This is a genomic window from Bradyrhizobium zhengyangense (assembly GCF_022012435.1).
In the GTDB taxonomy this organism is placed as follows: domain Bacteria; phylum Pseudomonadota; class Alphaproteobacteria; order Rhizobiales; family Xanthobacteraceae; genus Bradyrhizobium; species Bradyrhizobium zhengyangense.
Window position 1 is genome coordinate 340062 of sequence record NZ_JAKLUA010000005.1, and the last position, 54985, is coordinate 395046.

The window sequence follows — 54985 nt, forward strand, 5'->3', positions numbered from 1 at the left end:
GCTCGAAGCCCTCGAATTCCTTGCCCAGCGCCCTGCCGACGATGATCTCGTTGCTGCCCGGATTGAACATCCGGCCCGCGATCATGACGACGCCACGACGCAAGCCGGGGCCTTGCGGGCCGAGGCCGCGCAGCGGCAGGCTCGCCTTGGTCCCGGTGCTGCGCTTGATTCCATTGACGGTCAGATAGAGCTCGCCCGACGTCTGCGGCTTGCCGTCGGATCCCTTGGCAATGCCGGGACCGTCCTCGATCAGCCGGACCTGGTCGCGCAGGACGACGCTGTTGATCTCCGAAACCGCGCCGCTGCGCAACACGACGGCGATATCTTCCGCTCCGGAATCGGCGATGGTGCGCCTGAAGCCGTTGGCCATGGAGAGGAATGCCAGGAGGACCGTGACGACGAGGCCGACCGCGATCACCGTCGCCAGCGACAGCCACAGGCGCTGCGGCAGGCTCTTGAGATTGATGACGGTGACCGCCAGGATCTGCAGCATGATCGAGCGCATCGCGTCAGCTCCGTCCGAGCGCCGTGACGATATTGAGGCGCATCGCGTTGAGCGCCGGCACCAGGCCCGTGATGATGCCGAACACGACCATCAGCCCCACCGCCGCCGCTGCGATATCGGGGTAGAGCGACAGCGTCGGAACAAAGCTCATCAAGCTGTCCCGCACCCGCGTGATCAGGAGCAGCGCGACGCCGAGGCCGGGCAGGCCGCCGAGCAGCGCCAGCAGGATCGATTCGCCGAGCACCATGCGCAGGATTCGGCCGCCGGAAAAGCCCAGCGTCTTCAGCACGCCGATTTCGCGCGTGCGCTCGCGCACCGTCATCACCATGGTGTTGCCCACGATCATCAGGATGGTCAGGAAGGCCGCCCCGACCACCAGCTCCACGATCAGCGCGACGTTGCCGAGCTGGGCGGCGAACGCCTTGTTGAAGGCCTTCTCGCTGTCGGTCGTCGTCTCGTAGGGAGAATTGGCAAACATCCCGTCGATGGCGTCGATCACGCGCTCGTTCGCGGCCACGGACGTGGTGCGCAGCGCCAGCCAGTTGATCAGGTCCTTGCCGAACGAGCGGGTCTCGTTGAAATAGTCGTAGCCCATCAGCATCACGTTGGTGTCGGCCTGCGGAATGCGGGCGGTGAAGCTGCCGACGATGATGAAGTCCCAGGCGTGCGAGCCGCTCCTTTGTGACCAGATGCTGCTCGAGATCGGAATATGATCACCGACCTTCCAGCCCCACTTCTCCATCATGCGCGCCCCGACCAGAACGCCGGTTCGCTCGCGGATGAACGCGGCGCGAACCTCGGGTGCAAACACGTAGTCGCTGTCGCGAAGCTTCATCCAGTTCTCCGGATCGACCGCAAAGGCAGCGATGAAGTTCCTCGGCTCCTGGTAATAGCCTCCGAACCAGCTGAAATGGGTGATCTGGGCGACGCCGTCGATGGCGGCGACGCGATTGTAGTAGGAGATCGGCAAGGGTTGGGTGAAGTTGATCTTGTTGAGCACCACCAGGCGGTCGGGCGTGGCGCGATCCTGCCCGGCGTTGAAGGCGCGCTCGAAGCTCGCCAGCACGCCGAAGATCGCAAACGCGATCAGGATCGAGACCATCATCAGGATGGCCCGCAATTTCCGGCGGAACAGATTCTTGCGGATCAGGACCAGATCGTTCACGCCACAAGCTCCTTTTCGATGAAGTGGCCCTTGTCGAGATGCAGCGATCGCTTGGCGTATTGCGCCGCCGCCGGATCGTGGGTCACCATCACGATGGTCTTGCCGAGATCGCGGTTGAGCACTTGCAGGATCGACAGCACCTCGTCGGCGGTGGTGCGATCGAGATCTCCGGTCGGCTCGTCGCACAACAGCAGCGCCGGATCTGAGACGATGGCGCGCGCGATGGCGACGCGCTGCTGCTGTCCGCCCGACATTTCCTTGGGATAATGCTTGACCCGATCGGCGAGCCCGACCACGCCGAGCGCCGTCTCGACCCGCTGGCGCCGCTCCTTGCGGCCGAGCCGCGTCAGCAGCAGCGGCAATTCGACATTCTGCGCAGCGGTCAGCATCGGCATCAGATTGTAGAACTGGAAGATGAAGCCGATATGGGATGCGCGCCAGCGCGAAAGCTCGCTCTCGGACAGGCGATCAAGGCGCTCACCGGCAACCTCGATCTCACCGGCGTCGGACCGGTCGATGCCACCAAGCAGGTTGAGCAGGGTGGTCTTGCCAGATCCCGACGGCCCCATCACGGCGACGAAATCGCCGCGTGGAATGGCAAGGTTGAGACCATCGAAGATGGTGATCGTCTCCTTCCCCTTGGTGAAACGCTTGCACAGATCGACGATGTCGATCATCGGGTCGATCGGATCGGTCGGCGATAACATGGGTGTTGCTCCCGCGTGCTTAAGGGGAATCCGACCGCGCCGCGGCGGGCGCGCCGTCGTCCAGGAATGTCACCTTGATCGCCATGTCAGGCAGAATGCGCGGATCTTTCAGGTCCATGCCGACACGGACCTTGACGGTCGCCTTCTCGCGATTGGCGGTTGGCACGATGGCGATGACGGCGCCAGGGATGCGCCAGTCCGGATAGGCATCGAGCACGGCTTCGACGCGAGTGCCGGCATGCAAGCGGCCGATCGAGGCTTCGTTGACGTCGACCTCGATCTCGATCGAGTCCATGTCGACAATGGTGCAGATGCCGGTGCGGGTGAAGCCGCCGCCGGCCGACAGCGGCGAGATCATCTCGCCCGGTTGCGCGCTGCGGTCGACCACGACGCCGGCGAACGGCGCGCGGATCCGGTGCTTGCCGAGCACCTCGCCGTAGCGCTGCGCCTCGAGCCGCGCTGCCGCCAGTTGCGCTTCCGCCTGGTGGAGCTGAGCCCGCAGCACGCCGGCTCTCGCCTGCGCCTTGGTCAGATCGGCCTCGGTGGCATAGTTCTTCCCGGACAGCGTCTGGGTTCGATTGAGGATTCGCTCGGCGTCGGCGAGGTCAGCCGCAATGGCGGCCACGGCCGCTTCGGAAGCCTCGGCGCGCGCCTGTGCCAGTGCGTAATCCTTGTCGGCCAGGACATCGTCGAGCCTGGCGAGAACCTGGCCGGCCTGCACCACCATGCCCTCGTCGACCAGGAGCTCGACCACCTTGCCGGTGACCTCGGCCGCGATCGTGGCCTTGCGGCGCGCCACGACGTAGCCGGACGCAATCAGGCTGCCCGTGCTACCAGGCGGAACCGCCACACTCTTCTGAACCGCATTATCGGACTGGACAACCTGGGGAGACGGCCTCTCGACGGCGGGTGCCTGCGCCGGCTGTATCGGGCTGCCGAGCCAAAGCACCGCGCCGCTTCCCACGACGATCAGGGCGATCAATATCCCGGTGGCCGGAAGCAGCCATCGTCGCGGCCGCGACGAAGGCCCGGCCGGGGGAGACCGTTCGATCGTGAGCGAGCGGAGCGATCGCGTCCTGTCATCCATCTCCACAGCTTGCCTGCTCCGGCGAGCTCGCTCTCGCCCGTTACAGAATTCGGCTAGCCGATTTTCAACGGGATTGGCCGATTCTGAAGTTTTTCGTCGTTTTCCAATGCGATGGCTGCCGACCGGGCAAGTGCGTCACGACGGAATTCGGTCGGCGTCAGGCCGATCTCGGCCTTGAACGCACGATTGAACGGACCGATCGACTGGAAACCGGCGTCCATGGCAATCGTCAGCACCGCGACGTCGCGTTGACTCGGATCGGACAGCGCCGCCTTGGCCTCATCGATGCGATAGCGGTTGAGAAAGGCGTTGAAGTTGCGATAGCCGAGACCCTCGTTGATGGCCTGGCGGAGCCGGTATTCCGGCAAGTCGAGCTTGGCCGCGAGGGCGCCGATGGTGAGGCCTTCCTGCCGATAGACCCGTTCGACCGTCATCAAGATGTCGAGCCGGCGCAACAGCAGCGACGCCGTCGCATCGCGACCGCCGTCGGCCGCCCTGATCGGCGCCGCGCGTTCCGCAGTTTCGGACGCAGGTGCCGCGGCCATCGCGACGACAGCGGGAATGGCCGGCGGCGGATGGAACAGGGCCCATCCGGCCAGTGCCGCGATCGCCAGCAGACCGGCTGACGTAGCCAAGCTGCCTGATATGCCGACGCTGTCGGCCGAGATCGACGTCAGGTCCGGGACGGACAGCATGACCACAATGAGCAGCGCCAGGATCAGGACCGCGAGCCGCAGCCGGCGCCGACCGGCAACGAGGTCGGTCTTCCACGTTCTGATCGTCTGCACGGCTGCGGAGAGTGCCAGGATGATCGCCAGGATCGACATCGATCGAACGCCCGCCTTGGCGAATATCGGCCATGTCGTCCATTTGAAGATCACCGAGAACCAGACGCCGACAACGGCCAGCCACAGGGCGCCATGCCAGCGCCGAACCACGAAATCGTCGTCGAAACTCGCACGCGCCCATAACCATACGAGCACCGGATTGGCGCCCAAAACCGGCATGATCCACCAGACCGTGGCCTTGGGCACGAACGGTGCCGTCACGATCGCGTAGAGCGCGCCCGAGGCGGCCATGGCGACGCTGAGCCATTTGATCGTATCCAGCGGGCGAACACGCCCCAGGGTCACGACCACCATCATCAGGAAGAGACCGGCAACTGCGCCGCGCAGGCCGAGGTCAAGTGCGGTGGCTTCCATGCTGTCCGCGATTCCCACCGGCGAAGCCCAAGATGTTGCACAGACGTTGCGCGAGCCGACGGATTGTTGTCATCGAAGCGCCGCTCGGCAACTCAAGTGCAGACGCTACAACCTGGAGAATAATCGGACGGGCGTCCTGGAGCAAACCAGCGATGCGAGGGAGCCCATCCAGGGCAGCGCGTCTTCGCCAAAAGGCTTCGCCGGGCAAGCTTCACGGCTTCGCTGTGAGGGAGATCAGAATGGCCGCGCCAAGCGTAGCTTCGAGAGCCATGGTGCCCAGGGGCGGAATCGAACCACCGACACTGCGATTTTCAGTCGCATGCTCTACCAACTGAGCTACCTGGGCGTGCTCCAAGAGAGGGGCCAAAGCCCATCGAGCGGGCGGTTTATAGTGGGCTCGGAGCGGCCTGTCCACCCACGCTTCGCCTTCGGCTTCGCGGGGTGCGCCCCAGCTGTGTACAAGCTTGGGCGGGCTTGCCGCAGCGTGCAGGCCGGCCTTATAAGCCATTGATATCTCTAATTATTCGATATCATCGACCTCATCATCCCGGCCGGGGATGACGTAAGAGCCTTTCAGCCAACGGTTCAGATCGACATCGCGGCAGCGCGAGGAGCAGAACGGACGGGTGGCCTGCGCCTGCGGCTTACCGCAGATCGGGCAGGTTTTGAGCGGCGCGGCGGGCTTTTTGATCTGGTCGTCCATGGTCGGGATAGCTGTACACGAGGTCGGGGCATTCAAGGGCCCGCGGGCAAACAGGTTTCTCAGGTCACGGCGCAGAAACCCCGCCAGGGGATTCTACTGTGCATGGGGTTGTTTTCGAGAATTTGTCAGACCGCGGTGGCGTTGAGCCAGCCGAAGCGGATCGGAAAGCCTTCGCCGCCGAGCAGCGTCGTGGTCTCGTAGAGCGGCAGGCCGACCACGTTGGTGTAGGAGCCGACCATCTTCACCACGAAGGAGCCGGCGATGCCCTGCACGGCATAGCCGCCGGCTTTGCCGCGCCATTCGCCGGAGCCGATATAGGCTTGGATGTCGTCCTCCGAGAGCCGCTTGAAGCGGACGCGGGTCTCGACCAGGCGCTGGCGGAAGGCCTCGCGCGGCGTCACCAGGCAGATCGCGGTGTAGACGCGGTGGTTGCGGCCCGACAGCAGCCGCAGGCACTGCGCGGCTTCGTCCACCAGATTGGCCTTGGGCAGGATGCGGCGGCCGACCGCCACCACCGTATCGGCGGACAGGATGAAGGCGCCGCGCAACTCGTCATCCAGCTGCACGGATTTGAGCGCCGCATCGGCCTTGGCCCGCGCAAGGCGGTTGGCGCAGGCGCGCGGCAGCTCGCCCCGCCGCGGCGTCTCGTCGACGTCGGCCGGCCGGAGCGCGTCCGGGTCGATGCCGGCCTGGTTGAGCAGCGACAGGCGCCGCGGCGAACCGGAGGCAAGAACGAATTTGGGGCGGCCGAGCATCAGGTGATTTGGGGGATCAGGCAGGGGGTGAATTGCGCGCGGAACCTATCGGAAGGGGGCTGATTTCACAACCCGGGAACCCTGACTTTGCTGATTCGAGGTTTCCGACATGCGTGTGCCCTCAATCTGTGACGCAGGTGTTACGGCAGCTACCCGCTCGCAGCGCCCACTTTCGCGAACCGTCGGCGGATCCGCATCAGCAGCTGGTCGCAGACCTCGCGGTAGGCGGCGAGCTTCTGGTCGCGGCTGCCTTCCATCGTGGTCGGATCGTGCGTCGGCCAGTATTCGACGTCGGCGGCGAGCGTCCGGGTCAGCTCCAGGGCCTTGTGATGCGCCTCCGGCGAGAGCGTGATGATGAGGTCGAAATTGAGCCCCTCCCAATCCTCCAGCTCCTCGAAGGTCTGCGGCTTGTGGGTCGAGATGTCCTGGCCGAGCTCGGCCATCACACTGACGGCGAACGGATCGAGCTCGCCCTTCCTGGCACCGGCGGACTTTACGTACAGGCCTTGCGGAAACATGTGCTGGAGCAGGCTCGCGGCCATCGGCGAGCGCACGCTGTTCATCGCGCAGGCAAACAGCACCGATTGCGGATCGCGTGCGCGTGCGGGCGCAGCCATCCGCGTTTAGCCCTTCCAGTGAAGAACAGTGATGAGCGTGAACAGCCGGCGCGACGTCTCGAAATCGACCCGCACCTTGCCCTTCAACCGCTCCTGCAGCGTACGCGATCCCTCGTCATGGATGCCGCGGCGGCCCATGTCGATGGCCTCGATCTTGTCGGGGGTCGCGGTCCGGATCGCCTGGTAGTAGCTGTCGCAGATCATGAAATAGTCCTTCACGATCCGCCGGAACGGCGTCAGTGACAGCAGGTGCGCCACGACGGGCGTGCCGTCCTCGCGGCGGATGTCGAACATCAGCCGGTTGCCGCTGATGCCGATGTGCAGCGTGAACGGGCCCTTTCCTTCGGCACCATCAGGCGCGAACAGGTTCTGCTCGATCAGATCGTAGATCGCGATCGCACGCTCATGCTCGATGTCCGGCCCGGAACGGCCGATCGAGTCCTCGTCGAGGGTGACCGCGACGATGCGATTGGTCGAGTCGTCCTGTTCGGGCGGCTTTGTCATGACAGATTGAGGCGCAATCCAATCGAGCGCGAATGGGCATCCAGCCCCTCCGCTTGTCCTAGCGTCATCGCGGCCGGTCCAAGCGCGCGCAGCTGGTCCGGGCCGCATTTCAGGATCGAGGTCCGCTTCATGAAATCGGCAACCCCGAGTCCTGAGGAGAATCGCGCCGAGCGCGCCGTCGGCAGCACGTGGTTGGAACCGCCGACATAATCGCCGATCGCCTCCGGCGTATGCGCCCCGAGGAACACAGCGCCGGCGTTACGGATCTTTGCGGCGAGCGCATCCGGATCCGCGGTCATGATCTCGAGATGCTCGGCGGCGATCGCGTCCGCGAGCGGAATGGCCTCAGTGAGGCTCTTCACCATGATGATGGCGCCAAAATCAGCCCAGGACTTGCCGGCAATCGCGGCGCGCGGCAGCGTCTTCAGCTGCGCTTCGACCGCTCTCTCGACATCGGCGGCAAGGCGCGTGGAGTCGGTGATCAGGATCGACTGCGCGCTGGCATCGTGTTCGGCCTGCGCCAGCAAGTCAGCGGCGATCCAGTCGGCATTGCCGGTGTCGTCGGCCATCACCAGCACCTCGGAGGGGCCGGCGATCATGTCGATGCCGACCTTGCCGAACACCAGGCGCTTGGCCGCGGCAACATAGGCATTGCCGGGGCCGACGATCTTGGCAACAGGCGCGATCGTCGCGGTGCCGTAGGCAAGCGCGGCGACAGCCTGCGCCCCGCCGACACGGTAGATTTCCGTGACACCACCAAGCGAGGCAGCCGCCAGCACCAGCGGATTGAGCTTGCCGTCGGGCGAGGGGACCACCATCACGAGGCGCGAGACGCCCGCAACCCTCGCCGGCATTGCATTCATCAGCACCGAGGACGGATAGGCCGCGGTGCCACCGGGGACGTAAAGGCCGGCGGATTCGATCGCGGTGTAGCGCCAGCCGAGCTCGACGCCGAGCGGGTCGGTGAAGCGCTCGTCCTTCGGCAGCTGGCGGCGGTGATAAGTCTCGATGCGGTCGCGCGCGAGCTTGAGCGCATCCAGCGTCGCGGCATCGCAGGCCTTGGTCGCGGCTTCGATCTCGGCGGCCGAGACGCGAAGACCGGATGCATCCAGTGCCAGCCGATCGAACTTGGCGGTGGCCTCGAGCAGGGCGGCGTCGCCGCGCCTGGCCACATCGTCGACAATGGCGCGCACAGCGGTCTCGACATCGGCCGAGACCTCGCGCTTGGCGGCGAGGAAGGCCGCGAATCGCTGGTCAAAATCGGCACTGCTGCGGTCGAGACGAACGGGCATTTTGGCTTGGCTTCTGCTGGTTTTAGGGGGCGCAGTTTGGCTTACCGGCCCCCTGCTCAATGGCGCGGCGGGGAAGCTGCGTCAACCCTTGGAAGGCTCGGCGGCAACCTGAGCTGCCTCGGCTGGTATACAGGCCGCCTCACCCCTCCCCCTCGAGCCCCAGTCCGGTGCCCAGTTCGTCCGCGCCCAGATCGGTCAGCTGGCATTCCAGGCATTCGACGTCTAGCCGTATGGCACCGCCCTGGGCGAACAGCAGAAGGGCGCTGCCGCCGGGCTCCTCGTCGCGGCCGTCTTGGGGATGAAACTCGATTCCGACGAGGTCCAGAACCGCTTCGGGCGTGGCCAGATCGATATTGCGCGATTTGCAGGCGAGCACGCGATCGAAGCGGAGCGCCGACACCAGCCGGCGCGGCTCGGTCTCGCCCGCCAGCGTCTGCTCCCAATCCAACCGGCTCATGCCAACCACGAGGCGCTTCTCCGCCTGGCGCCAGATGATATCGGCGGGCTGGACGCGCGCGTCCTGCACATGGGTCGAGATGACGGCGAGATCATCGGCGTCGAGCGCGATCAGTTTGAGCTGGGGAGACATCACCGACACTTCTCCTCGAGGGGACCGAACGGGATTCAACGCACGCCGGCGCTGAAGTATCCAAAGCTCGCAGCCGATACGGGGGCTGCGAACTCGTCGAAGGATACACCGTCAGCGGCGCTGAGACATCCCACCCTCGCCCCTAAGCAGAGCGATCCGCTCAGCTCTTGAAGAACGCCAGCAGGTCCGCGTTGATGGTTTCGGCTTCCGTGGTCGGCATGCCGTGCGGAAAACCCTTGTAGGTCTTCAGCGTGCCGTTCTTGAGCAGCTTGGCCGACAGCGGCGCGGAATCGGCGTAGGGCACGATCTGGTCGTCGTCGCCATGCATCACCAGCACGGGCACGTTGATCTTCTTCAGATCCTCGGTGAAATCGGTCTGCGAGAACGCAACGATGCCGTCGTAATGCGCCTTCGCGCCGCCCATCATGCCCTGGCGCCACCAGTTCTGGATCACCGCTTCCGACGGTTTTGCGCCGGGGCGGTTGTAGCCGTAGAAGGGCCCTGTGGGGAGGTCGCGGTAGAATTGCGTGCGGCTGGCGGCGAGTGCGGCCTGGAGACTATCGAACACGCTCTTAGGCAGACCGCCCGGATTGGCGTCCGTCTTCACCATCAACGGCGGCACCGCGGAGAGAATCGCGGCCTTCGCCACGCGAGATTCGCCATGGCGCGCGATGTAGTGCACGACCTCGCCGCCGCCAGTGGAATGGCCGACATGGATGGCATTCTTGAGGTCGAGATGCGCGGTCAGCACCGCGAGATCGTCGGCGTAATGATCCATGTCGTGGCCATCGGCGACCTGCGCCGAGCGGCCATGGCCGCGGCGGTCATGGGCGATGACGCGATAGCCGCGGGTGACGAAGAACATCATCTGCGCATCCCAGTCGTCCGACGACAGCGGCCAGCCATGGCTGAACACGATCGGTTGGCCCGAGCCCCAATCCTTGTAGAAAATCTCGACGCCGTCTTTGGTGGTGATGGTGGGCATTGGAGGACTCCTTGTAATCAGAAACGATCAGGCGAACGCCATCGGCTTGAAGCGGCGCCAGGCGCCGATGGTCAGCACCACGAAGAACACCAGCACGAGGCCCTGCACCACGGCGAACACGGGCCCGGACGGCGGCGCCGGCGGCACAGCGGGCGCGAGCGCGGCCAGCGCCGGGATCTTCAGGAACGACTGGATGATCAGAACGAAGACGTTGAAGTAGAGCGAGATCATCGCGGTCACGATATAGACCGGCCGCCACACGCTTTTGAGCTTCATGCCATAGAGCGCGATGCAGGCGATCGCGAGCAGCACCAGCGAGATGCCTGCGATGATGTAAGAGGGCAGCAGTTCCTTGAACGGAAACAAAAAGCCCGTGGCGTTGGTCAGGATGGTGAAGAGCAGGAAGATCGCAGTGAGGCCCGGCATCGGCTTCGAGCCGAGCAGCCCGAACATCACGATCAGGCCCGCGGCGATGGCGATCAGGCTGATGATGACATGGACCAGTGTGAAGGCTTGCAGGCTCATCCCGAGAACCATGACATCTCTCCTCGTCTCTGCATTGAGATCAGAGGATTGATATTACGCTCCTCATCGGATTGCCACCTGCGCCGACGTCACATATGCGCGCGCAGCCATGCGTCATCGTGCGAATCGACAAACGCATGGCTGAATTTTTGCAGCGCTGTCACGAACGACAGCAGCTTTCGACGAAAGTTGAGTCGATCGTCGCGATCAGACTTCCTTGGTGTCGAAGATCAAGAGGTCGGCGCCGCCGCTGGCGAATTTCGGCACGTCGCCGGCCGCCGCCTTGCCGGCTTCGCTTCCAAACGCTTTCTGGATGTCGCCCACGCTGTCGAAAGTGAGGATGGCAACGAGGTGAATGCCCGAAGGACCTGCGGGCGAGCCGACTGCGCCGGTGCTGACGGCGTATTTCTTCAGGCCGGGAAGTTTCTTGGCGAGCGGAATGTGGGTCTCGGCATAATGCTTGTCGAAAGCTGCAGCGTCCTTGGGCGTCTTGTAGAGCACGACGAGTTCGGCCATTGAGTCCTCCCGTTGAATATTTGTTCTTCCACGCGCGATTGGTCGCGACGCGGCGAGTGTCTGTGGGACACGGCAAGATGGCAAGCCACAATCGACTTGCCGTCTGCTTGTCTTCTGCTTGACTAAAGCGCCGGTTTTGCGGCGTCGCCGAGATAGCCGTGCAGGGAGGCCACGACCTGCGCGCCTTCGCCGATGGCGCCGCCGACGCGCTTGACCGAGCCGGAGCGGACGTCGCCGACGGCGTAGACGCCGGGCACGGAGGTCTCGAGCGGCGCCACGGGCCTGCCCTGGTTCAGCTCGGATTGCGCGCCTGTGACGACGAAGCCGCCGCGATCGAGCGTCACGCCGCAGCCGTCGAGCCAGCCGGTGGCGGGATCGGCACCGACGAACAAGAACATATTCTTGATGTCGGCGGAATCCTCGTCATCGGACAGCCGGCTCTTCCAGCGGATCCGCCGCAGCAGCGAGGCCTCATCGCCTTCGAGCGCCGTGATCTCGGTGTTGAACAGCAGCTCGATATTCGGCGTCGCCTCGATCCGCTCGATGAGATAGCGCGACATGCTGGCCCCTAAGCCTCCGCCGCGGATGATCATCAAGACGCGTCTGGCATGTCCCGACAGGAACACCGCCGCCTGTCCCGCCGAATTGCCGGCGCCGACCAGCGCCACCTCCTCGCCGGCACACAGTTTTGCTTCGACCGGAGAGGCCCAGTACCAGACGCCGCGGCCCTCGAACTTGTCGAGGTTGGCGATCTCAGGCCGGCGATAGCGCGCGCCGCTTGCGACCACCACCGAACGCGAGCGCAGGGGATCGCTGCCGTCGAGAGCGACGGAGAATGCCCCGTCCTTGCGCGCGCAATCGAGCGACTTCACCGTGACAGGGATCATGATGTCGGCGCCGAACTTCTGCGCCTGGTTGAAGGCGCGCGCCGTGAGCGCCAGGCCGGAAATGCCGGTCGGAAAACCCAGATAGTTTTCGATGCGCGCGCTGGCGCCGGCCTGGCCGCCGAAGGCGCGGGTGTCTAGCACGGCCACCGACAGGCCTTCGGAGGCCGCGTACACGGCGGTCGCGAGCCCCGCCGGGCCGCAGCCGACGATCGCGACGTCGTAGATGCGATCATTGCGCGGGCCGCCGATCATGCCGATCGCGCGCGCAAGCTCGGTCTCACCGGGGTTGCGCAGCACCGCGCCGTCTGGCGTGACGACCAGCGGCCAATCCTCAGGCTTGGGCGAATAGCGCGCGATTACCTCGGCGGCATCGCGGTCCCTGTCGGGATCGAGCAGATGATGCGGCTGGCCGTTACGGGTGAGAAAACCCTGCAAGCGCACCACGCCGACTGAATGCGAGGGACCGATCAGCACGATGCCGCCGACGCCGGCCTGGAGCAGATTGACCCGGCGCAGGATCAGCGCGCGCATGATGCGCTCGCCGAGCTCGGCCTCGGCGACCAGCAGCGCGCGCAGGCGCTCCGGCGGCAACAGCAGCGTTTCAACGTCGCCTTCGGCGCGGCCATCGACCAGCGCCGGGCGTCCGGACAGCTGGCCGAGCTCGGCGAGGAATTGGCCGGGACCTTGGTCGATCAAGGGGCTGATATTGCCGAGGCCATCGCGCTGGGTGATGGCGACATGGCCCTTGAGCACGACGAACATGCCCGGACCCGGCTTGCCGGTCTCGAACAGCAGCTCGCCGTCTTTATAGGTGCGAAGCTCGCCAAAATGCCTGAGACGTTCGATCTCGGCGGACGTCAACGTCGGAAACGTCTGCTCGGGCCGGGTGAAGCGCGCCATCTGCGCATTGCGATCGGTTGATTGTGATTCGTCTTGCCCCGTGGCCACTGCATGCACTCCAAAATATCCAGCCGCTCGTGTCCCAACTCAGGTCTCGCCGGCGGTCCCCTCATCTAGGGACCCATCGCCATCTTGCGAGGGGTCGACGCTTGCGGCGCGTTCGCGCGCCTGCGCTTTGCGGCGCTTCAGATTCTCCCGCAGCGCCGATTTCAGCCGGTCGTCGCGCGATGTGCGGTCTTGTCCTGCGTTCCTGTCGATCTCGTCAGCCATCACGGGTCCATCCAGCCTGTGGCGATAACATGCCCGGAGAATGCGGCAGCTCAAGAGGCCCTGATGTCCCGATCGTGCGAAATCCAAAATGGGCCGAATCCACCGCGCCGGCCAACTGGCCAGTTGGCGGGGATCGGAACCGAAATCGGCCGAAAGTCGGTCGTTTCGAGCGGAAACAGCCGTAATACCCCCGGTATCGCCCCGATTTTCTCGTTCGGACGGGTCATGCAAGCTTGCACAGCGGGGAGGCCTGTGGCAGATATCGGCCCGCTTGGTAGGCCCCTCGGGCGGCCGATTCTGATCCCAGCACATGCTGCCGTAGCTCAGTGGTAGAGCACTCCATTGGTAATGGAGAGGTCGACAGTTCAATCCTGTCTGGCAGCACCATTCTTCATCTTCGAAAATGAGCGTGAACAGGCATTCTGGCGGCAGGAAACGCCCGAGTTTTGCTCGTTTCCGTTGCCCTCCTCCCTTGAAGAAGGTGCAGGGAAGACCGGGTGCCGACGGGCACCCGCGGTCCGCTGCGCGAAAGTGTAGCGCAAGGAGACCGCAGGTGGCGCCGAACACTCGGCCTTCCCTGCGCGATGGTTGGACGGCTTATGCCGTGCTCTCCCCGGCGACGAATTCTTGTTGTCACCGTCGCCTCGCGGAATTCACCGACACCGCGCCGGTTGACGCCAGTGCCGCCTCCGCAAAGGCTTGACCATAGCGACGACGGCCAGGACCACACGGTTTTGCAGTACGCAGCGCTCCCGCTTCGCCAAGGGGCTTCGCTGGACGCAGCCGGCTTCGGCCCAAAGCGTCATCGGATACAGGCGCCGTTCGTACGACACCGCTTGTGCCGGGCTCACGGGTTTCGGCTCAATCCTCCGCCCGCCCTGCCCTCACATCCGCGCCGGCCCGCCGCGTCCACCGCTTCCCCAACCCACGTTCGTGACGACGTAAGATCGCCCCTCTCCATCGGGTCGGGATGGTCGAGAGAATGCCGCAAAACCGAATTTCGGTAAAGTGGAATATTTTTGCGGACAGGGATTTGGCGGGAGGCGAGGTGTTTTGCCCGACGGTTTAGACTGGCGAGCACGTACAAGCGCTGCTTTGCTTACTAAGCGAAGTGTGGTCGACGACAATCGAACCTTGGCTCTGCTCATCGCGTGTTCACTTCCGAAGAGTGCTCCCTCACAGGATTCGCCATGCCGCTCAAGATCCTTCGCCGCTCGTTGCCGAACTGGGGTTGGGGGTATGGTCCTCCCGGTGAAGGTCCATTTCCGGCGATCGTGCTCTTGCACGGTTCGGAAGGCAGTCGGTCGGGGATGATCTACAGGACCGCCGCTGTTCTGGCCGCGCATGGTTTTCTCGCGATGGCGTTTCCCTATTCAAACGGCAAGAACAGCGGCGACATCATAGAGGTGTCCCTCGACAGCACGGCGGAGGCCCTTTCCAGCCTGCGTGCGTGGTCGATCGTCGGAACGAAGGTCGGACTCTCCGGAATTTCGCGCGGTGCTGAACATGCTCTCTTGCTGGCGTCGCTGATGTCGAGAGATGGCGTCGCCGGACTTCCTGACGCGATTGCTGTGCACACTCCACCTGATGTCATTTGTGGAGCATTTAACTCGAGGATGTGGAGAGACGCCGGGGATCAAGGTTGGCGCCCTTGGGACCCGGCGGATCGTGCCTGGAGCTGGCGCGGATCGTCGAATGAGCTCCTTCCAACGACGCCGATCGAAATCGAACGTTTCAATGGTCCGATCTTCCTGAGTCACGGCACCAAGGACGCCACGTGGTCCGTCGAGATGACGTACCGGCTACGGGACCGGCTGAAACGTCATGGCCGCGCTCCGGAAGTCCACCTCTATGAAGGGGAAGGGCACAGCGTGAACAGCGATATCGAGAACCAGCACAACGAACAGCTGATCGACTTCTTTGGCCGTCATTTGAGCTAGCGACCTTGCCACGCACGCTCTCTTCGACCGCCCAAGTAAGGTTAATTCTTTCTTTCGATTGTCGGTAAAATTTTATCTATTATCGTTCCTCGCATTCAAGACGAACGAGGGGCTTCGATAGTGTTTGCGTTTTGCCTGATCGTGACTGGGACTGCATTGCTTCTCTCCGGCCTGGTTGCCTTTGGCCTTCATAGAAACTCGCTGCACTCGTTGGCGCTGCTATAGCCGCAGCCGCGAACCGGCGCCCCCGTCAGATGTCGTCGCCCGCCTGATGTCCCGTAATGCGATTATCGGCGCGCCTTAGCCGCCGGCACAGCTCGCGATTGATGTTCTGCAGGACGATCACATAGGCGTGGATGTCGGCCTTGTAGCAGGCGTAGAGCTTTTGCGCGGTCAGCTCGTAGAGGACGGTCTCGCTCTCCGCAACCACGGTGGCGGAGCGGTTTTGCATTTCGATCAGCGTCATCTCGCCGAAGAAATCACCACGCTCCAGAGCGGAGATCGGGACGGCGGTCCCTGAATCCCTGCGCTTGCTGACCGCGAGCCGGCCGGATTTGACGATGAACATCGAGCGTCCCGGCTCGCCCTCCGCCACCACGGTTGCGCCGGCATCGAAGCGGCACTCGACCAGCATCGAAATCAGCAAGTCGAGACTCGCGTCCGAGAGGCCGCCGAAGAACGGCGTCGCGAGCAGGAATGCTTGCAGATCGGGGGAGCTGACGGTCATCGCGATTCACCCAGCCCACTGCCCGGAAGGACTTCGGGCGGAGACGAACGGCGCAAGCGAAAGAGTAGCCATGTTAAGAATGACATGACAATCCACCAAAAGCCAAGAAGGCAGAGCCCAAACCACAGGTGATGTGAGCCCTGGCTGACCGACCCCGGAAAGCATCTTACACCTTGCGGTGGGCAAAGTACGTCCGACAGACGAACCAGCCACATGGCCGGAGTCCAGACGATCGAGAAAACAGGCGGCATCACCTCGCGACTGAATACACTTGCAGCAATCACGCAGAAGGCGCTGAGCAGCCCGACCAGCAAATGCAGAAGCAGACGCATGGGGTTCCGCCTTGGTTCAACCTACGCCTTCTGCCCTATGCGCTCTCGCCGCGCAGCGCCCGCTTTCGCCAGAGGTCGACCATGACCTTGACTGTTGCGGCGACGACAAGCGCACATAGCGCCGCCTTCGAGATGGTCTCCATCGTTCCCTCGATCAGCAGGCAATGGACCACGCCGCACATGACGATGACGATCGCGAGCGGGATATGGACGATGCGCCAGGTGCGCAGCCGCAGGCCCAGCCGTCGGCGCAAGCCTGCCAGAAGCGCCACCGCGAAGATCGCCCACATGGCGATCACGCCAAAGGGGGAGAACGGTGTCGGCGACGAGAAGGTCAATGCGTCGATCATGTCGGGCGGGCTGGTGAACCAGAGGCCAGCGACGTGGATCACCACGGCCAGGGCGAGCCCGCCGCCGATCCAATAATGAGCGCACCTTGCGCGATAAGCCGACGGGCCCGGCAGATACCCGCCGATCAGCAGGGGCTGAACCAGCACCAGACCGAGGGCGATGATGCCGGCGAAGCCGGCGAGGATGTAGACCGGGCCGCGCCATGCAAGCTGCTCGCTCGTCGCGGCGAGCGCGATCGGCACGCCAAGGGCCAAGCCAAGGGCCGCCCAGATCAGGGATCTCGACCCCTTCATTTGCGACGCGATCAGGCCGGTTGAAGCACGAAATGCGCCTCGAGGCTGGTGTCCTTTGCGCTCCGCATGATCGGCCGCAGGAAGACGGTCTTGAACTCACCGCTGTCATAGGCGAGGTGGCCATGCGGCTGGCCGAAGATCGGAATGATCTGCGGCATCTCGAGCCGGAAGGCGCCGTCCTTGTCGGTGAGCGTGGCGCCATGGCTCTGCGGCTCGTGCTCCTGCCCTTCGACCGTGTGCGCCCAGATCTGGATGCGCTGCCCGGCCAGCGGCGCGCCGTCGCCGGCGCGGCGTACGGTGCCGCTCATCACGAAGCCGCCCTTGCCGATCCGCTCCACGATCGGCGCGCCCTTGCGGTAGTTGTTGGCACCGCCGGTCATCGATTCCGTCGGCGCGAGACCTTCCGCGCGGGCAGGCAGCAGGAGGCCTGACGTTCCCGCTGCCAAGACGCCCGATGCGAGGACGGTACCGCCGGCAATGAGGAGGTTGCGGCGATTGAGTACGACAAGGGTCATGTGTGTCCTCCTGGCGACGGTGGCGCAGCCGAGGGTACAACATTAGGCGCGAAACGCCCAGTTGAGACGAAGGGCGCCATGGGTCGCAATAACAGGGTTGTGAAGGCGGCAGCCTCGTCGGACAACTCGCGCCGATCGCAGGCTCGGAGCGGCAGAGTTCAGTCGCCGAGGCGCCCGGCTGGAAAGGGTTTGGGAATTGGGACCCGCTCCCGGCTTCCGTCGATCAGGCCGGCGACCTTTTGTCGGGCCTGTTCGATCATCCCGGTGATCCCGCAAGAATAGCTGACGAGCTGATCGATCGCGGGATCATCCTTGAAGTCCGACAAGACGATGCGAATGCAGCTGTTCGCCGTGTTGAAGATCCTGAGGATCCGCAGCATGTCGACTGGCGTCACCCGATCATACTCGACCTGCCGCGTGAAGGTCTCGACGGACGTCCAGATCTCGTTCAGCCGATGCACCGCCTTTGAGGCGGACGCGCTCGATTGCGCCGGGAATGCCGCAACATTCGACATCAGCGTGCCCTCGTCCCAGTCTTTGGAGTTTTCGCGTTTAGTATGTTGGAAGTCATCCAACGCGGCAACAAACTTCCGTATCGAAATTCCGTAAGTTCTTCTTCAGCAAATCCGAACGCGCAACATCGCGCCGTGGTCCGATCCATCGTCCCGTTACCGGCGCGTTTCACGCGCTGCCGAATTTCGATAGGGCGAGACGAGCGTGTGCTCCGCGATTCTACGGAGACTCGACCGGGCTACGGCAAATATTCCTTCTTCCCGAGCGATACCGATGGTAGTATGACGCATCTCATATCATTGTTTCGAATCCGATGCTTTTCAGAAATCTTCAATCCTCGACATCCCTGGAGCTGGTGCGTTACGCGGACATCGACCAGTTTCGCGTGAGCGAGCGGTATGCCCGTGCGGAGAGCGTCCCTCTCAGGAGCGGACAATTCTCGGTCCTGCGCGCCAGTCTCGCCCTGCACGCCAGCACCCTGTCGCTGGTACGAACCTTTCCGCGCATCATCAAGGGGTACGATTTTGCCGGGCGGCTCGTCATCGTCGTTCCGATGGACGAGATCGGCTCGACCCGTGTCAATGGCAAGGATGTCGGCCGGTCGCTGATCGTCTTTAAGGGCGACGCCAACTGCACGGTCTACGAACCGGAAGCACGCCTTGTTGCCATCCTGTCGATCAAACGGGATGCGCTCGCGGAGAACTGGTTAGCTTTGGACGACGGCCACCTTTTGCTGCGATTACCGGAGCTGGCATTGGACCGGCTGCGAATGCACGTTCGGGGCATCCTCGAGACCGCCGCCGCGCATCCGGAAGCCATCCGCGCGGAGGGCGCACCGGAAACGATCGAGACGGCTTTGTTCTCGGCATTCCAGGAGGCCATGTCTGCCGGGCACGTGGACCGGAGCAACACACGCTCACGCTACAAGACGATCGTGGACCAGATCGAGCGTGTCGTGACGTCGAACCAGACCACCAACATCTACTGTGACACTCTCGCCAAAGAGATCGGCATTTCAGCGCGAACGATGCAAAACGCGGTTCACGCCGTCTGCGGCACCAGCCCGCTCCGCTACAGCCAGCTCAACCGGCTCTGGGCCGTGCGGCGGCAATTGCGGAACGGCACGCCCGGGCTGACGATCAAGGCCAGTGCCTACGCGCACGGCTTCTGGCACATGGGCGATTTCTCAAAGCTCTATCACGACATGATTGGAGAGCTCCCTTCGCAGACACTCGCGAACGCACGCCGCCTGCTGGCGTGACAGTCATGCGGTAGCGGGGGCTGGAATCCTTGGGGACGGTCCCCACATCTGGGGCCCCGGCGCGCCTCCCGCGCCTTCATCCGGTGCCGCCCATGATCCCCTTCTCCGTGCTCGACCTCGCGCCCATCAAGCAGGGCGCCGACGCCGCGCAGGCTTTTCGTAACTCGCTCGATCTTGCCAGGCATGCGGAACGGTGGGGCTTCAAGCGGTTCTGGCTCGCCGAGCATCACAACATGATGGGGATTGCCAGTGCCGCAACCTCCGTGGTGATCGCCCATGTCGCAGGCGGCACCAAGTCGATCCGCGTCGGGTCCGGCGGCGTGATGCTGCCGAACCATTCGCCGCTTGTCATCGCCGAGCAGTTCGGCACGCTGGAGTCGCTCTATCCCGGCCGGATCGATCTTGGGCTCGGACGCGCGCCGGGCACCGACCAACTCACCGCGCGGGCGATGCGGCGCGACCTTGCGACGGCGGCCGAAAACTTTCCGCATGACGTGCTGGAACTGCAGGCGCTGCTCGGCGATGTGCAACCGAACCAGGCCATCCGCGCCGTGCCGGGGATGGGGACAAAGGTGCCGCTCTGGATTCTCGGCTCGAGCATGTTCGGCGCGCAACTCGCGGCGATGCTCGGCCTGCCCTTTGCGTTTGCCTCGCATTTCGCGCCGCAGATGCTGATGCCGGCGCTGCGCGAATACCGCGCCCGGTTCGAGCCCTCGGCGCAGTTGGAAAAGCCCTATGCCATGGTCGCCGTCAATGTGTTTGCCGCCGACAGCGATGCCGAGGCGCAGCGCTTGTTCAGCTCGCTGCAGCAGCAATTCATCAACTTACGCCGCGGCACGCCCGGCCAGCTGCCGCCGCCGGTCGACGACATGGATACGCTGTGGTCGCCGGCCGAGAAAGCCGGCGTCGCGCAGTCGCTGGCGATTTCCGCCGTCGGCTCGCCCGCATTGGTCGAGGAGAAGCTGAAGGCGCTGATCGCCGACACCGCGGCGGACGAGCTGATGACCACGGGCCAGATCTACGACCACGCCGCGCGGCTGCGCTCGTTCGAGATCGCGGCCGAGGTACGCGACCGGCTGGCGGGACGGACGGTGTGATCGGCCCCGGTTGACGCGACGATAAAGATGCGGTCCCTCGGGGAGGGAACACACCGGTCATCACGACGAGCCTCGATCGCTCTAGTCCGCATAGCCGAACAGCTTCGCCGGATTGTGCACGAGAATCTTCTCGAGTTCGGTCTGATCCGGCGCGTAGCGATACATCAGTTCGAGCAGATCCGCATCGTTCGGCGGTTGCTTGACGGAGACCGGATGCGGCCAGTCGCTGGCCCAGACGCAGCGATCGACCGCTGCCTCGATATAGGCGCGCGCGATCGGGATCACGTCGTCGTAAGGAGCACCGGTCTGCGAGGTCTTCTCGCCGAGCGAGAGCATGACCCAGAAATTGCCCTTCTTGAGGAGCTCCAGCATCTTGCGCAGGTTGGGATCGTCCTTGCCATTCGAGGGCAGCGGCCGCGCCATGTGGTCGATCAGCACGGGCACGTCGAGATTTTCGTATTTCGCCACGCTGGAGACAATGCCGTCCTTCTCCGGCTGGATCTTCACATACCAACCGAGCTCGCGAATGCGCGCGATCGCGCGGGCGAAATCGGCGTCCGACAGCACGGCGCCGAGCTCCTGGCGGAAGCTGAAGCGGGCGCCGCGCACGCCCGCGTCATGTAGCTTGGCGAGATAGGCATCGTTCGCTTCCGCAAACACCAGCGCGTTGGCGCAACCGCGATAGTTCGGACCCATCGCGGCGAGACCGTCGAGCACGACGGAATGGTCGGCGCCGTAAGTCGTGGTCTGCACGATGATGCCGCGCTCGATGCCGAGCGCTCTGTGCATGCGCAGCGCAGCTTCCCAGGTCGCTGATGGCATCCGGTAGGCCGCCCCCGGACGCTCCGGATATTTGTCCACGGGACCGAGCACGTGAAACTGGCTGTCGATGGTCTTTGGCGGCGGCGCCTTGCTCGGGCGGCGTGGGTTCGGGTCGAACGGCAGATAGGTCGGCATGCGCAAAACTCCTTCAGTCGATCACGGCGGTGAAGTCGCACTGCACCAGCGCGCCGCCGTCCATGACGTCCATCGGCAGCGCGTGCCGCGCCGGCCGCGAATGCTCGTCCGGAAACATTTTCAGCCATTCGACGTTGACGGGGCCGCGCTGCGTGCGATCCTTCAGCCACACCGTCATCTTGATGATGTCGTCGGTGGTGCCACCGGCGGCCTCTACCGTCGCCTTCATATGCGCGAACATGTTGGCGCATTGCGCATCCAGGCTCTCGGGCATTACGCCGGCCGCGTCACGGCCGAGAATGACGCCCGACATCATGAGATTGCCGATACGGCAGGCGTTCGGAATCGGGTTGGCGTGCTTGAAGCCGCCGATATGAATGCTCCTGCGCCGCGAGTGGCTCGTCATTCTGCGTTTCCTCTTATTGTTGGTTCAGACGAACTGGCACGACACGGAGCCGAAAGCGCCGTAGTCGGTATGAAAGGTGTCGCCCTTTGCGCTCGATCGTCGCAGGATCCAGCATGGTCTACTGCTCCGCAGCCACGGTGTTACGCAGCACGCCGATGCGGCTGGATTCGACCTCGACGACGTCGCCGACCTTGAGCCAGCGCGGCGGATCGAAGCGGGCGCCTGCTCCCGTTGGCGTGCCCGTCACGATCATGTCCCCTGACTTCAGCGTCGCGAAGGTCGAAAGATAGGAGATCAGGAAATCGAACGGGAACATCAGCCGCTCGGTCGTGTCCTGCTGCCGCACCTCGCCGTTGACGCGCGTGATGATGTCGTGGGGTCCACGCGGGTCGAGCTCGTCCGCCGTGACGATCCAGGGACCGATGCTGCCGGAGCGGTCGAAATTCTTGCCTTGCGTGACGTTGAACTTGCCGTGGCGCAGCCAGTCGCGGATCGTGCCTTCGTTGCACAGCGTCATGCCGAAGATGTACGACCATGCGTTTTCGCGGCTGATATGGCGACCGCCCTGACCGATCACGATGACGAGCTCGCCCTCGTAGTCGAGCTGATCTGATACGTGCGGCTTCTCTAACGGCTGGCCGGAACCCGTCATCGACGACATGTTGCGCACGAACAGGCTCGGATATTTGGGCAGGTCCGAATTGTCCTTATATTCCGCGTTGCGCTCGGCGTAGTTGACGCCGATGCACCAGAGCTTTTCCGGCGCCAGCACCGGCGGCAGCAGGGCGAGGTTTTCCAGCGGGTAGTCCGGCTTCTGGCCGGTGACCGCCCTCTGCGCATCGGCGAGCGCGTTGGCGGCAATCAGTGCCTTGACGTCGGGATGGTCGCGACCGATCCGTTTGCTCAGATCGACCACACCGCCTGCAACGGCTGCGCCGTAGCGCGGCTCTCCGCCCAGGAGATAGCTCAGGAGTCGCATTATCATTTCCTCCAATGATCTCGAGACGACTTGGCCGGCGAGCGGCTGGCGCGCTCAGTCTCTTGATTTTGGCGTCTGGAACACGGTGTTCAGCGTCACGATCTCGCCAAGGCGGGCATAGCGGGGACCGCCGATGCGGGCGATCGGATCGAGCGCCTTGGTCTCGACCTTGCCGTCATTCACGAGGCCGTCGCGGATGTGGAACATGACGACCTCGCCGACGATCAGGCGGCTGCGGGCGTCGCCGAATTCGAGGCACTGGCAGAGGCGGCACTCCATCGCGACGGGCGCGGCCGCGAGCCGGCGCACCCTGACGCGCTCGCAATCCAGCGTCTCGAGGCCAAGATGCTCGACCTCGCTGATTTCAGGCGGATGCTCGACGGAGCTGTCGTGCACCGCCGACATCAGCGGCATATCGGCGATGTGGATGACATATTCCTCGGTGTCGAGGATGTTGTGCGCTGTGTCCTTGTAATCGGCGCCCTTGCGGCCGACGCTGATGGCGAGCATCGGCGGCTTCTGCGAGACGAAGGTGAAGGCGCTGAACGGCGCGAGATTGAGCACGCCTGACCGCGACAGGCTGGTCACCCAGGCGATCGGGCGCGGCACCACGATGCCGGTCATCAGCCGGTAGATACGTTCCGCGCCAAGCTCGGTGGGATCGATCCGCATCACTCAGCCTTGATGTTGGCCTTGCGCACGATCGGAATCCATTTGGCATCCTCGCGCTCGAGATAGGCTTTGAACTCGTCAGGCGTCATCGCCGTGGCGTCCGCTCCTAACTTGTCGAACTTGTCGATCACGCCGGGATCCCTGAGGATCGCGGTCAGCGTCTCCTGCAGCTTGTCGACAACAGGGGCCGGCGTGCCCGCCGGCGCGAACAGGCCGGTGAAGGTCTGGGCGTCAAAGTCCTTGTAACCGAGTTCAGTGAAGGTCGGCACGTCAGGCAGCGACTTCAGCCGGTGCGGACTGGTGACGGCAAGCGCGCGGAACAAGCCGGCCTTGATGTGCTGGAGGCTGACCGTGAGCTGGTCGAACGCGAACTGCACCTGGCCGCCGAGCAGATCGTTGATCGCTGGCGCATTGCCGCGGTAATGCGCGGTGACCCATTGCAGATCGAGGCTCGACTGCATCAGCTCGCTGAGCAGATGGTTGGTGGTGCCGGGGCCGGGCGAGGCCATGGTGAGCTTGCCGGGCTCGCGCTTGGCGAGATCGATGAACTCCTTGAAGGTCGTGACCTGCACCGACGGATGCACCTCGAGCACCAGCGGCGTCATCGAGATGGTGGAGATCGGCAGGAAGTCCTTCTTCCAGACATAGGCGTCGCGCTTGTTGATTTCGGGGGCGAACAACACGGGGCCGTTGGCGCCGACGAACAGCGTGTAACCATCAGGCGCTGATTTCGCGAAGGCCTCGCCCGCGATCATGCCGCCGGCGCCGGCCTTGTTCTCGATGATGAAGGACTGGCCGAGCTTTTCCTGCAGCTTGTCGGCAATGATGCGCGCGGCGCTGTCGACGTTGCCGCCGGCCGGATAGGGCACGATCAGCTTGACGCTGCGCGCCGGCCATTGCTGGCCAGAGGCGGGCCCCGTCAGCATCGCGGCCACTGCGGCTACCGCTATCCAGAGCGATCTCATCCCAACCTCCCAGCGTCTCCAACTCCGGCTCGGGCGCCGTGACATCGCGCACGGCATCCCTGACGAAAGCGCCATCTTCAGATGCACCCTTTACCTGTCGAGCGAATTGTGGCGTTCTTGTCCATATTATGGACAGAACATCCCCCAGAAGTTCCACGCGCGCCACGGAGCCGCGACAAGGCGCGCAGGCGATCCGGCGCGCGCTGTCGGTGCTGCGTATTCTTGCCGCCGGGCGCGAGGACGGTGTGCCGTTGGCCGAGGTCGTGCGGGCCACCGGCCTGACGCGGCCGACCGTGCATCGGATCGTCCACGTACTGATCGAGGAAAGCATTGTCGAACGGCACGACAAGACCGGCCGTTACGCGATCGGCAACCAGGTGCCGGAGCTGGCGCTGGCACGTCCCCGCCCCTCGCCGCTTTTGGTCGCCGCGGGTCCTTCGCTGCGCCGCGCCTCCGCCGAGATCGGCGACACGCTGTTCCTGACGGTGCGGACCGGCAACGACACGCTGTGCGTCGATCGCAGGATCGGCGCCTATCCGATCCAGGTGCTATCGATCGAGGTCGGCGCGCGCCGACCGCTCGGTGTCTCCAGCGCCGGCGTCGCCATCCTCGCCGCGCTGCCGGCGCAGGACGCGCGCAAAATTGTCACGGCGAATGAGGCGCGGTTCGAAGCCTACCGGACCGACGTCGCGACGGTGCTCGGCGAAATCGCCGCAGCCAGACGGCTGGGATACGGCATGAGGGAGATCGGTCTCATCCAGGGCACCAAATCGATCTCGACATGGATCAAGACCCCGGACGGCCGCCCCGCCGCTGCAATGACCGTCTCCGCCGTTCGAACGAGGCTTGGCCCGCGCCGCGAGCAGGAGGTTGCGGAGATCTTGTTGCGCGAGACGCGCGTGATCGAGCAGGCCATTCGCGCGAGTGCGTGAACTCACGCGGCGCTGTCAATGGGCTGACGTGCCGCTCGTTTTTGTGGCACAAGGGCCGCCTCCGCGACCGACCAACGAGGCCACGCATGCCCGCGCCAAAACCGCCCGCCTTCGAGACCCTGAGCCTGCATGCGGGCCAGCATCCGGATCCCGCGACCGGCGCCCGCGCGGTGCCGATCTACCAGACCACGTCCTACGTGTTCCAGGATTCCGACCACGCCGCGGCGCTGTTCAATCTGGAGCGCGCCGGCCACATCTACACGCGCATCTCCAACCCCACCACGGGCGTGCTGGAGGAGCGGCTTGCGGCGCTGGAAGGCGGCGTCGGCGCGATCTGCACTGCCAGCGGCATGGCCGCATTGCATCTGGCCATCGCGACGCTGCTGAACGCCGGCGACCACATCGTGGCGTCGAGCTCGCTCTATGGCGGCACCATCAATCTGCTGGCACACACGCTGCCGCGCTTCGGCATCACGACCACCTTCGTCAAGCCGCGCGATCTCGATGCGTTCCGCGCCGCGATCAAGCCGAACACAAAACTTGTGATCGGCGAAACCATCGGCAACCCGGGGCTGGAAGTGCTCGACATCCCCAAGGTCGCTGCGATCGCGCACGAGGCCAAGATTCCGCTGCTGATCGACAATACGTTTGCGACGCCCTATCTCAGCCGCCCGATCGAGCTGGGCGCGGACATCGTCATGCATTCGGCGACCAAATGGATCGGCGGCCACGGCATCGCGATCGGCGGCGCCATCGTCGATGGCGGCCGGTTCGACTGGCGCGGCTCCGGCAAGTTCGGCGTGCTGACCGAGCCCTATGGCGGCTACCACGGCATCGTCTTCGACGAGCAGTTCGGCACCGCGGCCTTCATCATGCGCGCGCGCACCGAAGGTCTGCGAGATTTCGGCGCCTGCCTTTCGCCGACCAACGCGTTTCAGCTGCTGCAGGGCGTCGAGACGCTGGGCGTGCGCATGGACCGGCACATGCAGAACACGCATCTGGTGCTGGAGGCGCTGAAGTCCAACAAGGCCGTCGACTGGGTGCTGCATCCCTCGCTGGAAAATCACCCCGACTATCAGCCTGCGAAGACGCTGCTGCCGCGTGGTGCGGGCTCGATCATCTCCTTCGGCATCAAGGGCGGCCGGGCCGCCGGTCGGAAATTCATCGAGCAGCTGCGCATGATCAGCCATCTCGCCAATGTCGGCGACGCCAAGACGCTGGTGATCCACCCGGCCTCGACGACGCATCAGCAGATGGATGCCGAGCAGCTCAACGCCGCCGGCATCGGCGAGGAGCTGGTGCGGCTCTCGGTCGGCATCGAGACGGCCAGCGACATCATCGACGATCTCGCGCAGGCGCTACGCATCTCGCAGAAGGTCTGACATCATGAAGCTTTCAGTCAACGGCGCCGAGGTCTTTGCCGCAACCGGCGGCCGCGAATTCAACAAATCCCTGCCAACGGTCGTCTTCCTCCATGGTGCGGGCTTCGATCATTCGACCTGGGCGCTGCATACGCGCTGGTTCGCCCATCACGGTTTTGGCGTGCTGGCGCCTGACCTGCCCGGCCACGGCCGCTCGGCCGGCCCCTCGCTCGGAAGCATCTCCGAGATGGCGGACTGGACCGCAGCGCTGCTCGAAGCGGCGGGCGCAACGAAGGCCCATCTCATTGGTCATTCCATGGGATCGCTGATCTCGCTGGAGACCGCGGCGCGCCACCCCGACAAAGTCTCGGCGCTGAGCCTGATCGGCACGGCGGCGACCATGACGGTCGGGCCGGATCTGCTGAAGGCCGCCGAAGCCAATTCGCAGGATGCCAACGACATGGTCTCGATCTGGGGCCTCGGCTTCAACGCCGAGCTCGGCGGCAGCCTCGCTCCCGGCCTTTGGATGCATGGCGGCGCGCAGGCGGTGCTGCAGGCTTGCGAGCCGGGCGTGCTGTTCAGGGATTTGTCGGCCTGCAATGCCTATGCGAATGCGCTTGCTGCTGCTGCGAGCGTGAAGGTGCCGACAACCCTGATCCTTGGCGAGCGGGACATGATGACCCCCGCGAAAGCCGGCAAGGCGCTTGCGGCTGCGATCCCGCACGCCAAGACCGTCGTGGTGCCGGGCGCCGGCCACATGATCATGGCCGAGCGGCCGGACGAACTGCTCGCCGCCTTGAAGGGCTGATAGGATCAATTGTCGCGTCGGCGCGTTGCAGGACAAGCGCGCCGGTAAATCGGCCAGCACGCAAGCCGGCGAATTCGTCAAGGACGAGATCGACAAGATCAGGAAGGGCAAGCACGGCGCACGCTCGACGAAGCAGGCCATCAATGAAATGGCTATCCATATTTGCGACGGGCGCGCTGGGGCACTTCTCCACGTGCGCGCACCGGCAGGCGGATTCATCTCGCGACCAATTCAACACCGCCCATCGACCGGCGTGATACGCTTCGCGCGACCATAAAGCAGAACAACGGGAGGCCCGGAGATGGCAAATGATCTGCAAGGGCGCGTGGCGCTTGTCACCGGTGGCTCGCGCGGAATTGGCGCGGCCGTCTGTCGCGCCCTCGCCGCCTCAGGCGCAGCCGTGGCGATCAACTGCCGCGAGCAGATCGGTCAGGCCGATAAGCTGGCCGACGAGATCGCGCGGCAGGGCCGACACACCATCGTCGCTGCCGCCGATGTTTCTCAGCGGGACGCCGTGGCCGATATGGTCGCGCGCGTCACGGCGGGGCTCGGGCCCATCGACATTCTCGTCAACAATGCCGGCATCGCCATCACCCGCGGCGTCGACGATCTCACCGAGGATGATTTCGACCGTACCATTCTGGTCAATCTGAAATCCGTGTTCCTGTGCACCCAGGCCGTGCTGCCATCGATGCGCGCGCGAAAATGGGGCCGCATCGTCAACATCTCCTCGGGTGCCGCGCGCGGCGCCGGCTCGATCGGTCCGCACTACAATGCCTCCAAGGCCGGCATGGAGGGCCTCACGCGTGGCTATGCCGCACGGCTGGTGAAGGAAGGCATCACCGTCAATGCCGTGGCGCCGTCGCTGATCGAGACCGACATGATGATCGGCCAGCCGCAACTCATCAGCCGCATCCCACTCGGCCGCTTCGGCACGGCGGACGAGGTGGCAAAAGCAGTGATGCTGCTGGTGGACAATGCGTATATGACCGGGCAGACGATCGCGTTGAGTGGAGGGATGGCGTTTAATTGATGGGATAGAGGTGCCGTTCTTCCTTCTCCCCTTGCGGAAGAAGGTGGCGCGAAGCGCCGGATGAGGGGTTCGTTCCACACGCAACGCCTTTCGTGAGAAGAGCCCCCTCACCCGTCTCGCCGCTTCGCGGCGAGCCACCCTCTCCCACAAGGGGGGACGGAAGAAACAACTACCACATCGTCGCAGCCGCTCGCTCCGGCCAGATGCGGTCATACTCCGCGCCGCCGACCTTGTTCTGGCTCATCTCCGCCAGAATCTGCCCCGGCGTCGGCAACATCTTCGGATCGACGCGCTTGTCGGGATTCCAGAGGTCGGAGCGGACGATGGCGCGGGCGCATTGGAAATAGATCTCTTCCACGTTTATCACCATGACGCTGCGGGGCGCCTTGCCTTCGACCTTGAACGATTCAAGCAGCTCGGGATCAACAGAGAGATGCGCCCGGCCGTTGGCGCGGACGGCGTTACCGGAGCCAGGGATCAGGAACATCAGCGACACGCGAGAGTCACGCACGATGTTGCGCAAGGAGTCGACCCGGTTGTTGCCGCGGCGATCCGGCAGCATCAGCGTCTTGGGATCGTGGATACGGACGAATCCGGGCAGATCGCCGCGCGGCGAGCAATCGATGCCCTCAGGCCCGATGGTGGCGAGTGCCGCAAAAGGCGCCTTCTCGATGAAGACACGGTAGAGCGGGGTGACGTGATCGGCAACTTTCACAGTCGAGGCGTCGTTGGTGGTGCCGTAGATGGCTTCCAGCTGTTCGACCGTCTCTATCACCGACATTCCAGTCTCCTTGTTGTGCGGGCTAATCGTGCCAGCCTTCGTTCCTGATCACGCCCACGAGCTGGCGGCTGTGATCCTCCGCGCTGCCGGCGTTGAGGATCGTGACATCGGCACTGGCCGAGGCGTCGTCAACGTTGCGCGCGAGCCGGTTGGCGATATTGCCATCGCTGTTCCGCGCCCGCGCGGCGAGCCGCTGCGCCAACACGTCCGGCGGCGCCGTGATCGCGACCACGATGACATTGGCATAGGCCTGGCGCAAGGCGGCGATTACGGTGCGCGAGACGTTGACGACGACGACGCGCCCGGCGCGGATGTCGTCGTTGATTTCCAGCTGCAGCGCATAGGAATGGCCATGCGCGTTCCAGTGCACGGCAAAATCGCCGCGCTCGCGGGCGCGGGTGAATTCGTCGGGGCTCACTGCGACATTATCCTCGTCAGCGGACGATGCACGCGTCACGACGCGGCGCGGGAAGACAATGTCGTGGTCGTCGGCACAGGCCGCCTGCGCCAACCGCAGCAGCGTGTCCTTGCCGGCGCCGCTCGGCCCGACCACGAGCACGAGGCGGCCGGGACCAATCGCACCCGCCTTACCCTGCGCCATGGCCGCGACCTCGCTCATGCGACGCGGCCCCCTTCGCGCCAGACGCTGCGCACCACGGGAACACTGCCGGCAACATGCACCCGGATCAGGTCGGCGCGCTTGCCGATTGCGATCTCGCCACGATCGGTGAGGCCGACCGCATCGGCGGGCGCCTTGGTCACGGTCCGAACCGCGGCCGGCAGGCTGATCGACGGCGCATGCTCGGGCAATTGCAGTGCGCCCATCAAGAGGCTCGACGGAATGTAGTCCGACGACAGGATGTCGAGCAGGCCTTCGCGGGCGAGATCGATCGCGGCGATGTTGCCGGAATGCGAGCCGCCGCGCACCACGTTCGGCGCGCCCATCAAAATGTCAATCCCGGCCTGGTGCAGGCCGCGCGCGGCCTCGAGCGTGGTCGGGAATTCCGCCACTGCGACGCCGTCGCGCACGGCATCGGCGACGTTCTCCTCCGTGGTGTCGTCATGGCTCGCCAAGGGGATCTTGTACTCATGCGCCAGCGCCACGATCTCGCGCATGTTGGCCGCAGCATATCTCTTCTGATAGTCGAAGCGCCTTGTGAACAGTTCGTCGAGCTCGGCATCCGTCATGCCGCCGCCCTTGCCACGATAATAGTCGCGCAGCTTGACCTCGTCGCGGAACTGGCGCTGGCCGGGGGTATGGTCCATCAGCGACATCAGCTTGACGTCGGGCCGGTCGATCAGCTCCTTGGCCTCTTCCACCACGCTCGGCATCGGGATTTCGCAGCGCAGATGCAGAAAGTGGTCGGCGCGCAGCAGATTGCCATCGCGCGCGGTCGTGATCGCGGCGGCAAGCACGCCAGCGCGGCCATCGACCTCCTCGGCGCCGTCCTCGCGCCAGACCCGGAGCGAGTCGAACACAGTGGTGATGCCTGAGGTCGCGAGCTGGCCGTCATAGGAGATGACGGCCGCGACCGGATTCCAGAACACTTTGGGGCGCGGCACGTAATGCGCTTCGAGATGATCGGTGTGGAGTTCGATCAAGCCGGGCATCACGAGATCGCCGCCGGCGTCCTCTGCGCCCGCGGGGGCCCTGCCCTCGCCGATCCCGGCAATGCGTCCATCGGCAAGAGCAAGCCAGCCCTGTTCGATCACCCTGTCAGCCAGCACGATCCTGGCGTTGGCGATGATTGATTCCTTCGGCTTCATGTCCCTTGTCCTTCAGGCCGCGGCGGCAAAACTGGTGACGTCGACGATGCGGTCGGCAATCAAATGGCGGATTTCGTCGTCATGGACAATGGCGACCATGGCGACGCCACTACGTTTCTTCTCGGCGACCAGCGCGACCACGACGGCGCGGTTGGCGGCGTCGAGCGAGGCGGTCGGCTCGTCCAGCAGCAGGATCGGCAGATCCGAAATAAAGCCGCGCGCAATGTTGACGCGCTGCTGCTCGCCACCGGAGAAGGTCGCGGGCGGAAGCTGCCAGAGTCGCTCGGGGATGTTGAGACGATGCAACAGCTCACCGGCACGCGCCTGCGCATCCGCGCGGGTCATGCCGCCGGCGATCAGCGGCTCGGCGACGACGTCGATGGTAGCAACCCGCGGCACCGCCCGCAAAAACTGGCTGACATAGCCGATTGTGGAACGCCGGACGTTGAGCACTTGCCGCGGCTCGGCGGTGGCAAGATCCATCACATCGCCGCGATGGCGGATGCCGATGCGGCCGGAGTCGCAGCGATAATTGCCGAAGATCATCTTCAGGATCGACGATTTTCCGGCGCCTGACGGCCCCGACAGCACGACGCACTCGCCCGGCGGGACCTGAAAGGTCACGCCGCGCACGACGGGCAGTTCGATGCCACCTTGCAGGTGCATCGTAAAGGTCTTGGAAGCGTCGGCGATGTCGATCATGGCGGTCATCGGAAGACTCATGTTGCAAAGTTCATGGCGGCAGAATCGAGGAAACGAGGAGCTGGGTGTAGGGCTCGCGCGGGTCGTCGAGCACCTGGTCGGTGAGACCTGTCTCGATGACGCAGCCGCCCTTCATCACCATCACGCGATGCGACAACAGCCGTGCGACCGCGAGATCGTGGGTGACGATGACCACAGCGAGATGCAATTCGGCGACGAGATTGCGCAGGAGATCAAGCAGACGCGCCTGCACAGAAACATCCAGCCCGCCGGTCGGCTCGTCCATGAACACCAGCCGCGGGCCGGTGACGAGGTTGCGGGCGATCTGCAGACGCTGACGCATGCCGCCGGAATAGGTGCGCGGTGCATCGTCGATACGCGCGACGTCGATCTCGACGCGCGTGAGCCAGTCGGAAGCGCTCTCGCGAATGCGGCCGTAATGGTTCCAGCCCACGGCCATCAGCCGCTCCCCGACATTGGCGCCGGCCGAGACCGCCATGCGCAGGCCCTGTGCCGGATCCTGGTGCACAAAGCCCCAATCGGTGCGGAACAGCAGGCGCCGCTCGGCCTCGCCGAGCGCGGCGAGATCGCGGGTGACGCCGTCGCGCATCCGATAGGACACACCACCGCCGCTCGCCGCGAGCTGGCCCGATAGCATCTGCAACAGCGTCGACTTGCCGGACCCGGATTCGCCGACGATCGCCAGCACCTCGCCGGGATAGAGCGCAAACGACACATCACGGCAGGCGACGATGCGGCCGTAGGACTTGCTGAGGCGATCGGCGATCAGCAGCGGCTGATCGGTTTCAAGAAGGTCCTGATCAGCCATTTGCTTCTCCCCGCGCCTTGTCCTTGTACGGCGCAGCACTCAGCGCACCGTGATGGCCGGCGGCCTGACGTCCCTCGCAATAGTCGGTGTCCGAGCAGACGAACATGCGACTGCCCTTGTCGTCGGTGACGATCTCGTCGAGGTAGGAATTTTCGGCGCCGCACAGCGCGCAGGGCGCGTTGAAGCGGTACGGCTCGAACGGGTGATCCTCGAAATCGAGCGACACCACTTGGGTATAAGGCGGGATCGCATAGATGCGTTTCTCGCGGCCGGCGCCGAACAATTGCAATGCCGGGCAATTATCCATCTTGGGATTATCGAATTTCGGCGTCGGCGACGGATCCATCACGTAGCGCGCGTTCACCTTCACCGGATAGGCGTAGGCGGTCGCGATGTGGCCGAAGCGGGCGATGTCCTCGTAGAGCTTCACATGCATCAGGCCGTATTCGGCAAGCGCATGCATGCGCCGCGTCTCGGTCTCGCGCGGCTCGAGGAAGCGTAACGGTTCGGGGATCGGCACCTGATAGACCAGCACCTGGCTTTGGTGCAGCGACGCTTCCGGGATGCGGTGGCGCGTCTGGATCACGGTCGCCTCGTCGGTCGACGTCGTCGTGGCGACGCCGGCGGTCTTGGCGAAGAATTTGCGGATCGAGATCGCGTTGGTGGTGTCGTCAGACCCCTGATCGATCACCTTCAGCACGTCCCGCGGTCCCAGGATCGCAGCTGTCACCTGCACGCCGCCGGTGCCCCAGCCATACGGCATCGGCATTTCGCGGCTGGCGAACGGGACCTGGTAACCGGGGATCGCGATCGCTTTCAGGATGGCGCGGCGGATCATCCGCTTGGTCTGTTCGTCCAAGTAGGCGAAGTTGTAGGCGGGCGCGTTCATTCCGCGGCCTCCTTCATGGCATCGGGCGCGTCGGCATCGGGAGAGGCTTCGGCAAATTCCTTGCGCAGCTTGCGCAAAAGGCCGAGCTCGGACTGGAAGTCGACATAGTGCGGCAGCTTGAGGTGCTCGACGAAGCCGGTCGCCTGCACGTTGTCCGAATGCGACAACACGAATTCTTCATCTTGCGCAGGGGCCAAGGCCTCTTCACCGAGCTCGCGGGCACGCAGCGCCCGGTCGACCAGTGCCATCGACATGGTCTTGCGCTCGCTCTGGCCGAAGGCAAGGCCATAGCCGCGGGTGAAGCACGGTGCTTCCGTGGCCGAGCCCTTGAACTGGTTGACCATCTGGCACTCGGTCAGCTCGATAGAACCGAGAGGCACGGCGAAGCCAACGTCTTCGGCAGCGAACTCCACCTCGACCTCGCCGAAGCGGATCTCGCCGGCGAAGGGATGGTTGCGGCCGTAGCCGCGCTGGGTGGAGTAGCCCATCGCCAGCAGAAAGCCTTCGTCGCCACGGGCGAGATTTTGCAGGCGCAGGTCGCGGTCCGCCGGAAAGTTCAGCGGCTCTCGCGTGAGATCGCCGACGCTGGCGCCGTCTTCGGCCTGCGGCGATGATTCGATCAGCCCGTCGCGGCCGAGAATGTCGGTCACGCGCGGCGTCGGCGCCGTGGATGCTTCGGCCACGGCCGGCGCTTCCGGCACAAAGCCCTGGGCGAGCGAGGGATCGAGCAGGCGATGGGTATAGTCGAAGGTGGGCCCGAGGATCTGGCCGCCCGGAATGTCCTTGAAGGTCGAGGACACCCGCCGCTGCACCCGCATCGCGCCGGTGTCGACCGGCTCGCTGGCGCCAAAGCGCGGCAGGGTGGCGCGGAAGGCGCGGACCAGGAAGATCGCCTCGATCAGATCGCCGCGTGCCTGCTTGATCGCGAGCGCCGCGAGCTCGCGGTCATAGAGCGAACCTTCGCTCATGACGCGGTCGACGGCGAGCCCAAGCTGTTCCGAGATCTGGTCGAGCGAGACTTCCGCAACGCTTTGGTCGCCGCGCCTGGCATTGGCGAGCAGGCGATGGGCGTTCTCGATGGCGCGTTCGCCGCCTTTGACTGCGACATACATGCATCAGCCTCCCTTGCTCATGACACGCGTGGTGCGCGGGATCGCAACCACGGCATCGTCGGCGACCAGCACCACGTCGATGCCGCGCGGAAACAGAGTCTCATTGAAGCGCAGCTGCTCGAACAAATCGAAAGGCTTGAACGCGGCCTGGAGCGTCGCGACGCCGTCGATGCCGGGGCCGCGGAGCTCGAAGTTTTGCCCCGAATCCAGGCTCTCGACCTGAAGGATGACGGTGGTCGAACGGTCTGGATATTCGTTGGTGCCCAGCGCGAAACGCTCGAGATTGGGCAGCAACACGCCGTCGCTGATCAGCGCGAAAGCCACGATGGAGCAATCATGGATCACCGGCGCACCGGTGTGGAATTTGAGCCACTTCAGGACGTCAGTGCTCTCAGCCATGCGCGCATCGAGCCAGAGCGGGGTGTCGTGATCGAACAGGGTCAGCGCGATCGCGGCAGTGCCGCGCATCATCGTTTCAGGTGTTCCCGCCATCGGCACGATGCGCTGGACCGCACCCGGCCGCGCCATCGCGTCCATGACCGAGCGAAAGGTCGATTGCGCCGACAACACCTTGTCGACGAACCCCGGCGGCAGTTCCGCAATCGTTGTCATGGCCTCACCCTTCACCGCGCACCATGGTGTAGAAATCAACCTTCGTCGCAGCGGTCTCTTCGGCCTGCTGCTTGCGTCTGACCATAAGCTGCTCGCGCAACGGTGCGATTACGTCGCGTTCGACGGCGGCGCCGAAGTCGCGCGACTGCACCAATGCGTCGCACAGGGCGATCAGCCGCGCCTTCTCGCTATTTCGCCCAAGCGTGTAGCCGAAACCAACCTCGCCGCTCGCAAGCCGCACCGCTGCGCGGGACACCGTGGCCTCACCGAGATTGAAAGGCGCGCCATCGCCGCCGACCCGGCCGCGCAGCATCACCAGACCATTCTCCGGTTCGCGTAAATCCTGATGACCAGGCAAGGAGATTGTGCGGAGACGGGCGGCGATCTCGCCCGCCTCCGCGTGCGCCAGCACGGCCATGGCGGCCTTGCGCTGGGCTTGCTGGGTGTTGTGTTGGCTCACCGAATCCACCGACTCTTGTCGAACTCAAGTTGTCTATGATAATAGACAACTTGATACGGAAGCGCCATGACTGTTTCGTGACAAACGTGTGATTTCCGGGCTAGGCTGGCCGCCGACATGAGTATGCAGGACACCGCCTCTTCAGGCGTCGCGCTGTGGCGCCTCGTTGCCGACGGCATCGAGCGCGGCATCGCCGACGGCCGTTTTGCCGCCGGCGACAAATTGCCGGGCGAGATGGAGATCGCGGAAACTTATCGCGTCAACAGGCACACCGTGCGGCGCGCGCTCGCAGCCCTTGCCGAGCGCGGCATCGTGCGCGCCGAGCGCGGCAGCGGAACCTATGTCGAGGCGCAGAAGCTCGCCTATCCCTTGCGCTCGCGCACGCGCTTCTCGGAGATCGTCGGCGCCGAAGGCCGCGAGCCGCATGGCCGCCTGATTGAGGCGTCAGAGGATGTCGCAACCCGCGAACTGGCGCGCGAACTGGGTTTGAAGACCGGCGCGCCGCTGGTGCGGATCGAGGCCATCCGCCTCGCCGATCGCACGCCGATCTGCGTCTCCACGACCTGGCTGTCGGCGGAGCGGTTTCCAGGCGCCGGCACGGTGTTTTCAGCCACGCGCTCGATGACGAAGATGCTCGAGCATTACGGGATCCGCGACTATCGCCGCGGTGCGACCAGGATCACCGCCGGCATCATCGATGCGACCGATGCCGCGCGGCTCGACCTGCCGCTCGGGCGGCCGATCCTGGTGGTCGACGCGACGGACCTCGATCTCGAGGGCAAGCCGCTGGTGACGAAGCATTCGCGCTTTGCGGCGGAGCGGGTAGAGTTTCTGGTCGAGCCGTAGGGCCGGCCGCTCTCTCCACGAAAACGGTGCCGCAGGCTGGGCAAAGGCGCTCTTGCGCCGGTGCCCACGATCTTTCCATGATTCGAGAGAAGTGGTGGGCACGCTCCGCTTTGCCCACCCTACGGCACCTGCGCTTAGGCGACGGCCCTTCGTCCAATGATCGCAAACCGCAGCTTGCCCGAGATGAAATCGATCGCGGCAACGGCGACCAGGATCATCAGGATCAGGAACGACACCTTCTGCCATTCCAGCACGCGAATCTGCTCAGCGAGCTGGAGGCCGATGCCGCCGGCGCCGACGATGCCGATGATGGTGGCCGAGCGCGTGTTCGACTCGATGAAATACAGCACCTGGCCGGCGATGACAGGCAGCACCTGCGGCAGCAGTCCGAAACGGATCTCGTGCAGCGCGCTGCCGCCGGAGGCACGGATCCCCTCGACCTGCCTCTGGTCGGCGCCTTCGATCGCTTCCGAGAACAGTTTTCCGAATGCGCCGAAATCCGACACCGCGATGGCGAGCACGCCGGCGAACGGACCGAGCCCGACGACGTTGATCCAGACCAGCGCCCAGATCAACGTGTCGACGCCGCGGATCGAATCAAGGAACCGCCGCACTGGAAAGCGGACGATGTGAGGCACGATATTGCGGGCGGCCAGCAGGCTGACCGGCAGCGCGAGGAGGGCGGCAAGCGTGGTGCCGAGCAACGCGATAGAGAGCGTCTCGCCCAGCGCCTGCAGATAGAGCGGCAGCGACGAGCCGGGATCAGGCGGCATCATCATCATGCTGATCCAGCCGAGCTGGCTCAGCCCCGTGATGAAACGCGACGGCGAGAAATCGAGATCGACCAGGCCGAACACGAAGATCGCAAGCGCCGCGACGAGCATCGACGGCGTCGCCAGGCGCGCCGATGCCGGACGGTTGAAGACATCGGGATAGCGCGCGCGGAGCTCCGCGGTGTCGACGTCCTGCGGCTTGCTCAATTCCGCGCCTCCTTGCCGAACAGGTGGGCGCGCACCCAGCCGGTGGTGATGTCGATCAGGAAGACCGTGACGATGATGGTCACAAGGATGGCGCTGACGTCGGAGTAGTAGAATTTTCTGATAGCGACGATCAGCTCCTGCCCGATGCCGCCGGCGCCGACAAAGCCCATCACCGAGGCCTCGCGCACATTGATCTCGAAACGCAGCAGCGCGTAGCTGGCATAGCCCGCGGAGACCTGCGGCAGGATCGCAAAGCGCATGCAGGAGATCCAGCTCGCGCCGGTCGAGCGGATGCCTTCGACCGGCTTCATGTCGGCGTTCTCGACGATCTCGGAAAACTGCTTGCCGAGAGCGCCGGTGGAGTGGATCGCGATCGCGAGCACGCCCGCCACCGGACCGAGGCCGAAGGCCATGACGAAGATCAGCGCGAAGACGATACCTGGCACCGTGCGGGCGAATTCCAGCAGGCGCCGGACGGTGAAGCGCAACCAGGGCGCGGGCGAGGTGTTCTCAGCGGAGAAGAAATTCAGCAGGAAGGCGAGAACGGCGCCGATCAGCGTCCCGACATAGGAGATCAGCAGCGTCTCGCCGAGCAGCTTCAGCCATTTGCGCAGGCCCCAGAACCATTCGCCAAAATTGGTCCAGACCCGCTGGCCGCTGTCGAGGGTGAGGATACGGTCGAAATAGCTGATGAAGTTGCCGAAATAAGTGAAGAAAGTACGCAAGTTCACTTCGGCGCCGATCGACGCCACGATCAGCGCGGCAACGAAGACGGCGAAGCCCGCCAGCAGGCGCAAGCGCTTGCGCGCGAGCGCCTTGCTATACGCGGCGTTCAGGGCAGCGAGTTGCTGCTCGGGAAGGATCGAAACCGCAACCGTCATCGAGAATACGGGTCCATCAAGAAAAAGAGCCGGGTCCATCGCCCCGGCTCCAGTGCGTCGTCCCGACGAGCTCAGGACGCCTTCTTACGCAGATTGTCGACGAACTTAATCAGCTCGATGGTCTTGTTGTAATCGTCGTTGGCGACCGGCTCCCACGGCTTGTTCTTGCCGTCGGAGAGCTTCTTGAACGCCTCGGGGTCCTTGGTCGCCGCGTCGATGAAGGCCTTCTTGATCGCTGCCTTCATGTCTTCAGGCAGATCGCTGAGATAGGCATAGGGCGAGTTGATGATGAGGTCGGACTTCACGATGATGCGGAAGTCCTCCTTCTTCATCACGGCGCCATCGGGCGACTTCACCATGCCCTTGTTGAGCATGCGAGTCAGGTTGGAATCATCGTCGGCGTTCCACCAATTGGCGGCGACGTCGACGGTGCCCTGGGCGAGAGCAAGAACCGCGTTCTCGTGGCTGCCGGTGAAGACGACCTTGGAGAAGTAAGCGTCCGGATCGATCCCCATCGCGTTCAGCTTGAAGCGGGGCATGTTGTTGCCCGAGGTCGAGTTCGGGTCGACCAGGCCGAGATTCTTGCCCTTGAGATCCTCGATCTTCTGGTACGGAGACTTCGCCAGCACGTAGAATACCGAGTAGTAACCCTTCGAGCCGTCAGAGTTGACGTCGATGACGAAAGCGTCGGTCTTGACGCCGGTGAGACGGGCACGCGCGAAGGAAGCCGGACCGTAATAGCCGATGTGGATGTTGCCGGCGCGCTGGCCTTCGATGAGGGCGGCGTAGTCATTGGCGACGCGCAGCGTCACCTTCACGCCGAGCTCCTTCGACAGATAGTTGATGAAGGGGCCATAACGCTCGGTCACGCCCGAGCCGTTCTCGGCCGGAATGGCGGCGAAGGTGATCTCCGGATATTTCGTCTTCCAGTCTTCGGCGGAAGCGGATCCGGCAAAGGTCAGTGCGGCGGCGCCGGCAAGAATGAGTCTGCGAGTGATCATATTAGTCCTCTTCCCAGGTTGAGGTCGGTTGAAGCGAAAGTAGCGATGCGGAGCCGCTCAGGCCGCCGCTGCCGTTCCGAGTGCCGGGACGGCCTCGGGCGCCGGGGCGGATGTGCCGCCCATGACATCGGCGGCTTCGAGGTCGTAGAGCTCACGCGCGACAAGGTCAGTCAGCGCGGACGGCGCGCCGTCGAACACCACCCGGCCCGCTGCCATACCGATCAGGCGATCGCAATAGCTGCGCGCCAGGTCGAGCGAATGCAGGTTGCAAAGCACGGTGATGCCGAAATGCTTGTTGATGCGCAGCAGCGCATCCATGACGATCTTGGTGTTGCGCGGATCGAGCGAGGCAATCGGTTCATCGGCGAGGATAATGTCGGGCTGCTGTACCAGCGCCCGCGCGATCGCGACGCGCTGTTGCTGGCCGCCGGAGAGCTGGTCGGCGCGCTGGGCGGCCAGCGCGGCGATATCGAACTGTTCGAGGGCCGACATGGCGAGCGCCTTGTCCTGCTCGGGCCAGATCTGCGACAGGGAACGCCAGGCCGGCATGGTGGCGAGGCGTCCCATCAGCACATTAGTCAGCACGTCCAGCCGGCCGACCAGATTGAACTGTTGAAAGATCATCGCCGATCGCGCCCGCCACTGCCGCAACTCCTTGCCGCGCAGCGCCGTCACGTCGAGGCCGTCGAACAGGATGCGGCCTTGCGTCGGCGTCACCAGACGATTGATGGTTCGCAATAGCGTCGACTTGCCGGCGCCGGAGCGCCCGATCACGCCGACGAAGCCGCCGGGGGAGATTTGAAACGAAGCCTCGTCCACCGCGGCTTTTGCGCCGAAGCAGCACGTCAGACCTTCAACCACCAGCATGCAGGGCTCCAGAGTAGCTGGAGCCCACCGCTATCCTCGGCGGTTGACACTTGTGTGACATGCACAATGCGGTGCGGCGATCCTACACACTTCATCCCCTGTCATCGCATCGTCATGATGATGTCATCAAGCCACTCGAAGACGAGCGCCCCGCCCTCGAACGTCCGGATGCAACATGGCCAAGGTGCTATCGGTCGAGCCGACCATCGATCCTTCGGCGAAGCTGCACGTGGTCAGGCTCGGCGCCTATACCGAGGTCGGAGCGCGCACCATCCTTCACGAGGTGGTGATGGGGGATTACTCCTACGTCGTCAACGACGCGCAGATCACCTACACCACCATCGGAAAGTTCTGCTCGATCGCGGCGATGACGCGCATCAATCCCGGCAACCACCCGATGCACCGCGCCACGCAGGCACATTTCACCTACCGCTCCAGTGCCTATTTTCCGGGCGAGAGCGACGACCACGAGTTCTTCGACTGGCGGCGCCAGCATCACGTTCACATCGGCCACGACGTCTGGATCGGCCATGGGGCGGTGGTGCTGCCGGGCCGCAACATCGGCACCGGCGCGGTCATCGCGGCCGGTGCCATCGTCACCAAGGACGTGCCGGCCTATACCATTGTCGCCGGCAATCCGGCGCGCATCTTGCGGCGACGGTTCTCGGAGGAGGTTGCCGGACGGCTCGCCAAGCTGGCATGGTGGGATTGGGATCACGACAAATTGCGTGACGCGCTGCCCAATTTCCGCAAGCTCGCAATTGAAGATTTCCTGTCGGCATACGAAGCAGAAGCAAGTTCCTCTTCCAGCAAACGAAGCGCGGTCGCGTGACAGACATTTTCATCGAGGGTGGCCGGACCCTGATTGGCTCCGAGCTTGCCGAAACATCGCTCACCACATTCGGAACCGATATTGCGCAGATCGATGCACCTCGCGGCCGCGCGCTCATGGCGATCGACGCGCGCAATTTGCTGGTGCTGCCCGGCATCGTCGACCTGCATGGCGATGCCTTCGAGCGGCAGATGATGCCGCGCGCCGGCGTCGATTTCCCGATCGACGTCGCGCTAGCCGATACCGACCGCCAGGTCATCGGCAACGGCATCACCACAGTCTTCCATGCCACCACCTGGTCGTGGGAGCCGGGCCTGCGCAGCGGCGACAATGCCAGGCGCCTACTCGAGGCGATCGAGCGGCAGCGTCCTCACTTCGCCGCCGACACCCGTTTCCATCTGCGGCACGAGACCTACAATCTCGATGCGGAGGCCGAGATAAGACAGTGGCTGGCCGAGGGCCGCGTCGACCTGTTCGCCTTCAACGACCACATGGACGGGGTCGTTGCCGACATCTCGAATCCACGCAAGCGCAACCGCATGGTGGAGCGCACTGGCCTGTCGAGCGAGGATTTCGACCAGCTCGTCGCGCATATCGTCTCGCGCGCGGCCGATGTTCCGGCCTCGATCACCCGGCTCGCAGCAGCGGCGCGCGCGGCTGAGGTGCGGATGCTCTCGCATGACGATCAGACGCCGGAGATGCGCCGGAATTTTCGCGACATGGGCGTGAGGCTCGCCGAGTTTCCGGTCAACGAGGAGACGGCGCGCGAGGCCGCTTGTCATGGCGATGCCATCGTCTACGGCGCACCGAACGTCGTGCGCGGCGGCAGCCACACCGGCTGGACCAAGGCGTCCGACATGGTCGCCAAGGGACTCTGCACAGTGCTGGCCTCGGACTATTATTATCCGGCGCCGTTGCTCGCCGCATTCCGGCTTGCCGCCGACGGCGTGCTACCGCTTAACGAAGCCTGGAAGCTGATCTCGTCGGCGCCAGCAGAGGCCACCGGCCTGACCGATCGCGGCACGCTCGCTGCCGGCCGTCGCGCCGACATCCTGCTCGTCGACGACAGCACGCCGATGCGTCCGCGGCTGGTCGCGGTCATCGCGGCCGGCAAACTCGTCCATCTCACCGATGCGGCGCGGCTGGCTGGCATGGCGGCAACATCGCGCGAGACTGTCGTTGCGGCATAAATTGGCTATGCTTTGCGGATGACAGGCTTCCCCCGCTACGCGATCTATTTTGCCGCCGGCGCCGACAACGCGCTCTCGCGCTTCGGCGCCGAGCTGCTGGGCTATGATGCCTACACGGGTGACGAAGTGCCCTTTCCCGGCGACGCCCTGCGCGTCGCCGCCGACTGGCACGACGTCACCGCCGATCCCCGCAAATACGGTTTTCACGGCACGCTGAAGGCGCCGATGGCGCTGGCCTCAGGCAAGACCGAGGCCGAACTCGTGGCGGCCTGTGCGACATTCGCCGGCAAGGCGCGCCCGATCCCGGTGATCCGCCCAATCGTCGATTCCATCAGCGGCTTCATTGCCGTCATTCCGGCCGAGCCGGGCGACGCGCTTCAACAGCTCGCCGCCGATTGCACCCGCGATTTTGATTGCTTCCGCCCTATCCTCACGGCGGAAGACCGCGCGCGTCGCCGACCCGAAAAGCTCAGCGAGCGGCAGCGTGAGCATCTTGACCGCTGGGGCTACCCTTACGTGATGGAAGAATTCCGCTTCCACATGACCCTGACCGGACGGCTCGATGCGGAGCGCCGCGGCCCGATCCTGGAGATGCTGCGAGCGAGATTTGCGGGGCTTGGTCTCGATACGCTGGAGATCGATCGCATTGCGCTGTTCAAGCAGGATGATGCGAAGGCGTGCTTCCGCATCATCAGCGAGTGGACGCTGGCACCGGTCTCGTAGGGCGGGCAAAGGCGCAAAGCGCTGTACCCACGTTCTTTTTTCAAAAATACGCAGGTCGTGGGCACGCTTCCGCTCCGCTTTTCGAGCTACGGCGGACAAGCCGCTTTGCCCACCCTACAAGGGCTGAGCGCGTGGCTCTACTTCCCCCACCGCAGCGCCAGCGCGTCGCGCTCCTTGGCGAGCTCCAGCAATCCCGCCCTCGTCGCCGGATGCAGCGGTTGCAGCGGATGGCGGACCATATCCGACTTGATCACGCCCCCAGCCTGCATCATCGCTTTGCAAGCGATCAGGCCGCATTGGCGGTTCTCGTAGTTGATCAGCGGCAGCCAGCGTTCATAGGCGGCCTTCGCCTTCTCTCGATCGCCCGCGAAATAAGGATCGATGATCTGCCTGATACCGTCGGGATAGCCGCCGCCGGTCATCGCACCGGTCGCGCCCGCGTCGAGATCGGCCATCAGCGTGATCGCTTCCTCGCCATCCCAGGGGCCCTCGATCTCCTTGCCGCCCACCTCGATCAGGCTGCGGAGCTTCGCGGCCGCGCCGGGCACTTCGATCTTGAAATAGCGGATGTTGGAGAATTCGCGCGCCAGCCGCGCCAGCAGCTCGACCGACAGCGGCGTGCCCGCAACCGGCGCATCCTGGATCATGATCGGGATGTCGATCGCGCCCGAGAGCACCTTGAAGAATTCGACGATGCCCTTCTCCGGCACGCGGAAGGTGGCGCCGTGATAGGGCGGCATCACCATCACCATGGCGGCACCGGCGGCCTCCGCCTGCTTGCTGCGCGCCGCGCACACCGCCGAGCTGAAATGAGTGGTGGTGACGATGACGGGCACGCGGCCGGCGACTTGCTCCAGCACCGCATGCATGACGCTCTCGCGCTCGGCATCGGTCAGCACGAACTGCTCGGAGAAATTGGCAAGGATGCAGATGCCATGCGAGCCGGCATCGATCATGAAGTCGATGCAGCGGCGCTGGCCCTCGAGATCGAGCTCGCCGCGCTCGTCGAAGATGGTGGGTGCGACCGGAAACACGCCGCGATAGGGGCGCTGGGCCTTATGTGGGGTGACCGGCATCGAAATTATCTCCCTGTAGTCCCGTCCGTTAGAGCTTGGTACCGCTACCATTTACAGGTCGCAGGCAGGCGCGGCAATGCCGAACCGCGTTCCGTTGAGCCGGGAATGAGGCCTTAAGCGGACTTTACGGCGCCGAGGAAGCCTTCCACCGCGACGCGCAGGCGGTCGGCGTCGGCCGACATCTTGGTCACGGACTGGAACAGCACCGTGCCGGCATTGCCCGTCTCCTGGTTGAGCTGGGCCACGCTGCCGATGGTGTCGGTGACCTCGCGGGTGCCCTGGGCGGCATGCTGGAAGTTGCGCGAGATCTCCGTGGTAGCCGCGCGCTGCTGTTCGACCGCGGCGGCAATGGCCGTCATCTTCTCGTCGATGCCGCTGATGGCGCCCCCGATCGAACGGATGGCGGCGACGGCCTGGCCGGTCGCGCCCTGAATCTCCTCGACCTGGCGCGAGATTTCTTCCGTCGCGGTCGCGGTCTGCGACGCTAGGCTCTTGACCTCGCCGGCAACCACAGCAAAGCCGCGGCCGGCTTCGCCGGCGCGGGCCGCCTCGATGGTGGCGTTCAAGGCGAGCAGATTGGTCTGGCCGGCAATGGCGTGGATCATCTTCACGACTTCGCTGATACGGCCGGCGGTCTGGTCGAGGATTTCGACCGTCGCGTTGGTCTGCTCGACCTGCGACACCGCTTCGCGCGCATCGCGTGCGCTGGACTGCACCTGCGCGGAGATTTCGCCGACGGAGGCCGAGAGCTCCTCGGTCGCGGCCGCGATGCTTTCAAGATTGTTGGTGGCCTGCTCGGCGGCGGAGGAGACCGCGGCCGTCTGGCTGCTCGATTCCGACACCAGCGTGCGCACGTCGGTCGCCGTGGCATCGAGTTCCTTGGCCGATGCCGCGACGCTCTGGATCACCGCCTGCACGGTGTCGTCGAAGCTCCGGCACGCCTCGTCGACGGTGCCAGAGCGGGCCAGCTGCAGCGCCTGCTGCGATTCGCGTTCCTGGCCGAGACGTTCCGCGGTGGCCGCGCTCTCGCGCAGGCTTTCAAGCGCGGCGGCCATGGTGCCGAACTCGTCGGGATAGCGGGATTGCGGAACCGGCGTCGCGTAGTCGCGTGCGCTGATCCGGGCGATCGCGTCGAGAATGGCGCGGACCGGACGCATCAGGCGATTGCGCACGACATAGACGCCGGCCAGCGTCACGGCGAGCGCCGCCAGGAACGCCAGCGACTGCACGATGAGATTGGTCAGCGCCTTGGCCTGAACGGTCTCGGCTCGCGCGATCGACTGGTCGAGCGCCTTGGTCGCGACACCGACAATGAGCGGGAACGGCGACTGGCACAGCGCATTCCAATCCGCCGCCGCCATCGCCGGCTTGCCGCTGCCGTCAAAGTTCTTGGTGAGATCGCCGATCTGCTTGAGAACGCCGTCGGTTTTGGCCTTCGCCTCCTTGGCCGAAGTGGCCAGTTCCGCGGTCACATCTGGCGCGGCCAGCAACTCGGTCATGCCGGCCCAGCCGGAGGCGATGGTGCCGTCCCATTGCGCCAGCGAGCGCTTCTGGGTGTCGTCAAGCGGCTTGCTGCTGTTGACGTTCGAACGCAGCACCGAGCAATGGATGCCATAGCGGTCGCGCACCTGCCAGGCGAGGCGGCGGACCTGGATCATGCGGGCGATGAAGGGATCGTTCATCCAGGCCCGGTTCGACACTGCGGTCGAGGCGAGATTTGCGGTGTCGATCACCTTGGTGACGGCATCGTACCAGGAGTTGGTCCGCTCGATCTTGCGCTCGGCGCGCGGACGCTTGGCTTCATCATAGAACAGCTGGAATTGCGGCGCGGCCTCACCCCAGCCCTGCTTCAGCTTGCTTGCCAGTTCATCGCGGCGGGCAAAATCGATCGTGGCGAGGGCGGCGCTGATGCCCTCATAGCCGCCCTGCTCCGCCTTCTCTGCCTCGGCGAGCTTTGCGCGCGGATCGTCGTCGCCGAGGATCGCGCTCTGGGCATCGCCGCGATTGTTGCGCAGGGACAGCACGCCGTGGAAGATCGCCTTGTCGGCGGCGGCGAGCCGCGCCGTCTCGAGACTGTCGTTGTAGCGGCCGAAGGCCCCGACCATCTGGATCGCCGTAGAGGCGAGCGCGCCGGCCGCCAGCAGGGCCATCAAGGTCAGGAGGAGCGAGCTTACCGATTTCTTAAACATTGCCATGGGTCACAAGGGGCCTACTTCCAGGAGAGGCCACCTTGCATCGCGACATGCCAATGTTCCGTTAAGGGTTTAGTCAAATGCAGGTCGTTCGCGATTTGCCAAACCTTTTGTCAGGTCCGCATCGTCAAGAAACCTTCGTGAAATCAGGCGGACGCCGCTCGGCGAACGCCGTAAACGCCTCGCGCGCCTCGGCCGTGCGCAGACGCTTCGCGAACTGCTCGCCCTCGGCCTGCATTTGCGCCACCAGCGCCTCGCCGTTGCGCATCAGCTTCTTGGTCGCGATGAGCGCGCCGGCCGGCTGCCGGGCCAGACGCTGGGCGAGCGCAAGCGCCTCGGTATCGAGCTTGTCGAGCGGCACCACGCGGTTGACGAGGCCCCATTCCAGCGCGGACTTGGCCGGCACGGTCTCGCCAAGTGCAAACATCTCATAGGCGCGGGCATAGCCGATCCGCGCCGGCATCAGGAGGCTGGAGGCGGCTTCCGGCACCAGCGCCAAGCTGACGAAGGGCGTCGACAACTGCGTATTCTCGGCAAGCACGACCAGATCGCAATGCAGGAGCATCGTGGTGCCGACGCCGACGGCACGGCCCTGCACGGCGGCAACAAGGGGCCGCGTGCAACGCGCCAGCGACTGGATGAAGCGTCCGACATTGCGGCTGCCTTCGGACTTGCCTGACGCGACGGCGGCGAATTCGCCGACGTCGTTGCCCGCGGTGAACATGTCGCCCTCGCCGCGGATCAGCAACACGCGCACGGACGGGTCGGACTCGGCGGCTTCGATGGCGTCGGCAAGCTTGCCGTACATCGCATCCGTCAACGCGTTCTTCTTGTCGGAGCGCGCCAAAGTGAGCGTGAGAATTCCGTTGTTGTTTTCAACTCGCACATGCTCGGTCATGAGTATCTCCTCTTATTCATCTGGGTCTCTTGTCACGTCTCTTATGGAGTCTCTTGGAAACTTGTCCTGAATGCTGGTCAGCCAACGCGCGACGACATCGATCTCGGCGCTGGTAAATCCTTCCGTCAGCGCGGCATTGATCGCGGCCGTATCGGCTTTCGCCTGCGCCAGTACATGGCGCCCTTTCGGCGTCAGCCACACGCGCCAGGCGCGGCCGTCGTCGTGATCAGCGCGCCGCTCAACCAGCTTTGCCGCGGCGCTGCGATCGACCAGGCCCGAAATGCCGGCCGGGCCGAGATCAAGCGCCGCACCCGCCTCGCCCATCAGGACGCCGTCCTGCTTGCCGAGGATGAACAACAGCCCTGCCTGCGCCGGCGTCACCTCGTTTTGCGGCTGCGCCGCCATCCAGCGCTGCAATCGCCGTTGCGCGACGCTCAGGAGGTAGATCAGCCGGTGATGCCTGGCCTCAGGCAATTTCTTTCGCATGCGAAACATATATTGGGACGACGGCCTGTTGTCAAAGCCTGTCGTCGCTAGCGCGACGCCCCGCGGCAGCCGTCGAGAAGAGTTGCGGCGCATACCCGTGCCCGCTTCTCGATTTCCTTGCGCGAGGGCAGCGTCAGGCAGGCGTAGATCGCCGCGCGCTGCGGCGCCGACACCATCATGCCGATCATCATGCCGGCGGCTTCATCGACATTATCAAGCGCGAGGCGCTTCTTCTTGACTTGATCGCGCAGCCAACCCGCCAGCGCCGCCGCGGTACGCGCGATGCCATCCCGGTAAAAATTCGCAGCAAGGTCGGGGAACGTCGCCGATTGCTGCAGCACCATGCGCTGCAGCGACACGACCTCCGGATCGAGTGCGAGATCGGCACAGGCGACCAGCACGGCAGCCAGGCTGGTTTCGATGTCGGCCTGGTTGTTGGCCTGGAGATTGACGTCGGAGAGCAACCGCTCGAGCCTGTCAGCGCACATGGCTTCGAACAGCGCCGCCTTGCCGGGAAACAGCCGGTAGAGAGTCTTGGTGGAGATGCCGGCGCCGCGCGCCAGCTCTTCGGTGCTGGTTGCTGCGTAGCCGTCGACCGCGAAGGCGTGCCGCGCGGCCTCGATGACGATCCGCTTCGTCTCTTCGTCGCTGCGCACCGGCGGCCGCCCGCGCGGACGACACTCTGATGACGGTTTTGCCTGAGCCATGTTTTTAAATGATGCCTGTCATTCGATTGACAGTCCCAACGCTAATCCTATTTTGGAAATCGTCAAGTTTCCTAATTCAGGGAGGCGGCGATGACCGTCCATACCAACCCGACCAAGTCCGATGCCGCCGTGGTTCCAACACCTGCACCAGAAGGTGTTTTGCCTGTCACGCAGAAACCCGCGCCCCGCCAAAAGCTGAGCTTTCGTAAGCTGTTGCTTGCGGGAGTGGCGCTCGCCGCCCTCACCGGTGCCAGCTGGTATGGCTACGATTACTGGACCATCGGCCGCTTCCTCGTCTCCACCGATGACGCCTATGTGAAGGCCGACAACACCACCATCGCGCCGAAGGTCAGCGGCTATCTCGACCGCGTTCTGGTCGGCGATAACGAGCATGTGAAGGCCGGCCAGGTGCTGGCGCGGATCGACGACCGCGACTTCCGCGTCGCGCTCGACCAGGCCAAGGCCGACGTCGCCGCAGCGAATGCGACGATCGCCAGCAAGCAGGCGCAGCTCGACGTTCAGGATGCGGTGATCGCCGCAGCCAGGGCGACCATCGATGTCGACACCGCCGCAAAGACTTTTGCGCAGCAGGAGAACAAGCGTTACACCGATCTCGCCGCGACTGGTTATGGCAGCGTGCAGAATGCGCAGCAGGCGCAATCACGCAACGCCGGCGCCGAAGCTGCGATCCAGCGCGACACCGCCAACCTCGCCTCGGCGCTGAAGCAGGTCGAGCTGCTGAAGGCCGAGATCGCGCAGGCCAACGCCGCGGCCGCCCGCGCCGCCGCGCTTCAGCATCAAGCCGAACTCAATCTCGGCTACACCACGATCGTCGCGCCGATCGACGGCGTCATCGGCAACCGCACGCTCCGTGTCGGCCAGCTCGTGCAGGCCGGTACGCAGCTGATGTCGATCGTGCCCGCCGAGGGCGCCTATGTCGTTGCCAATTTCAAGGAGACCCAGCTCACCCATGTCCATGCCGGACAAGAGGTCGAGATCGAGGTCGATACGTTCCCGGGCCAGGTGGTGCACGGTCATGTCGATTCCATCGCGCCGGCCAGCGGCCAGGAGTTCGCCCTGCTGCCGCCCGACAACGCCACCGGCAACTTCACCAAGATCGTGCAGCGCATTCCCGTGAAGATCGCGCTGGACGCCGAGACCGCGCCTGCGATCGAGCTGCGGCCCGGCATGTCCGTCATCCCGACGATCGCAACCCGTTCAGCGCCGACCGCGCAAGCGGCAACGACGCCCTCAACGAAGCCCAAAGCCAAGCTTGTTTCCGGAGGGTCGTGCCATGTCAAACAGCCTCTCAATCTCGACGCCAGCACCAGCCATATCGGCCGCGACGCCTAATCGCGCCGCCGCCGATCCTAACAGAGCAAGTGCTACGGTCTGGATCGCCGTCTTCGCCGCGATGATCGGCGCCTTCATGGCGATCCTGAACATCCAGATCACCAATGCCTCGCTGCTCAACATCGAGGGCGGCATCGGCACCGGTGTCGACAACGGATCCTGGATCTCGACGTCGTATCTGATCGGCGAGATCATCGTGATCCCGCTGACCGACTATCTGTCGCGGGTGTTCTCGTTCCGCAACATCATGCTGAGCTTTGCCTCGCTGTTTGCGGCGTTTTCCGTTGCCTGTGCCTTCACGCACGACCTTCCCTCGATGATCGCGATGCGCGGCTTCCAGGGCTTCTTCGGCGGCGTGCTGATCCCGATGGCCTTCACGCTCGTCTTCACCAAGCTGCCGAAGGGTCAGCAGCCGATCGGCCTCGCCATGTTCTCGCTGGCCGTAACGTTCGCGCCCGCGATCGGTCCGACCATCGGCGGCTATCTGACCGAGAATTACGGCTGGCAGACCATCTTTTTCGTCAACCTGCTGCCGACTGCGGTCATGGTGAGCATTCTGTTCCTCACCCTGGAACGTGCTCCCCTGAATCTCGGATTGCTGCGTGAAGGCGACTGGTTTGGCATCGCCACGATGGCAGTTGGCCTGGCCTCGCTGCAGGCCGTGCTCGAGGAAGGTAACAAGAACGACTGGTTCGGCTCACCCTTCATCGTGCGGCTTGCAATCATCGCCGCGATCAGCCTGTCGCTGTTCATCACCATCGAGCTCGTGGTCGAGAAGCCGCTGCTCCGCCTCCGCCTGCTGACACAGTGGAATTTCGGCGTCGGCACTATCGCTGCGGTGTTCCTCGGCTTCGCGCTGTTCGGCTCGGTCTATCTGCTGCCGGCCTATCTCGGCCAGGTGCAGGGCTACAATGCCGAGCAGATCGGCAATGTGCTGGCCTGGACGGGCCTGCCGCAGCTGCTGTTGATCCCGCTGGTGCCGAAGCTGATGCAGCGTTTCGACACCCGCTACATCGCTGCCGTCGGCCTGCTGCTGTTCGCCGCCAGCTCGTTCATGAACATCATGATGTCGGTCGACTATTCCGGCGATCAGTTCTTCATTCCGAATGTCGTCCGCGCCGTCGGCCAGGCCCTGACGCTGGCGCCGCTGTCGGCGCTCAGCCTCGGCAGCGTCGCGCCGCAGGATGCGCCTGCGGCCTCCGGTATCTCCAACATGATGCGCAACCTCGGCGGCGCCATCGGCACTGCGGTGCTCGCGACCATCGTCACCAAGCGCGAGCAATTCCACTCCAACATCATCGGCCATTCCGTGACGCTCGGCCGCGAAGAGGTCCGCACCCGCATCGCGCAGATGACGGATTACTTCATCGCCCACGGCGTGCCCGACCCCAACGCCGCCCGCGAGCAGGCCATCATCGCACTCGGTAAGACAGTGAAGCGCCAGGCGCTGGTGATGGGCTTCTCCGACACCTTTGCCGTGATCGGCGTCGTGCTGGTGCTGGCTGTGATCGCGGTGCTACTGACGCGGCGGGTGAAGGCGGCGGGCGGAGGGGGTGGGGCACACTAGCAAGAGATGGTCGTGCCCGGGCTTGTCCCGGGCATCCACATTCTCAGTGCTGCGTGGCAAAGCGTGGATGGCCGGGGACATGCCCGGCCACGACGCTGTGGAGATTGTCGGCGCCCTACGGCGCGCAGGTGAAGCTCGCAGCCGCGGTCACAGGGCCCGACTTGTAATGCGGCCAGGCCGGCCAGCGGCACAGCGGCATCGCGCGCGTAACCGCAAATGACGGCGCTTCGACTTTCTGCTCGGTGACCTCCAGATCGCCCGGCGCCGTGCCCTTCTCGACCCAATCGACCAGCGCGGTCAGCATGTCGACATTGGCCGGCGCGCCGGAGCCGACATGATCGACACCGGGCGCGGTGTAGAGTCGGGCAAATTCCGCGGTCTCAGCCTTGCCGAGCTTGCGCTCGACGCTCTCGAAATAGCGGATGCCGGCATAGGGGCTCTGCGCGTAGTCGGCCAAGTGCTCGAGCATGATCAGCCGGCCGCCGCGAGCGCGGAAGCGGCTGAGATCGGGATCGGTCGAATCCATCAGGCTGGAGACTTCCAGCAGCCGCGCCTTGTGGTCCTCGACCTTGTAGGTGGTGACGTCGAGCTTCGGATCGCGCGCGAACACATATTGAATGCCGCCGGCGCCGTAAATCCAGGCGATGCCGTTGTTCGGCGCAGGCGGCTGCGCCGGCGGTGCGGTGCCGAGCCACCACGCCATCCAGCCGCCGGTCGGCCCGATCGCCGGTGTATCCTCGCCCGACACGCCCCAGCCGGGATAGTCGTCGAGGCCGTTGGCCAGCGTGAACGGGAATTTGTAAGTCGCGTGCAGCGTATCGATTGCCTTGATCTGGGCGTCGGTGAGACATTGATCGCCGCTCTTGCCCTCGGTGCAACGTAGCGTCTCGACCTTGAACGCCGTCTTGCAGCCGACAGGATCCTGCACGAGCGCGTCGTCGGAACCATCGGCCTTGTCGCAAGCGGCCCGCACGGCGTCACCGACCAGCTTCACCTGCGCCGGATTGATCCAGCCCCCGCCCATGGTGACGAGGCCGGAGCGGGTGCCCGCATGCTGCAAGCCGACCCAGTTGATGACGGGCACGCGTGCGAAAATGCCGTCGAAATCATCGGGGTAGCGCTGCGCCATGGTGAGCGCTTCGCGCCCGCCTTCGGACGAGCCCATGAAGTACATCTTGTCCGGCTTCTTGCCATAGGCGCGCTGCATCAGCGCCACCGCGGCGTCGCGCACCTTCTTGTAGGCGCGGTGGGCAAAATTCTCGAACGCTTCGTCATTGAGCGCGAACAGCTGCGGCGGCTCGCCGGGCTTGGACTCATGGCCGGAATCGGTGCCGTAGGTGGCGAAGCCACGCGCCAGCGGCGACGGCTTGTCGAAGGGATAGGCCGGCGGCAACCCGAGGCCGGTGATCAGCACGCCGTTGAAGCCGCCGCCGCCATATTGCACCGAGCGCCCGTTCCATTCGACAGGCAGATTGACCTGGAATTTGACCGGGGGCGCCTTGGGATCAACGGACTCGATATGGCCGAGTACCTTGCAGAAGGCAGGATTGGCCGGCGCGATGCGGCCGGCCGGCGTCGGGCCGCGTTCGGCAACGGCCAGTTGCGACGGCGACTGCAGCGCCGCGGAGTCGATCTTGACGGCATCGCCACCGCCGACGAGGCTCTTACAGACGTTGTCTGCATCCTCCGCCAGCGTTACCGCGAATGCGCTGGTCGCACCCAGCGCAGCTGTCGCACCCACGAACATTGCACACAGCTTCGCGCTCTTTCGCGTCATCGTTTCCACCCGGTCTTCTTTGTTTTGTGTCCGACAGTCGGCTGCATTCAACGCAACCTTCGCGACTGCGTCAATCGTCTTAGAACGATCCCAGCACACTGCCCAAGGCGATCACGGCCACCAGTGCGAGCAGCGACGTCACGATGCCGACCATCACGATATCGAAATAGCTGTCGCGATGCGTCAGGCCGCAGATCGCGAGCAAGCTCACCACCGCACCGTTGTGCGGCAGGATATCGAGCGTTCCCGAACCGATCACCGCAACGCGATGCATCAGGGCAAGGTCGATGCCGGTCCGTGCGGCGAGATCGACATAAGTGTCGCCGAGCGCATCGAGAGCAATGGTCAGGCCGCCTGACGCAGAGCCGGTCAGCGCGGCCAGGATGTTGGTCGCGACCGCCAGCGAGACCAGCGGGCCGCCTTCGATCGCGAGCACCCAGTCGCGCACGGTCGTGAATGCCGGCAGTGCGGCAACGACCGCGCCGAACCCGACCAGACTCGCGACGCTGAAGGCGGGCAGCACCGAGGCGTTGGCTCCGGCGTCCATGGTCTGCCGCAACGCCGGCAGACGGGACCAGTTCAGCACGATGGTCGTGACGATGGCGGCGGTCAGCGCCACCGCGACCGACCACACGCCCGCAACGGCAGCGAGCGACGTCCCGCCAAAACGCTGCTCGGCAAGGTAGCTGACATCGAGCCGAGGCAGGACCACGAGCGACATCAGGAGATTGACGGCCACGACGACGATCAACGGCAGGACAGCATTCAGAACCGGCGACGCTTGGTCGCTGCGATGGCCATGTTGCAGCTCCGCTGGATCAAACTCCCGCGCCGTGGTCGCACGTTCGCGCACGAGCTCGTCGGACGCAGCGCGCTCGGTCACATCCTCGACTTCGTCACCATAGCCCTCCCCAGCGCGCCGCGCCTTGGCTTCCGCGCGATGCAGCCACCACAAGCCTGTGCCGAGCATGATCAGGGAAGCGACAATCCCGAGGCCCGGTGCGGCAAAGGGCGTCGTGCCGAAGAACGGCATCGGGATCGCATTCTGGATCGACGGCGTGCCGGGCAAGGCCGACATGGTGAAGGTCGACGTCCCCAGCACGATTGCAGCCGGAATCAGACGCCGCGGAATTTCAGCCGCACGAAACAGCGAGCGGGCCATCGGCACGATGACGAAGAACGCGACGAACAGGCTCACGCCACCGTAAGTCACCGCGGCGCCGGCCAACACGACCGCAAGGATTACGCGGCGCTCGCCGAGACGCTTCGCCATGAACGCGGCAACGGACGTTACCGCGCCGCTGTCATCCATCAGCTTGCCGAACACGGCGCCCAGCAGGAAGATCGGAAAGAACTGCGCCAGAAATGCCGCTGCATTCGTCATGAAGACCTGGGTGAGGTTCGCCAGCAACGGCTCGCCGCCAAACAACGCGGCCACCAACGCAGCGAACGGTGCGAGCAAAAGCACGCTCCAGCCGCGAAACGCGAACAGCACCAGCAGGCCGAGCCCGACGAGCAGGCCGAGGAGACCCATGCCTCAACACTCCGCCAGGAGAACGTCAAGATCGGCGGTCGATTGCCGGCCGACATCGGCGCCGTGCTCGCGGAGAAACGCATCCGCGGCCAGGCGACCCTCGGCTCGGAGCATCGAGACGAACTCCCATTCTGCATTGAGCTTCGACGAGGCGCCAAACTTCGCCAGCATGTCGCTCTTGACCCGGTGCGTCCGCATCTTCGCCCAGCGCGAACCCTCGCCGCTGCCGGGATCGGCCGCTTGGCGTAGCAGCGCGATCATGCGCAGCTCCTTCATCAGCGGCGAGTTGAAGGAGATTTCGTTGACGCGATTGAGGATCTCCGCCGCGGTGCGTGGCTCCTCCAGCCGTTCGGTCGGATTGATCTGGACGAGTATGGTGTCGTGCGCATCACTCTCGCGGACCAGCGGCGTGATGGTGGGGTTGCCGGCGAAGCCGCCGTCCCAGTAAGGCTCGCCGTCGATCTCGATCGCGCGAAACATGGTAGGCAGGCAGGCCGATGCGAGCAGCACGTCTGCCGTGATCTCGGCGTTGCGAAAGATTCGTCCGCGCCCGGTGCGCACCCGCGTCGCCG

General features: G+C 64.6%; 60 protein-coding genes and 2 tRNA genes (2 of these 62 only partly in view). 15 read left to right on the plus strand and 47 right to left on the minus strand.

Annotated elements, in window-relative coordinates:
• The 17 genes from L6637_RS18690 to L6637_RS18770 form a co-directional block, all read right to left on the minus strand.
• Positions 1-505: the 5' portion of an ABC transporter permease gene (locus L6637_RS18690; RefSeq protein ID WP_237863240.1), read on the minus strand. The gene continues 683 nt to the left of window position 1, outside the view; 505 of the gene's 1188 nt are visible here — the first part of the coding sequence; the start codon lies at positions 503-505; its stop codon lies off the left edge, out of view.
• 4 nt (positions 506-509) lie between these two features.
• Entirely contained in the window at positions 510-1670 is a 1161-nt protein-coding gene (locus L6637_RS18695) for an ABC transporter permease (protein WP_237863241.1), read from the minus strand.
• Positions 1667-2377, minus strand: a complete 711-nt coding sequence (locus L6637_RS18700) for an ABC transporter ATP-binding protein (RefSeq protein WP_377802979.1) — start codon at positions 2375-2377, stop codon at positions 1667-1669. The genes L6637_RS18695 and L6637_RS18700 overlap by 4 nt, the downstream gene beginning before the upstream one ends.
• Positions 2378-2396: 19 nt before the next feature.
• Positions 2397-3227 carry an efflux RND transporter periplasmic adaptor subunit gene (locus tag L6637_RS18705; protein ID WP_237863242.1) on the minus strand — a complete coding sequence of 277 codons (831 nt, stop codon included), beginning with the start codon at positions 3225-3227 and terminating at the stop codon, positions 2397-2399.
• Positions 3228-3517: 290 nt separating this feature from the next.
• The gene (locus L6637_RS18710; RefSeq protein ID WP_237863243.1) at positions 3518-4666 is read right to left on the minus strand and encodes an AraC family transcriptional regulator; all 1149 of its coding nucleotides are present in this window, start codon (positions 4664-4666) and stop codon (positions 3518-3520) included.
• A gap of 270 nt (positions 4667-4936) precedes the next feature.
• Positions 4937-5012 (minus strand) — tRNA-Phe (locus L6637_RS18715).
• 174 nt (positions 5013-5186) lie between these two features.
• Positions 5187-5369, minus strand: coding sequence for a DNA gyrase inhibitor YacG (yacG, locus tag L6637_RS18720; RefSeq protein ID WP_237859567.1), 183 nt, complete (start codon positions 5367-5369; stop codon positions 5187-5189).
• A 125-nt stretch (positions 5370-5494) separates the two neighbouring features.
• Complete coding sequence (locus L6637_RS18725; protein ID WP_188098821.1) at positions 5495-6124, minus strand: Maf-like protein; 630 nt, start codon at positions 6122-6124, stop codon at positions 5495-5497.
• A 149-nt stretch (positions 6125-6273) separates the two neighbouring features.
• The gene (locus tag L6637_RS18730) at positions 6274-6741 is read right to left on the minus strand and encodes an arsenate-mycothiol transferase ArsC (RefSeq protein ID WP_237859569.1); all 468 of its coding nucleotides are present in this window, start codon (positions 6739-6741) and stop codon (positions 6274-6276) included.
• Between the two features lie 6 nt (positions 6742-6747).
• The gene (locus tag L6637_RS18735; protein ID WP_057759780.1) at positions 6748-7245 is read right to left on the minus strand and encodes a UPF0262 family protein; all 498 of its coding nucleotides are present in this window, start codon (positions 7243-7245) and stop codon (positions 6748-6750) included.
• The gene (gene hisD, locus L6637_RS18740; RefSeq protein WP_237859571.1) at positions 7242-8537 is read right to left on the minus strand and encodes a histidinol dehydrogenase; all 1296 of its coding nucleotides are present in this window, start codon (positions 8535-8537) and stop codon (positions 7242-7244) included. The genes L6637_RS18735 and hisD overlap by 4 nt, the downstream gene beginning before the upstream one ends.
• Before the next feature lie 139 nt (positions 8538-8676).
• Complete coding sequence (locus L6637_RS18745; protein WP_237859573.1) at positions 8677-9126, minus strand: DUF2948 family protein; 450 nt, start codon at positions 9124-9126, stop codon at positions 8677-8679.
• A 160-nt stretch (positions 9127-9286) separates the two neighbouring features.
• On the minus strand, positions 9287-10111 hold the full coding sequence (locus L6637_RS18750; protein WP_237859575.1) for an alpha/beta fold hydrolase: 825 nt from the start codon (positions 10109-10111) through the stop codon (positions 9287-9289).
• Positions 10112-10138: 27 nt separating this feature from the next.
• Positions 10139-10648 (minus strand): hypothetical protein, encoded by a 510-nt coding sequence (locus L6637_RS18755; protein WP_237859577.1) that lies wholly within the window; start codon positions 10646-10648, stop codon positions 10139-10141.
• A 195-nt stretch (positions 10649-10843) separates the two neighbouring features.
• Positions 10844-11152, minus strand: a complete 309-nt coding sequence (locus L6637_RS18760) for an EthD family reductase (protein ID WP_100175035.1) — start codon at positions 11150-11152, stop codon at positions 10844-10846.
• A gap of 122 nt (positions 11153-11274) precedes the next feature.
• Complete coding sequence (locus L6637_RS18765; RefSeq protein ID WP_237861281.1) at positions 11275-12939, minus strand: FAD-dependent oxidoreductase; 1665 nt, start codon at positions 12937-12939, stop codon at positions 11275-11277.
• An 87-nt stretch (positions 12940-13026) separates the two neighbouring features.
• Positions 13027-13209 carry a hypothetical protein gene (locus L6637_RS18770; protein ID WP_237859578.1) on the minus strand — a complete coding sequence of 61 codons (183 nt, stop codon included), beginning with the start codon at positions 13207-13209 and terminating at the stop codon, positions 13027-13029.
• Between the two features lie 312 nt (positions 13210-13521).
• Here L6637_RS18770 and L6637_RS18775 point away from each other — a divergent pair.
• Together L6637_RS18775 and L6637_RS18780 are read left to right on the plus strand one after the other, a co-directional pair.
• Positions 13522-13596 (plus strand) — tRNA-Thr (locus L6637_RS18775).
• Between the two features lie 803 nt (positions 13597-14399).
• Positions 14400-15149: an alpha/beta hydrolase family protein gene (locus tag L6637_RS18780; protein WP_237859581.1), complete on the plus strand. Its 750-nt coding sequence runs from the start codon at positions 14400-14402 to the stop codon at positions 15147-15149.
• 250 nt (positions 15150-15399) lie between these two features.
• On the opposite strand, the gene L6637_RS18785 is transcribed toward L6637_RS18780, so the two are convergent.
• The 4 genes from L6637_RS18785 to L6637_RS18800 all read right to left on the minus strand — a co-directional run bounded on the left by L6637_RS18785 (position 15400) and on the right by L6637_RS18800 (position 17882).
• Entirely contained in the window at positions 15400-15876 is a 477-nt protein-coding gene (locus L6637_RS18785) for a Crp/Fnr family transcriptional regulator (protein WP_237859584.1), read from the minus strand.
• A 367-nt stretch (positions 15877-16243) separates the two neighbouring features.
• Positions 16244-16852, minus strand: a complete 609-nt coding sequence (locus L6637_RS18790; protein WP_237859586.1) for a ferric reductase-like transmembrane domain-containing protein — start codon at positions 16850-16852, stop codon at positions 16244-16246.
• Positions 16853-16863: 11 nt separating this feature from the next.
• The gene (locus L6637_RS18795) at positions 16864-17367 is read right to left on the minus strand and encodes a peptidase associated/transthyretin-like domain-containing protein (protein ID WP_237859588.1); all 504 of its coding nucleotides are present in this window, start codon (positions 17365-17367) and stop codon (positions 16864-16866) included.
• 158 nt (positions 17368-17525) lie between these two features.
• Complete coding sequence (locus tag L6637_RS18800; RefSeq protein WP_237859590.1) at positions 17526-17882, minus strand: hypothetical protein; 357 nt, start codon at positions 17880-17882, stop codon at positions 17526-17528.
• A gap of 353 nt (positions 17883-18235) precedes the next feature.
• Here L6637_RS18800 and L6637_RS42595 point away from each other — a divergent pair, with 353 nt between their 5' ends.
• Positions 18236-19141 (plus strand): AraC family transcriptional regulator, encoded by a 906-nt coding sequence (locus L6637_RS42595; protein WP_237859591.1) that lies wholly within the window; start codon positions 18236-18238, stop codon positions 19139-19141.
• A gap of 92 nt (positions 19142-19233) precedes the next feature.
• Positions 19234-20238: an LLM class flavin-dependent oxidoreductase gene (locus L6637_RS18810; protein WP_237859593.1), complete on the plus strand. Its 1005-nt coding sequence runs from the start codon at positions 19234-19236 to the stop codon at positions 20236-20238.
• An 81-nt stretch (positions 20239-20319) separates the two neighbouring features.
• Here L6637_RS18810 and L6637_RS18815 read toward each other — a convergent pair whose 3' ends face one another.
• The 5 genes from L6637_RS18815 to L6637_RS18835 form a co-directional block, all read right to left on the minus strand.
• Positions 20320-21195 carry an amidohydrolase family protein gene (locus L6637_RS18815; RefSeq protein ID WP_237859597.1) on the minus strand — a complete coding sequence of 292 codons (876 nt, stop codon included), beginning with the start codon at positions 21193-21195 and terminating at the stop codon, positions 20320-20322.
• A gap of 13 nt (positions 21196-21208) precedes the next feature.
• Positions 21209-21601 (minus strand): RidA family protein, encoded by a 393-nt coding sequence (locus L6637_RS18820; RefSeq protein ID WP_237859600.1) that lies wholly within the window; start codon positions 21599-21601, stop codon positions 21209-21211.
• Positions 21602-21719: 118 nt separating this feature from the next.
• Positions 21720-22580, minus strand: coding sequence for a fumarylacetoacetate hydrolase family protein (locus L6637_RS18825; protein ID WP_237859601.1), 861 nt, complete (start codon positions 22578-22580; stop codon positions 21720-21722).
• Between the two features lie 54 nt (positions 22581-22634).
• Positions 22635-23252, minus strand: coding sequence for a flavin reductase family protein (locus L6637_RS18830; RefSeq protein WP_237859603.1), 618 nt, complete (start codon positions 23250-23252; stop codon positions 22635-22637).
• Positions 23252-24217: a Bug family tripartite tricarboxylate transporter substrate binding protein gene (locus L6637_RS18835; RefSeq protein WP_237859605.1), complete on the minus strand. Its 966-nt coding sequence runs from the start codon at positions 24215-24217 to the stop codon at positions 23252-23254. The genes L6637_RS18830 and L6637_RS18835 overlap by 1 nt, the downstream gene beginning before the upstream one ends.
• Before the next feature lie 128 nt (positions 24218-24345).
• Between L6637_RS18835 and L6637_RS18840 the strand changes: the two genes are divergently transcribed.
• The 5 genes from L6637_RS18840 (at position 24346) to L6637_RS18860 (ending at position 28351) form a co-directional block, all read left to right on the plus strand.
• On the plus strand, positions 24346-25149 hold the full coding sequence (locus tag L6637_RS18840; protein WP_237871678.1) for an IclR family transcriptional regulator: 804 nt from the start codon (positions 24346-24348) through the stop codon (positions 25147-25149).
• A gap of 86 nt (positions 25150-25235) precedes the next feature.
• Positions 25236-26531, plus strand: coding sequence for an O-acetylhomoserine aminocarboxypropyltransferase (locus L6637_RS18845; RefSeq protein ID WP_237859608.1), 1296 nt, complete (start codon positions 25236-25238; stop codon positions 26529-26531).
• A gap of 4 nt (positions 26532-26535) precedes the next feature.
• The gene (locus tag L6637_RS18850; RefSeq protein ID WP_237859610.1) at positions 26536-27318 is read left to right on the plus strand and encodes an alpha/beta fold hydrolase; all 783 of its coding nucleotides are present in this window, start codon (positions 26536-26538) and stop codon (positions 27316-27318) included.
• A gap of 25 nt (positions 27319-27343) precedes the next feature.
• Positions 27344-27595: a hypothetical protein gene (locus L6637_RS18855; RefSeq protein WP_237859612.1), complete on the plus strand. Its 252-nt coding sequence runs from the start codon at positions 27344-27346 to the stop codon at positions 27593-27595.
• A gap of 24 nt (positions 27596-27619) precedes the next feature.
• On the plus strand, positions 27620-28351 hold the full coding sequence (locus L6637_RS18860) for an SDR family NAD(P)-dependent oxidoreductase (protein ID WP_237859614.1): 732 nt from the start codon (positions 27620-27622) through the stop codon (positions 28349-28351).
• A gap of 169 nt (positions 28352-28520) precedes the next feature.
• Here the strand turns inward: L6637_RS18860 and L6637_RS18865 are convergent, their stop codons facing one another.
• From L6637_RS18865 to phnG, 9 genes are read right to left on the minus strand one after another with little or no spacing between them, the layout of a single operon-like run.
• Positions 28521-29132: a pyridoxamine 5'-phosphate oxidase family protein gene (locus L6637_RS18865; protein ID WP_237859617.1), complete on the minus strand. Its 612-nt coding sequence runs from the start codon at positions 29130-29132 to the stop codon at positions 28521-28523.
• Positions 29133-29154: 22 nt separating this feature from the next.
• The gene (gene phnN / locus L6637_RS18870) at positions 29155-29751 is read right to left on the minus strand and encodes a phosphonate metabolism protein/1,5-bisphosphokinase (PRPP-forming) PhnN (RefSeq protein ID WP_237859619.1); all 597 of its coding nucleotides are present in this window, start codon (positions 29749-29751) and stop codon (positions 29155-29157) included.
• Complete coding sequence (locus L6637_RS18875) at positions 29748-30899, minus strand: alpha-D-ribose 1-methylphosphonate 5-triphosphate diphosphatase (RefSeq protein WP_237859622.1); 1152 nt, start codon at positions 30897-30899, stop codon at positions 29748-29750. The genes phnN and L6637_RS18875 overlap by 4 nt, the downstream gene beginning before the upstream one ends.
• 12 nt (positions 30900-30911) lie before the next feature.
• Entirely contained in the window at positions 30912-31610 is a 699-nt protein-coding gene (phnL, locus tag L6637_RS18880) for a phosphonate C-P lyase system protein PhnL (RefSeq protein WP_237859624.1), read from the minus strand.
• Positions 31611-31632: 22 nt separating this feature from the next.
• On the minus strand, positions 31633-32430 hold the full coding sequence (phnK, locus tag L6637_RS18885) for a phosphonate C-P lyase system protein PhnK (RefSeq protein WP_237859626.1): 798 nt from the start codon (positions 32428-32430) through the stop codon (positions 31633-31635).
• Positions 32423-33319, minus strand: a complete 897-nt coding sequence (locus L6637_RS18890; protein WP_237859628.1) for an alpha-D-ribose 1-methylphosphonate 5-phosphate C-P-lyase PhnJ — start codon at positions 33317-33319, stop codon at positions 32423-32425. The genes phnK and L6637_RS18890 overlap by 8 nt, the downstream gene beginning before the upstream one ends.
• The gene (locus L6637_RS18895) at positions 33316-34431 is read right to left on the minus strand and encodes a carbon-phosphorus lyase complex subunit (protein WP_237859630.1); all 1116 of its coding nucleotides are present in this window, start codon (positions 34429-34431) and stop codon (positions 33316-33318) included. Before L6637_RS18895 ends, L6637_RS18890 begins: the two co-directional genes overlap by 4 nt.
• 3 nt (positions 34432-34434) lie before the next feature.
• A complete protein-coding gene (gene phnH / locus L6637_RS18900; protein WP_237859632.1) occupies positions 34435-35043 on the minus strand; it encodes a phosphonate C-P lyase system protein PhnH in 609 nt (202 codons plus the stop codon).
• 4 nt (positions 35044-35047) lie between these two features.
• A complete protein-coding gene (gene phnG / locus L6637_RS18905) occupies positions 35048-35461 on the minus strand; it encodes a phosphonate C-P lyase system protein PhnG (RefSeq protein WP_249798114.1) in 414 nt (137 codons plus the stop codon).
• Positions 35462-35620: 159 nt separating this feature from the next.
• On the opposite strand from phnG, the gene phnF reads away from it, so the two are divergent.
• Positions 35621-36349, plus strand: a complete 729-nt coding sequence (gene phnF, locus L6637_RS18910) for a phosphonate metabolism transcriptional regulator PhnF (protein ID WP_237859636.1) — start codon at positions 35621-35623, stop codon at positions 36347-36349.
• A 134-nt stretch (positions 36350-36483) separates the two neighbouring features.
• Here the strand turns inward: phnF and phnE (L6637_RS18915) are convergent, their stop codons facing one another.
• The 4 genes from phnE (L6637_RS18915) to phnC form a co-directional block, all read right to left on the minus strand.
• Positions 36484-37329 carry a phosphonate ABC transporter, permease protein PhnE gene (gene phnE / locus L6637_RS18915; RefSeq protein ID WP_237859638.1) on the minus strand — a complete coding sequence of 282 codons (846 nt, stop codon included), beginning with the start codon at positions 37327-37329 and terminating at the stop codon, positions 36484-36486.
• Complete coding sequence (gene phnE / locus L6637_RS18920) at positions 37326-38210, minus strand: phosphonate ABC transporter, permease protein PhnE (protein ID WP_237861283.1); 885 nt, start codon at positions 38208-38210, stop codon at positions 37326-37328. The genes phnE (L6637_RS18915) and phnE (L6637_RS18920) overlap by 4 nt, the downstream gene beginning before the upstream one ends.
• 71 nt (positions 38211-38281) lie before the next feature.
• Positions 38282-39211 carry a phosphonate ABC transporter substrate-binding protein gene (gene phnD / locus L6637_RS18925; RefSeq protein ID WP_237859640.1) on the minus strand — a complete coding sequence of 310 codons (930 nt, stop codon included), beginning with the start codon at positions 39209-39211 and terminating at the stop codon, positions 38282-38284.
• A 57-nt stretch (positions 39212-39268) separates the two neighbouring features.
• Positions 39269-40078, minus strand: a complete 810-nt coding sequence (gene phnC, locus L6637_RS18930; protein WP_237859643.1) for a phosphonate ABC transporter ATP-binding protein — start codon at positions 40076-40078, stop codon at positions 39269-39271.
• 175 nt (positions 40079-40253) lie between these two features.
• Here phnC and L6637_RS18935 point away from each other — a divergent pair, with 175 nt between their 5' ends.
• Genes L6637_RS18935 through L6637_RS18945 form a run of 3 tightly spaced genes read left to right on the plus strand, consistent with a single transcriptional unit; the run spans position 40254 to position 42823 of the window.
• Positions 40254-40910, plus strand: coding sequence for an LbetaH domain-containing protein (locus L6637_RS18935; protein ID WP_237859645.1), 657 nt, complete (start codon positions 40254-40256; stop codon positions 40908-40910).
• Positions 40907-42100: an alpha-D-ribose 1-methylphosphonate 5-triphosphate diphosphatase gene (locus L6637_RS18940; RefSeq protein ID WP_237859647.1), complete on the plus strand. Its 1194-nt coding sequence runs from the start codon at positions 40907-40909 to the stop codon at positions 42098-42100. The genes L6637_RS18935 and L6637_RS18940 overlap by 4 nt, the downstream gene beginning before the upstream one ends.
• Before the next feature lie 18 nt (positions 42101-42118).
• On the plus strand, positions 42119-42823 hold the full coding sequence (locus L6637_RS18945; RefSeq protein ID WP_237859648.1) for a DUF1045 domain-containing protein: 705 nt from the start codon (positions 42119-42121) through the stop codon (positions 42821-42823).
• Positions 42824-42960: 137 nt separating this feature from the next.
• Here the strand turns inward: L6637_RS18945 and L6637_RS18950 are convergent, their stop codons facing one another.
• From L6637_RS18950 to L6637_RS18970, 5 genes are all read right to left on the minus strand, one after another.
• Complete coding sequence (locus tag L6637_RS18950; protein WP_237859649.1) at positions 42961-43899, minus strand: dihydrodipicolinate synthase family protein; 939 nt, start codon at positions 43897-43899, stop codon at positions 42961-42963.
• Between the two features lie 113 nt (positions 43900-44012).
• Positions 44013-46094, minus strand: coding sequence for a methyl-accepting chemotaxis protein (locus L6637_RS18955; protein ID WP_237859650.1), 2082 nt, complete (start codon positions 46092-46094; stop codon positions 44013-44015).
• A gap of 124 nt (positions 46095-46218) precedes the next feature.
• Positions 46219-46989, minus strand: coding sequence for an enoyl-CoA hydratase (locus tag L6637_RS18960; protein WP_237859651.1), 771 nt, complete (start codon positions 46987-46989; stop codon positions 46219-46221).
• Positions 46990-47001: 12 nt separating this feature from the next.
• Positions 47002-47475, minus strand: coding sequence for a MarR family winged helix-turn-helix transcriptional regulator (locus L6637_RS18965; RefSeq protein WP_237859653.1), 474 nt, complete (start codon positions 47473-47475; stop codon positions 47002-47004).
• 47 nt (positions 47476-47522) lie between these two features.
• A complete protein-coding gene (locus tag L6637_RS18970; protein WP_237859655.1) occupies positions 47523-48131 on the minus strand; it encodes a TetR/AcrR family transcriptional regulator in 609 nt (202 codons plus the stop codon).
• Between the two features lie 141 nt (positions 48132-48272).
• On the opposite strand from L6637_RS18970, the gene L6637_RS18975 reads away from it, so the two are divergent.
• Together L6637_RS18975 and L6637_RS18980 are read left to right on the plus strand one after the other, a co-directional pair.
• Positions 48273-49535, plus strand: a complete 1263-nt coding sequence (locus L6637_RS18975; RefSeq protein WP_237859657.1) for an HlyD family secretion protein — start codon at positions 48273-48275, stop codon at positions 49533-49535.
• Positions 49477-51102 carry an MDR family MFS transporter gene (locus tag L6637_RS18980; protein ID WP_276575747.1) on the plus strand — a complete coding sequence of 542 codons (1626 nt, stop codon included), beginning with the start codon at positions 49477-49479 and terminating at the stop codon, positions 51100-51102. The genes L6637_RS18975 and L6637_RS18980 overlap by 59 nt, the downstream gene beginning before the upstream one ends.
• Positions 51103-51217: 115 nt before the next feature.
• Here the strand turns inward: L6637_RS18980 and L6637_RS18985 are convergent, their stop codons facing one another.
• The 3 genes from L6637_RS18985 to L6637_RS18995 all read right to left on the minus strand — a co-directional run.
• Positions 51218-52879, minus strand: a complete 1662-nt coding sequence (locus tag L6637_RS18985) for a tannase/feruloyl esterase family alpha/beta hydrolase (protein ID WP_237859660.1) — start codon at positions 52877-52879, stop codon at positions 51218-51220.
• 79 nt (positions 52880-52958) lie between these two features.
• Entirely contained in the window at positions 52959-54413 is a 1455-nt protein-coding gene (locus tag L6637_RS18990) for a GntP family permease (RefSeq protein ID WP_237859662.1), read from the minus strand.
• Positions 54414-54416: 3 nt separating this feature from the next.
• Positions 54417-54985, minus strand: partial view of a patatin-like phospholipase family protein gene (locus tag L6637_RS18995; protein ID WP_237859664.1) — the 3' portion only. 451 nt of this gene lie beyond the right edge of the window; the window shows 569 of its 1020 coding nt (coding positions 452-1020); the start codon falls outside the window, past its right edge; the stop codon is at positions 54417-54419.

Coding starts and splice junctions, on each gene's coding strand:
- L6637_RS18700 (WP_377802979.1), bottom strand. CDS start 2,377: ATGTTATCGCCGACCGATCCGATCGACCCGATGATCGACATCGTCGAT.
- L6637_RS18710 (WP_237863243.1), bottom strand. CDS start 4,666: ATGGAAGCCACCGCACTTGACCTCGGCCTGCGCGGCGCAGTTGCCGGT.
- yacG (WP_237859567.1), bottom strand. CDS start 5,369: ATGGACGACCAGATCAAAAAGCCCGCCGCGCCGCTCAAAACCTGCCCG.
- L6637_RS18725 (WP_188098821.1), bottom strand. CDS start 6,124: ATGCTCGGCCGCCCCAAATTCGTTCTTGCCTCCGGTTCGCCGCGGCGC.
- L6637_RS18730 (WP_237859569.1), bottom strand. CDS start 6,741: ATGGCTGCGCCCGCACGCGCACGCGATCCGCAATCGGTGCTGTTTGCC.
- L6637_RS18735 (WP_057759780.1), bottom strand. CDS start 7,245: ATGACAAAGCCGCCCGAACAGGACGACTCGACCAATCGCATCGTCGCG.
- hisD (WP_237859571.1), bottom strand. CDS start 8,537: ATGCCCGTTCGTCTCGACCGCAGCAGTGCCGATTTTGACCAGCGATTC.
- L6637_RS18745 (WP_237859573.1), bottom strand. CDS start 9,126: ATGTCTCCCCAGCTCAAACTGATCGCGCTCGACGCCGATGATCTCGCC.
- L6637_RS18750 (WP_237859575.1), bottom strand. CDS start 10,111: ATGCCCACCATCACCACCAAAGACGGCGTCGAGATTTTCTACAAGGAT.
- L6637_RS18755 (WP_237859577.1), bottom strand. CDS start 10,648: ATGGTTCTCGGGATGAGCCTGCAAGCCTTCACACTGGTCCATGTCATC.
- L6637_RS18760 (WP_100175035.1), bottom strand. CDS start 11,152: ATGGCCGAACTCGTCGTGCTCTACAAGACGCCCAAGGACGCTGCAGCT.
- L6637_RS18765 (WP_237861281.1), bottom strand. CDS start 12,939: ATGGCGCGCTTCACCCGGCCCGAGCAGACGTTTCCGACGTTGACGTCC.
- L6637_RS18770 (WP_237859578.1), bottom strand. CDS start 13,209: ATGGCTGACGAGATCGACAGGAACGCAGGACAAGACCGCACATCGCGC.
- L6637_RS18780 (WP_237859581.1), top strand. CDS start 14,400: ATGCCGCTCAAGATCCTTCGCCGCTCGTTGCCGAACTGGGGTTGGGGG.
- L6637_RS18785 (WP_237859584.1), bottom strand. CDS start 15,876: ATGACCGTCAGCTCCCCCGATCTGCAAGCATTCCTGCTCGCGACGCCG.
- L6637_RS18790 (WP_237859586.1), bottom strand. CDS start 16,852: ATGAAGGGGTCGAGATCCCTGATCTGGGCGGCCCTTGGCTTGGCCCTT.
- L6637_RS18795 (WP_237859588.1), bottom strand. CDS start 17,367: ATGACCCTTGTCGTACTCAATCGCCGCAACCTCCTCATTGCCGGCGGT.
- L6637_RS18800 (WP_237859590.1), bottom strand. CDS start 17,882: ATGTCGAATGTTGCGGCATTCCCGGCGCAATCGAGCGCGTCCGCCTCA.
- L6637_RS18810 (WP_237859593.1), top strand. CDS start 19,234: ATGATCCCCTTCTCCGTGCTCGACCTCGCGCCCATCAAGCAGGGCGCC.
- L6637_RS18815 (WP_237859597.1), bottom strand. CDS start 21,195: ATGCCGACCTATCTGCCGTTCGACCCGAACCCACGCCGCCCGAGCAAG.
- L6637_RS18820 (WP_237859600.1), bottom strand. CDS start 21,601: ATGACGAGCCACTCGCGGCGCAGGAGCATTCATATCGGCGGCTTCAAG.
- L6637_RS18825 (WP_237859601.1), bottom strand. CDS start 22,580: ATGCGACTCCTGAGCTATCTCCTGGGCGGAGAGCCGCGCTACGGCGCA.
- L6637_RS18830 (WP_237859603.1), bottom strand. CDS start 23,252: ATGCGGATCGATCCCACCGAGCTTGGCGCGGAACGTATCTACCGGCTG.
- L6637_RS18835 (WP_237859605.1), bottom strand. CDS start 24,217: ATGAGATCGCTCTGGATAGCGGTAGCCGCAGTGGCCGCGATGCTGACG.
- L6637_RS18840 (WP_237871678.1), top strand. CDS start 24,346: ATGGACAGAACATCCCCCAGAAGTTCCACGCGCGCCACGGAGCCGCGA.
- L6637_RS18845 (WP_237859608.1), top strand. CDS start 25,236: ATGCCCGCGCCAAAACCGCCCGCCTTCGAGACCCTGAGCCTGCATGCG.
- L6637_RS18850 (WP_237859610.1), top strand. CDS start 26,536: ATGAAGCTTTCAGTCAACGGCGCCGAGGTCTTTGCCGCAACCGGCGGC.
- L6637_RS18860 (WP_237859614.1), top strand. CDS start 27,620: ATGGCAAATGATCTGCAAGGGCGCGTGGCGCTTGTCACCGGTGGCTCG.
- L6637_RS18865 (WP_237859617.1), bottom strand. CDS start 29,132: ATGTCGGTGATAGAGACGGTCGAACAGCTGGAAGCCATCTACGGCACC.
- phnN (WP_237859619.1), bottom strand. CDS start 29,751: ATGAGCGAGGTCGCGGCCATGGCGCAGGGTAAGGCGGGTGCGATTGGT.
- L6637_RS18875 (WP_237859622.1), bottom strand. CDS start 30,899: ATGAAGCCGAAGGAATCAATCATCGCCAACGCCAGGATCGTGCTGGCT.
- phnL (WP_237859624.1), bottom strand. CDS start 31,610: ATGACCGCCATGATCGACATCGCCGACGCTTCCAAGACCTTTACGATG.
- phnK (WP_237859626.1), bottom strand. CDS start 32,430: ATGGCTGATCAGGACCTTCTTGAAACCGATCAGCCGCTGCTGATCGCC.
- L6637_RS18890 (WP_237859628.1), bottom strand. CDS start 33,319: ATGAACGCGCCCGCCTACAACTTCGCCTACTTGGACGAACAGACCAAG.
- L6637_RS18895 (WP_237859630.1), bottom strand. CDS start 34,431: ATGTATGTCGCAGTCAAAGGCGGCGAACGCGCCATCGAGAACGCCCAT.
- phnH (WP_237859632.1), bottom strand. CDS start 35,043: ATGACAACGATTGCGGAACTGCCGCCGGGGTTCGTCGACAAGGTGTTG.
- phnG (WP_249798114.1), bottom strand. CDS start 35,461: ATGGCCGTGCTGGCGCACGCGGAGGCGGGCGAGATCGCCGCCCGTCTC.
- phnF (WP_237859636.1), top strand. CDS start 35,621: ATGAGTATGCAGGACACCGCCTCTTCAGGCGTCGCGCTGTGGCGCCTC.
- phnE (WP_237861283.1), bottom strand. CDS start 38,210: ATGACGGTTGCGGTTTCGATCCTTCCCGAGCAGCAACTCGCTGCCCTG.
- phnD (WP_237859640.1), bottom strand. CDS start 39,211: ATGATCACTCGCAGACTCATTCTTGCCGGCGCCGCCGCACTGACCTTT.
- phnC (WP_237859643.1), bottom strand. CDS start 40,078: ATGCTGGTGGTTGAAGGTCTGACGTGCTGCTTCGGCGCAAAAGCCGCG.
- L6637_RS18935 (WP_237859645.1), top strand. CDS start 40,254: ATGGCCAAGGTGCTATCGGTCGAGCCGACCATCGATCCTTCGGCGAAG.
- L6637_RS18945 (WP_237859648.1), top strand. CDS start 42,119: ATGACAGGCTTCCCCCGCTACGCGATCTATTTTGCCGCCGGCGCCGAC.
- L6637_RS18950 (WP_237859649.1), bottom strand. CDS start 43,899: ATGCCGGTCACCCCACATAAGGCCCAGCGCCCCTATCGCGGCGTGTTT.
- L6637_RS18955 (WP_237859650.1), bottom strand. CDS start 46,094: ATGGCAATGTTTAAGAAATCGGTAAGCTCGCTCCTCCTGACCTTGATG.
- L6637_RS18960 (WP_237859651.1), bottom strand. CDS start 46,989: ATGACCGAGCATGTGCGAGTTGAAAACAACAACGGAATTCTCACGCTC.
- L6637_RS18965 (WP_237859653.1), bottom strand. CDS start 47,475: ATGCGAAAGAAATTGCCTGAGGCCAGGCATCACCGGCTGATCTACCTC.
- L6637_RS18975 (WP_237859657.1), top strand. CDS start 48,273: ATGACCGTCCATACCAACCCGACCAAGTCCGATGCCGCCGTGGTTCCA.
- L6637_RS18980 (WP_276575747.1), top strand. CDS start 49,477: ATGTCAAACAGCCTCTCAATCTCGACGCCAGCACCAGCCATATCGGCC.
- L6637_RS18985 (WP_237859660.1), bottom strand. CDS start 52,879: ATGACGCGAAAGAGCGCGAAGCTGTGTGCAATGTTCGTGGGTGCGACA.
- L6637_RS18990 (WP_237859662.1), bottom strand. CDS start 54,413: ATGGGTCTCCTCGGCCTGCTCGTCGGGCTCGGCCTGCTGGTGCTGTTC.